General features: G+C 65.2%; 50 protein-coding genes (1 of these 50 running past the window's edge). 40 read left to right on the top strand and 10 right to left on the bottom strand.

Going from position 1 to position 57,671, the window contains the following annotated elements; genetic code table 11:
* The 21 genes from ATO6_RS15435 to ATO6_RS15335 all read left to right on the top strand — a co-directional run.
* On the top strand, window positions 1–24 hold the final stretch of the coding sequence (locus tag ATO6_RS15435) for a hypothetical protein (RefSeq protein WP_088624925.1). It extends 339 nt beyond the left edge of the window; the window shows 24 of its 363 coding nt (coding positions 340–363); its start codon lies off the left edge, out of view; the stop codon is at window positions 22–24.
* Complete coding sequence (locus tag ATO6_RS15430) at window positions 17–436, top strand: DUF3168 domain-containing protein (protein ID WP_088624924.1); 420 nt, start codon at window positions 17–19, stop codon at window positions 434–436. The genes ATO6_RS15435 and ATO6_RS15430 overlap by 8 nt, the downstream gene beginning before the upstream one ends.
* Window positions 437–476: 40 nt before the next feature.
* The gene (locus ATO6_RS15425) at window positions 477–902 is read left to right on the top strand and encodes a phage major tail protein, TP901-1 family (protein ID WP_088624923.1); all 426 of its coding nucleotides are present in this window, start codon (window positions 477–479) and stop codon (window positions 900–902) included.
* Window positions 902–1,345, top strand: coding sequence for a GTA-gp10 family protein (locus ATO6_RS15420; protein WP_088624922.1), 444 nt, complete (start codon window positions 902–904; stop codon window positions 1,343–1,345). The genes ATO6_RS15425 and ATO6_RS15420 overlap by 1 nt, the downstream gene beginning before the upstream one ends.
* A 29-nt stretch (window positions 1,346–1,374) precedes the next feature.
* Entirely contained in the window at window positions 1,375–1,503 is a 129-nt protein-coding gene (locus tag ATO6_RS15415) for a phage tail assembly chaperone (RefSeq protein WP_217899015.1), read from the top strand.
* Between the two features lie 166 nt (window positions 1,504–1,669).
* Complete coding sequence (locus tag ATO6_RS15410; RefSeq protein ID WP_254919171.1) at window positions 1,670–3,766, top strand: hypothetical protein; 2,097 nt, start codon at window positions 1,670–1,672, stop codon at window positions 3,764–3,766.
* A gap of 1 nt (window position 3,767) precedes the next feature.
* The gene (locus tag ATO6_RS15405) at window positions 3,768–4,457 is read left to right on the top strand and encodes a hypothetical protein (RefSeq protein ID WP_088624919.1); all 690 of its coding nucleotides are present in this window, start codon (window positions 3,768–3,770) and stop codon (window positions 4,455–4,457) included.
* On the top strand, window positions 4,454–5,134 hold the full coding sequence (locus ATO6_RS15400; RefSeq protein WP_088624918.1) for a hypothetical protein: 681 nt from the start codon (window positions 4,454–4,456) through the stop codon (window positions 5,132–5,134). Before ATO6_RS15405 ends, ATO6_RS15400 begins: the two co-directional genes overlap by 4 nt.
* On the top strand, window positions 5,127–5,519 hold the full coding sequence (locus ATO6_RS15395; RefSeq protein WP_088624917.1) for a hypothetical protein: 393 nt from the start codon (window positions 5,127–5,129) through the stop codon (window positions 5,517–5,519). Before ATO6_RS15400 ends, ATO6_RS15395 begins: the two co-directional genes overlap by 8 nt.
* Window positions 5,507–8,155 (top strand): hypothetical protein, encoded by a 2,649-nt coding sequence (locus ATO6_RS15390; RefSeq protein ID WP_141102017.1) that lies wholly within the window; start codon window positions 5,507–5,509, stop codon window positions 8,153–8,155. The genes ATO6_RS15395 and ATO6_RS15390 overlap by 13 nt, the downstream gene beginning before the upstream one ends.
* 14 nt (window positions 8,156–8,169) lie before the next feature.
* Complete coding sequence (locus tag ATO6_RS15385; RefSeq protein ID WP_141102016.1) at window positions 8,170–11,661, top strand: hypothetical protein; 3,492 nt, start codon at window positions 8,170–8,172, stop codon at window positions 11,659–11,661.
* Between the two features lie 17 nt (window positions 11,662–11,678).
* On the top strand, window positions 11,679–12,506 hold the full coding sequence (locus ATO6_RS15380; RefSeq protein WP_088624914.1) for a hypothetical protein: 828 nt from the start codon (window positions 11,679–11,681) through the stop codon (window positions 12,504–12,506).
* A gap of 59 nt (window positions 12,507–12,565) precedes the next feature.
* Complete coding sequence (locus tag ATO6_RS15375; protein ID WP_141102015.1) at window positions 12,566–13,018, top strand: hypothetical protein; 453 nt, start codon at window positions 12,566–12,568, stop codon at window positions 13,016–13,018.
* The gene (locus ATO6_RS15370) at window positions 12,993–13,301 is read left to right on the top strand and encodes a hypothetical protein (protein ID WP_088624912.1); all 309 of its coding nucleotides are present in this window, start codon (window positions 12,993–12,995) and stop codon (window positions 13,299–13,301) included. Before ATO6_RS15375 ends, ATO6_RS15370 begins: the two co-directional genes overlap by 26 nt.
* Before the next feature lie 60 nt (window positions 13,302–13,361).
* Window positions 13,362–14,147, top strand: a complete 786-nt coding sequence (locus ATO6_RS15365; protein ID WP_088624911.1) for a glycoside hydrolase family 19 protein — start codon at window positions 13,362–13,364, stop codon at window positions 14,145–14,147.
* 54 nt (window positions 14,148–14,201) lie between these two features.
* The gene (locus tag ATO6_RS15360) at window positions 14,202–14,567 is read left to right on the top strand and encodes a hypothetical protein (protein ID WP_088624910.1); all 366 of its coding nucleotides are present in this window, start codon (window positions 14,202–14,204) and stop codon (window positions 14,565–14,567) included.
* The gene (locus tag ATO6_RS15355) at window positions 14,564–14,887 is read left to right on the top strand and encodes a hypothetical protein (protein WP_254919170.1); all 324 of its coding nucleotides are present in this window, start codon (window positions 14,564–14,566) and stop codon (window positions 14,885–14,887) included. The genes ATO6_RS15360 and ATO6_RS15355 overlap by 4 nt, the downstream gene beginning before the upstream one ends.
* A 385-nt stretch (window positions 14,888–15,272) precedes the next feature.
* On the top strand, window positions 15,273–16,250 hold the full coding sequence (locus ATO6_RS15350) for a calcium/sodium antiporter (RefSeq protein ID WP_088624909.1): 978 nt from the start codon (window positions 15,273–15,275) through the stop codon (window positions 16,248–16,250).
* Window positions 16,251–16,406: 156 nt separating this feature from the next.
* Window positions 16,407–17,369 carry a lysylphosphatidylglycerol synthase transmembrane domain-containing protein gene (locus tag ATO6_RS15345; protein ID WP_176440965.1) on the top strand — a complete coding sequence of 321 codons (963 nt, stop codon included), beginning with the start codon at window positions 16,407–16,409 and terminating at the stop codon, window positions 17,367–17,369.
* Complete coding sequence (locus ATO6_RS15340) at window positions 17,366–19,582, top strand: glycosyltransferase (protein WP_176440964.1); 2,217 nt, start codon at window positions 17,366–17,368, stop codon at window positions 19,580–19,582. The genes ATO6_RS15345 and ATO6_RS15340 overlap by 4 nt, the downstream gene beginning before the upstream one ends.
* A gap of 30 nt (window positions 19,583–19,612) precedes the next feature.
* Window positions 19,613–20,035: a GNAT family N-acetyltransferase gene (locus ATO6_RS15335; protein ID WP_088624906.1), complete on the top strand. Its 423-nt coding sequence runs from the start codon at window positions 19,613–19,615 to the stop codon at window positions 20,033–20,035.
* Between the two features lie 692 nt (window positions 20,036–20,727).
* Here ATO6_RS15335 and ATO6_RS15330 read toward each other — a convergent pair.
* The 3 genes from ATO6_RS15330 to ATO6_RS15320 form a co-directional block, all read right to left on the bottom strand.
* The gene (locus tag ATO6_RS15330) at window positions 20,728–20,934 is read right to left on the bottom strand and encodes a hypothetical protein (protein WP_088624905.1); all 207 of its coding nucleotides are present in this window, start codon (window positions 20,932–20,934) and stop codon (window positions 20,728–20,730) included.
* Window positions 20,935–21,508: 574 nt separating this feature from the next.
* The gene (locus ATO6_RS15325; RefSeq protein WP_088624904.1) at window positions 21,509–22,660 is read right to left on the bottom strand and encodes an HPP family protein; all 1,152 of its coding nucleotides are present in this window, start codon (window positions 22,658–22,660) and stop codon (window positions 21,509–21,511) included.
* 763 nt (window positions 22,661–23,423) lie between these two features.
* Window positions 23,424–24,635 carry an acyl-CoA dehydrogenase family protein gene (locus ATO6_RS15320; protein ID WP_088625181.1) on the bottom strand — a complete coding sequence of 404 codons (1,212 nt, stop codon included), beginning with the start codon at window positions 24,633–24,635 and terminating at the stop codon, window positions 23,424–23,426.
* 101 nt (window positions 24,636–24,736) lie between these two features.
* On the opposite strand from ATO6_RS15320, the gene ATO6_RS15315 reads away from it, so the two are divergent.
* Window positions 24,737–25,426, top strand: coding sequence for a TetR/AcrR family transcriptional regulator (locus ATO6_RS15315; RefSeq protein ID WP_088624903.1), 690 nt, complete (start codon window positions 24,737–24,739; stop codon window positions 25,424–25,426).
* Between the two features lie 23 nt (window positions 25,427–25,449).
* On the opposite strand, the gene ATO6_RS15310 is transcribed toward ATO6_RS15315, so the two are convergent.
* Window positions 25,450–26,412 carry an NADPH:quinone oxidoreductase family protein gene (locus tag ATO6_RS15310; RefSeq protein ID WP_088624902.1) on the bottom strand — a complete coding sequence of 321 codons (963 nt, stop codon included), beginning with the start codon at window positions 26,410–26,412 and terminating at the stop codon, window positions 25,450–25,452.
* Between the two features lie 8 nt (window positions 26,413–26,420).
* A complete protein-coding gene (locus ATO6_RS15305; protein ID WP_088624901.1) occupies window positions 26,421–27,512 on the bottom strand; it encodes a nitronate monooxygenase family protein in 1,092 nt (363 codons plus the stop codon).
* A 164-nt stretch (window positions 27,513–27,676) separates the two neighbouring features.
* On the opposite strand from ATO6_RS15305, the gene ATO6_RS15300 reads away from it, so the two are divergent.
* Together ATO6_RS15300 and ATO6_RS15295 are read left to right on the top strand one after the other, a co-directional pair.
* Entirely contained in the window at window positions 27,677–29,647 is a 1,971-nt protein-coding gene (locus ATO6_RS15300; RefSeq protein ID WP_176440961.1) for a TRAP transporter fused permease subunit, read from the top strand.
* 18 nt (window positions 29,648–29,665) lie between these two features.
* Window positions 29,666–30,691 (top strand): TAXI family TRAP transporter solute-binding subunit, encoded by a 1,026-nt coding sequence (locus tag ATO6_RS15295; protein ID WP_088624899.1) that lies wholly within the window; start codon window positions 29,666–29,668, stop codon window positions 30,689–30,691.
* Between the two features lie 67 nt (window positions 30,692–30,758).
* On the opposite strand, the gene ATO6_RS15290 is transcribed toward ATO6_RS15295, so the two are convergent.
* Both ATO6_RS15290 and ATO6_RS15285 read right to left on the bottom strand, forming a co-directional pair.
* Window positions 30,759–31,949 carry an acetyl-CoA C-acyltransferase gene (locus ATO6_RS15290; protein WP_088624898.1) on the bottom strand — a complete coding sequence of 397 codons (1,191 nt, stop codon included), beginning with the start codon at window positions 31,947–31,949 and terminating at the stop codon, window positions 30,759–30,761.
* Window positions 31,950–31,960: 11 nt separating this feature from the next.
* Window positions 31,961–32,728: a 3-hydroxyacyl-CoA dehydrogenase gene (locus ATO6_RS15285; RefSeq protein WP_088624897.1), complete on the bottom strand. Its 768-nt coding sequence runs from the start codon at window positions 32,726–32,728 to the stop codon at window positions 31,961–31,963.
* A 135-nt stretch (window positions 32,729–32,863) separates the two neighbouring features.
* On the opposite strand from ATO6_RS15285, the gene ATO6_RS15280 reads away from it, so the two are divergent.
* Complete coding sequence (locus ATO6_RS15280) at window positions 32,864–33,844, top strand: AraC family transcriptional regulator (protein ID WP_088624896.1); 981 nt, start codon at window positions 32,864–32,866, stop codon at window positions 33,842–33,844.
* A 6-nt stretch (window positions 33,845–33,850) separates the two neighbouring features.
* Here the strand turns inward: ATO6_RS15280 and ATO6_RS15275 are convergent, their stop codons facing one another.
* Window positions 33,851–35,626 carry a SulP family inorganic anion transporter gene (locus ATO6_RS15275; protein WP_088624895.1) on the bottom strand — a complete coding sequence of 592 codons (1,776 nt, stop codon included), beginning with the start codon at window positions 35,624–35,626 and terminating at the stop codon, window positions 33,851–33,853.
* Between the two features lie 170 nt (window positions 35,627–35,796).
* Complete coding sequence (locus tag ATO6_RS15270; RefSeq protein WP_217899014.1) at window positions 35,797–36,642, bottom strand: IclR family transcriptional regulator; 846 nt, start codon at window positions 36,640–36,642, stop codon at window positions 35,797–35,799.
* Window positions 36,643–36,788: 146 nt separating this feature from the next.
* Between ATO6_RS15270 and ATO6_RS15265 the strand changes: the two genes are divergently transcribed.
* Window positions 36,789–38,006, top strand: a complete 1,218-nt coding sequence (locus ATO6_RS15265; protein WP_088624894.1) for a CaiB/BaiF CoA-transferase family protein — start codon at window positions 36,789–36,791, stop codon at window positions 38,004–38,006.
* Window positions 38,007–38,056: 50 nt separating this feature from the next.
* Entirely contained in the window at window positions 38,057–39,622 is a 1,566-nt protein-coding gene (locus ATO6_RS15260) for an AMP-binding protein (RefSeq protein WP_088624893.1), read from the top strand.
* Window positions 39,623–39,634: 12 nt separating this feature from the next.
* Here ATO6_RS15260 and ATO6_RS15255 read toward each other — a convergent pair whose 3' ends face one another.
* Complete coding sequence (locus ATO6_RS15255; RefSeq protein ID WP_176440959.1) at window positions 39,635–40,363, bottom strand: helix-turn-helix domain-containing protein; 729 nt, start codon at window positions 40,361–40,363, stop codon at window positions 39,635–39,637.
* A 262-nt stretch (window positions 40,364–40,625) separates the two neighbouring features.
* Between ATO6_RS15255 and ATO6_RS15250 the strand changes: the two genes are divergently transcribed.
* From ATO6_RS15250 to ATO6_RS15190, 13 genes are all read left to right on the top strand, one after another.
* Window positions 40,626–41,834, top strand: coding sequence for an acetyl-CoA C-acetyltransferase (locus tag ATO6_RS15250; RefSeq protein ID WP_088624891.1), 1,209 nt, complete (start codon window positions 40,626–40,628; stop codon window positions 41,832–41,834).
* A 29-nt stretch (window positions 41,835–41,863) separates the two neighbouring features.
* Window positions 41,864–43,990, top strand: a complete 2,127-nt coding sequence (locus tag ATO6_RS15245; protein WP_088624890.1) for an FAD-dependent oxidoreductase — start codon at window positions 41,864–41,866, stop codon at window positions 43,988–43,990.
* A gap of 60 nt (window positions 43,991–44,050) precedes the next feature.
* A complete protein-coding gene (locus ATO6_RS15240; protein ID WP_088624889.1) occupies window positions 44,051–45,220 on the top strand; it encodes an acyl-CoA dehydrogenase family protein in 1,170 nt (389 codons plus the stop codon).
* A gap of 3 nt (window positions 45,221–45,223) precedes the next feature.
* Window positions 45,224–46,288, top strand: coding sequence for an acyl-CoA dehydrogenase family protein (locus ATO6_RS15235; RefSeq protein ID WP_088624888.1), 1,065 nt, complete (start codon window positions 45,224–45,226; stop codon window positions 46,286–46,288).
* The gene (locus tag ATO6_RS15230) at window positions 46,288–47,334 is read left to right on the top strand and encodes a CaiB/BaiF CoA-transferase family protein (RefSeq protein WP_254919168.1); all 1,047 of its coding nucleotides are present in this window, start codon (window positions 46,288–46,290) and stop codon (window positions 47,332–47,334) included. The genes ATO6_RS15235 and ATO6_RS15230 overlap by 1 nt, the downstream gene beginning before the upstream one ends.
* A 72-nt stretch (window positions 47,335–47,406) precedes the next feature.
* Window positions 47,407–48,060 (top strand): nitroreductase, encoded by a 654-nt coding sequence (locus ATO6_RS15225; RefSeq protein WP_088624887.1) that lies wholly within the window; start codon window positions 47,407–47,409, stop codon window positions 48,058–48,060.
* Window positions 48,061–48,205: 145 nt separating this feature from the next.
* Complete coding sequence (locus ATO6_RS15220; protein WP_176440957.1) at window positions 48,206–50,071, top strand: TRAP transporter fused permease subunit; 1,866 nt, start codon at window positions 48,206–48,208, stop codon at window positions 50,069–50,071.
* A gap of 91 nt (window positions 50,072–50,162) precedes the next feature.
* A complete protein-coding gene (locus tag ATO6_RS15215; protein ID WP_088624885.1) occupies window positions 50,163–51,191 on the top strand; it encodes a TAXI family TRAP transporter solute-binding subunit in 1,029 nt (342 codons plus the stop codon).
* Window positions 51,192–51,270: 79 nt separating this feature from the next.
* Window positions 51,271–52,806, top strand: a complete 1,536-nt coding sequence (locus tag ATO6_RS15210; RefSeq protein WP_088624884.1) for an acyl-CoA synthetase — start codon at window positions 51,271–51,273, stop codon at window positions 52,804–52,806.
* A gap of 9 nt (window positions 52,807–52,815) precedes the next feature.
* Complete coding sequence (locus tag ATO6_RS15205; RefSeq protein ID WP_217899013.1) at window positions 52,816–53,820, top strand: NADPH:quinone oxidoreductase family protein; 1,005 nt, start codon at window positions 52,816–52,818, stop codon at window positions 53,818–53,820.
* Window positions 53,821–53,858: 38 nt separating this feature from the next.
* Window positions 53,859–55,160 (top strand): acyl-CoA dehydrogenase family protein, encoded by a 1,302-nt coding sequence (locus tag ATO6_RS15200; protein WP_088624882.1) that lies wholly within the window; start codon window positions 53,859–53,861, stop codon window positions 55,158–55,160.
* Window positions 55,157–56,251 carry a phosphotransferase family protein gene (locus ATO6_RS15195; protein WP_254919167.1) on the top strand — a complete coding sequence of 365 codons (1,095 nt, stop codon included), beginning with the start codon at window positions 55,157–55,159 and terminating at the stop codon, window positions 56,249–56,251. Before ATO6_RS15200 ends, ATO6_RS15195 begins: the two co-directional genes overlap by 4 nt.
* A gap of 720 nt (window positions 56,252–56,971) precedes the next feature.
* Window positions 56,972–57,671: acyl-CoA dehydrogenase family protein (locus tag ATO6_RS15190; RefSeq protein WP_141102014.1), on the top strand; the 700-nt coding region annotated here is incomplete at its 3' end.

Raw genomic sequence — 57,671 nt, 5'->3', positions numbered from 1 at the left:
GTGAAGAAGGCCTTCAATGGCTGATGGTCCCGCCACGGCGCTGCAGAAGGCGCTGGTCACCGCACTGAAGGCCGACACGGCTGTCGCAGCGCTCGTGGGCGCGCGGGTCTATGATGAGCCGCCTGGTGATGTCACCCGTCCCTATGTGCGCATCGGCAACCTCGAAACCCGCCCGTTCCGGACAGACGGGTGCATGGCCTGGTCGATGACATTCTCGATTGAGGTCCATTCCCGCCCTTTGCAGGGTCGCATCGAAGCTGCGCGGATCGGCGAGGCCGTGATCGCGGCGCTCGACGAGCAGCATGATGACATCGCCGTCACCGGCTTCACCCATTCGTGGTGCCAGTTCGTCACCGCGGTCACGAACCGCGACGCCGACGGCCAATCGTATCGGACCATTGCCGCCTTCGAGACGGTGCTGGACGTGCCCGCCTGACCGGCCCTTGGGCAAGGCAATCTGAGAAAGGAGCCACGAGATGGCAAAGCAGAACGGCCGGGAGCTCCTGGTCAAGATCGGCGACGGCGAGGTAAGCGAGGCCTTCGCCACGCTCTGTGGTCTGAATTCGAAATCGATCACGATCAACAACAACGAGGTCGACGTCACCACGCCCGACTGCACGACGCCGGGCGGAGCGCTCTGGACCGAGGTTCTGTCCGGTGCGAAGCGCGTCAGCATCTCGGGCAACGGCTTCTTCGAGGACAGCACGGCAGAGACCCGTCTCAACACGGTTGCGATGTCGGCCGATGCCCGCGCCAACTTTCAGATCATCGTCCCCGACTTCGGCACCTTCGAGGGCGAATTCCATCTCGCCTCCTGCGAGTACGGCGGCGAAACCGAGGGCGGCGTGACCTACACGATCACGCTGAACAGCTCGGGCGCGGTCACCTTCACGGCGGCCTGATGGCGATCGCCGGCACGGCCGCGGCGCTGGAGGAGGAGATCGGCGGCACGCGGCGCCGCCTCCTCCTGCGCAACGGCGAGATCGAGCGGTTCGAGGTGCAGCATGCGCCGCTCGGCATCTTCGAGCTCTTCGACCAGCTCATGGGGCGCGGCGCGGCGCCGCAGGTCCGGCACGTCCGGGACATCGTGGCGCTCGGCCTCGTGGGCGGCGGGATGTTGGACCGGATGGCCGATGCCCTGATCGCGGAGCAAGGCCCCGGCGAAAACATGGCGCTGCGAGAGATCGCGCGCCGTCTGATCGGGGTCACCTTCTTCCCGAAGGTCCTCGATGAGGCTGCCGCCGGTGGCGGTAAAAAAAAACGGGCTGGATCGGGCGGGGCAGGGCGGCGGACCGGGTCACGCACTGGGACGTCCGGAACCGGCTCGAAAACATCTGCGGCGTGATGGGCCGTCTGCCCGCCGAGGTGCGGGCGATGACGCCGGAAGAGACAAGTACACTGATCGCGGGCTGGAATGCCGCGCAACAGGAAGCCAGCGGCCAGGTGCCGCCGATGAGCCGTGAGCGGTTCGACGAATTGAAAAGGCGTTATCCCGATGACTGAAGAGACGGAACGAATCACCCTGCTGCTTCAGGCGCGGGACCGGGACCTGCAGCGCGCGCTCGACCGGTCGAACAAGCTGATCGCCGGTTTCGAGAAGAACGCGGGCCGTGCGACGACGCGGTCTGCCAAGACGGTGGAGGCGAACCTCGCCCGGATGGGCGGAGCGATGCGGGCTTTCGCGGGCGGCGTCGTCGGTGGTGCTCTGGCCCTTGGCATCGGGGCCGTCACGACAGAGCTAGCCGGAACGGTGAAGGGGATCGCCGCGATCGGGGACGAGGCCCGGCGGTCCGGCCTCGGGGTCGAGGCGTTCCAGGAGCTGAAGTTCGTCGCCGAGCAGTCCCGTATTCCGGTCGATGCCCTCATCGACGGGATCAAGGAGCTGAACCTGCGGGCGGATGAGTTCGTGGTGACGGGCAAGGGCTCGGCGGCCGAGGCCTTCGCACGGCTGGGCTACGGCGCGACCGATCTGAAGAAGCGGCTCGAGGATCCGAAGGAACTGATGATCGATATCATCGGCCGGATGGAAGCGCTCGATGACGCCGCGCAGATCAGGGTCGCGGACGAAATCTTCGGGGGCACCGGCGGCGAGCGCTTCGTGGAACTGTTGGCGCAGGGCGACGAGGGAGTGCGGGCCCTGATCGCCCGGGCCCATGACCTTGGCGCGGTGCTGGACGCCGAGGCGATCGAGAAGGCCGACGCGCTCGACAAGAAGTTCGGGGAGATACAGGCGAAGGTTTCGAACCTTGCAAAGCGTGGCGTCGTCGCGTTGGCCGATGCAATCGAGGATGCCCTGACCATCGACGTCGACGAGATCTTCGGTTCGGCGGAGCGCGCCATCGCCATGATGGGTCAGGGCGCCTACGACGAGATGAAGAAGACCCGCGATCTGACGGATGATCAGGTCAGGTCGGCCACCGATCTCAAGGACGTCTACGACGCGCTGGCGCGGAGCATCAATGCGGCCACGCAGCCCGGAAGCGGTATTCGCTTGATGGATGTGGCGGATCTCGAGGTCGCCCACGATCTGGCGGCCATCCTGCAGGACCTGGAAGGGGAGATGCAGGCGTTCAACGCTGGTGAGAAAGAGGCTGATGCCTTCGGAGACGCGGTCGATGATCTCGTCACAGAGGCAGAGGACCTCATCAAAGAGCTGGATAAGGTCGACGCGGCGCGATTCCAGAACGTCATTGCCGCCATTGGCGGGATCGCGGGCGCGCTGGCCGCAGCGCGACAGCAGGCTGTCGATCTCGTGAAGGCCCTCCCCGGGTCCTATGTTTCCTCGGGTCGTGGCGATGGCTACTCCGAGGCCGCCAAGCGGCGGGCGGAAAGCGGCATTCAGGAAACCGGCGTCTTCTACACGCCGCAATCCTTGTCCGTGAATCCGAACGTTCGTCCGAAGATGGCACCACCCATGACGCATGAGCTCGGCGGTGGCGCGGGCGGCGGCAGGTCCAAAGGCGGCGGCGGGCGCAATCGCGACGACTGGGCGTCCGAGATCCAGTCCACGCGCGAAGAGATCGCAAAGCTCGAGGCCGAGGCGATGTCGATGGTCGTGGCGGCCGGCTATGGCAAGGAGCTTGGCGATGCTCTGGAGTTCGCGCGCAAGCGCGCCGAGCTGCTGCATGCCGCTCAGCAGGCCGGGAAGGCCATCACGCCGGAGCTGACCGAGGAGGTCGACGCGCTGGCCATGGCCTATGCCGAGGCCGGCATGAAGGCAGAAGAGGCCGAGGACCGGCTGACCGCCCTGCAGGAGAATGCCAAGCGCGGGGCCGATGCGATCGGCGACATCTTCACCTCGGTTCTGGACGGAACGCGCAGCGCGAAAGACGCGGTGCTCGATCTCCTGCGCGAAATCCTTCGGGTCCGGATGATCAGCAACCTCAACCGGTATGCGACCGGCAGCGCCGGAGGCTTCTTCCAGATCCTCGGCGGCCTGCTGACCCCGCGCGCGGCGGGCGGGCCGGTGACTGCGGGCCAGCCCTACATGGTCGGTGAACGCGGACCCGAGCCGTTCATTCCGGCCGAGAATGGTCGGATCCTCAGCGTGCCGCAGGCACAGGCCGCGCTGCGCGGCGGGTCCGGTACCGTCAACGTCCAGGTGACGGGGGGCGATCTGACCTTGCAAGACGATGGCTCGATCGCGGCGAAGATCCGCGTTTCCGCCGTGGCGGCCGCGCAGAGCGGCCAGCGCGCGGCGGTGGAAGAGGTGAAGATGTCCCTGCCGTCCTGGTCGGTGCGCATGTCGCAGGACGGGGTCGTCTGACGTGCCCGCGATTTACGACTGGCGGAGCTCGCTCGTGCCGAATTCGCAGGTCTTCAGGGCAGGGGGGCAGGTGATCCCCGGTGCACGGACGCTGGGCGGCTTTGCGACCGACAGTCCGGAGCCTGGCGGCCTGGGCGAGCTTTATTGGGATTTCGCGCCCAAGGGCTCGGCACAGGCGATGCGCGATATCAGCTGGACAGCCTCGCGCCTGATGAACGGGGCGGCGATGCGCCTGCGCCTCGCGATGTCGCCCCAGCTCGTCCCCGCCACCGACCTCAACCCGCCTTTGACGGACGGTCTGCCCTGGGCGTCCGGTGCGCCCTGGGCCAACGACAAGAACTGGCAGTGGAACCCGTGGGTTCCGGCCGCCTCGGCCGCCGCGCGCGGTGCGGAGACGCTGACCATCGACATGACCGGTCTTGGCGAGGTCCTGCACCTCGGGCACCTGATCGGCCTGACGCTGGGCGGGGTCGACTACACCCATATGGTTATGGACACCGACTGGACGGGCGACCTGGTGACCGTAACGATTTCGCCGGTGTTGCGCCGACCGGTCGCGATCGGCGAGGCCGTCCGGTTCCGGCCGGTGATGGTGGCTCGCTGCGCCAATCCCGCCCAGGTCCTCGGGCAATTCGAGAACCGGCGGATCGCCGTGCTCAACGCGGCGCAGTTCGTGGAGGCGCTGGTTTGAGCTTCGAGACCGAGCTGCTCGCCCGCCTCGGCGGGGCGTCCGACGTCGCCGACATCGATATCATGCTGCGCCGGGCCTACTTCTACGACTTCGACGGCTACCCGACGCGGCTCTGGGACGGGGTGGGGATCCTCAACACGGCCACCGGTGTCGGCGACGATCTCACGCTTTCCGATGGCACCGTGATCGCGTCGAACGAGTGGATCGGGACGATCTCGGCAGATGGGACGAACCTTCATCAGCGGCCGCCGCTTGCCGATCCGCGAGAGGGCACAAGCCCTCGCTACGAGTTCGGCATTCCCTATCTCGACGCACCGACATTCGCGGCACTCCAAGCGGACCAGTCGAAGGTGCGCGGGCGCGACCTGACGGTTTACCGGGTGATCTTCTCGCGCGGCGAGGGCCTGCGGCCTGCCACCTCGATCGCCTTCGCCGCGCGGCTCGAGATGATGGGCACGCGGTTTGACCGCAGCCTCGTCGTGGAGGGCGGCACCATGGTCAACCGACACTCGGCCACCGTCTTGTGCCGGTCCCTTGAATATGGCCGCAGCCGGTTCCCTGGGGGCACATACAACGACACGACGCAGCAGGAGCGGGCGCGGCTCCTCGGTCTCTCGAGCGATAGCGGATGTGCCTTCGTCGCCCGAAACGCGAACAGGACTTACACATTTGACTGAGTTCGAGCATCTAGCGTTCACCCGCCGGCTGTGGCGGACGCATCCCTTCAGCTACGATGGCGCGGACTGCATCCTGTCCGTCTGCGATCATCTGCTCCGGATGACCGGCGTCGACGCCGCCGCGCCGTGGCGGGGTACCTACAGCGACGAAGAGGGTGCGCGGGAGATATGGCACGCGGCAGGGGGTAAGCTCGCGCTATTCCGCGATGGCATGGCGCGCGCTGGCTTCAGGCTGGCGGAGCCTGCGCCCTCCTGGCCGGTGGTGGCCGATCTCTTCGGGCACGAGATGCCCGGCCTATGGACTGGCGCCCGCGTCATGTTGCGCCTCGACGGGCGCGGGGTGTTCGAAGCGCCTCTGCCAATCCTTGCGGCGTGGACGCGATGAAGATCGTTCGCGCCGTTCTCCTGGGATGCACCGCCCTGGTCGTGCCGGCACCCGCCCGCGCCGAGCCGGTCAGCGCGTTCTTCCTCGCATACACGGGCGCGACCGGGGCAAGTGCCGCGGCTGCTGCTGCCCTCTATCCCACGATCACCGCCGTCGGGTCATTCCTCGGCACGAACCTGCTCGGCAACCTGCTGCTGAATGTCGGCCTGGCCTACCTGACTAGGCCGCGTCAGAAGGCGCAGGACACAGAGGCCGCGAGGATCAACAGTCGGACCGAGGCCGCGTCCCGCAAGCAACTCGTCGGCCCTGTCGCCGTCGGTGGTGAGGGTGGGATATTCGGGGAGTTCGATGAAGATGGGAACTTCTGGTACATCGTCGCGCACGGCGATGCCGAGATGGCGGGCGATCCGTCCTACATCCTCGACGACATCCCGGTCACGCTGTCTGATGCAACCGACGGGTTCACCGCGGGCGACGTCCTGACCGACGACTTCTGCCTGAATGGCGACCACAACAAATATGAGGGCAGTGGCACCCGCGTTCCATATTTCCGGCTCTACACGGTCAGCCCGAGCGCATCGGCCGTCTACGGCACCAAGCCTGCAGCCTTCACCACCGCATTCCCGAACCTGCCGGCGGACTTCTACCTGGCCGGGGTCACCTACACCATCGTTCGGGTCCGGGCGGTCCCGCTAGATCATCGGCACAAGGTGTACCGCTGGCGCGGGGTGCGCGGCCTCGGCGAACCCAACGTTGTTCTCTATGCCGATTTCAACCGGGTGTATGACCACCGCGAGGTCGGACATGACATCGATGACGACACGACATGGACCGCATCGGGTGGCAACCCGGCGAATATCTGGGCCTGGTGGCGGACCAATCCGTTCGGACGAGCCCGCCCGATGTCCGAGATCGCCTGGGACAAGGTTGCCGAAGCCGCGGACGTCTGTGACGAGACGGTCCTCGACCGATCGGCCTCTCCGGTGCCGCGCTACAGGTGTGGTGTGGCGATCGACGACAGCTCCGGCCGTGCGGAGGGCGAGCAGGAAATCCTGAAGACGATGGATGCCTTCGTTGCCTATGACGACGAAGGCCGGGCCTATCCGGTGCCAGGAAAATACGTGGCGCCGACGCTCAGTTTCGATGGGCAGCGGGACATCTACACGTCCGCGACCGAGATCATCGACGATGGAGAGACGGCCGTCGACGGGGTGGTTGTGCGGTACGTATCACCTCTTCACGGCTACACGCTTCAGGACTGCGCGCCCTGGCAGAACCCCGAATACTACGACGATGGCCGCGAGCCGAACTATCATTTCGAAACGATCGCAGGATGCCAGAACCACAACCAGGCCTTCCGGCTCGCTGGAGCGCTTGGCATGCGAAAAGCGGCCGCGAAGAAGGCGGCGCTCGGCTCGACCTGCAAGGGCGTGCTGGCCAAGGGGCGCCGCGCGATCACCCTCGATCTCGACGCCGACTTCACCGGAGTGTTCGAGATTGCGAGCCGCGTCCAGGAGGACGAGAACGGGCTGGCCTGTGGCTTTGCCGTCGTGCCGCTTGCCTCGGATCGCTGGGATGGCGCCGGCCAAAGCGAAGGTGTTCCGCCGCAGCTCGTGCCAGCGCTGGAGATCGACTCGTCGCTTGAGATCGCTGCGAACGTCACGATCACGCAAGAGGCGGTGGAAACGTCCAACGGCACCGCCTACCGGATCAGGGCCGAGTTCGACGCTCCGGCCCGCCCGGATCGGTTCTTCCGCTTCCGGCTGACCGAGGTCGGCGAAACCGATTTCGAGTATTTCTCGACCGACATGGACGAGCTGGTCGCGCTCTCGCCGCTGGTCGCGGTCGGAGCGACCTACGATGTGCAGTGGCAGACCACGACCGCCGGGGGGCGGGCGACGGAATGGGCGGCTGACGTCGGCGGCAGCGAGACGGAATATGAGATCACCATCATCGCCGACAACGCGCCGGGCGATCTGACCGGCGTCGCGGCGACTGCCGGGCCGGGCCGTGTCAGCTTCACCGGAACTGCTGGTGAGGTCGCGAGCCATGTCGGCGTCAAGGTCTACCGGGCCGCGGTCGGTGCCGGATTCGGGTCGGCGTCCGACATCTCCGGCACAATCGGCAGCGCGGCATCTGCGCCGTTCAGCGTGACGGTTGGCGATCCTGCGGCCACGGACATCATGGTCGGCGGCGACTTCGCATCGGCCTCGGGCTGGACCGGGACGAACTGGACGATCAGCGGCGGCAAGGCCACGCATGCCGCGGTCGATGGCAACGGGCTGTATCGAAGCGACGTCCCGGTTGATGCGGGCGAGGAGTATCGCTGGACCTTCAAGGTCGCGGATCGGACGGGCGGTAGCGTCTACTTCCGGATGAACGGGGACAGCAACGTGTTCGGCACTCTCCTGTCCGCCAACGGCAGCTTCGGCGGCACGCTGACCGCGCCGACCGGGCTGACCGCCCTCGGCGTGTTCGGCAACAGCAGCTTCGACGGGTCCGTCGATGACCTCACGCTGGTCAAGCAGACCGCCAGCAGCATCACGGTCGGGCCGTTCGACTTCTGGATCGTGCCGGTCGCTTTCGACGGCACCGAGGGCACGCCCGACGGCCCGCACACACTGGTCATTCCTTAAATCGAGAGGCCGACATGGCAGTTGCAAAGAGCCTCCAGGCAATCCTGGAGGGCGAACCCATTGACCCCAATCACGAGGTGGTCAATCGCGAGCTCCGCAAAAAGCTAGAGGAGATGGAAGCACAGGCTGCGCTGAATGGAGCACTGTTCTTCGAGGATGCGCTGGCCGACCTGCCTGCGGGGTCCGAAGGCGATACTGCCTTTGTGCTCGATGATGGCACCAGCTCGAACAACGGTATCTACCTCAAGGGTGCGTCGACTTGGGCCAAGACGGCAAACCTGCCTGCGGCATTTTCTGATGCAGTATCCGCGCTTGCCGATCTGGCCGTTCTGGAAGCTTCTCTATCAGATGTCGCGACGTCTGGCAGCTATGATGACCTGAGCGGCAAGCCCACCCTCGGCTCTGCCGCAGCTGCTGACGCGGGCGACTTCGCCACTGCGGCGCAGGGCGAAAAGGCGGACACGGCCGTCCAACCGGGCGACATAGGCACGGCGGCGGCGGCTGCTACGGACGACTTCGCCACCGCCGCGCAGGGCGATCTTGCGGATACCGCCGTCCAGCCGGGCGCGCTGGCGGGCTATGCCACCGCGGGCCGCGCGCTTGACCTATCCGGCGGCATCCGGCCCGGTGATGCGCCCGACGCCTATGGCGCCTCGATCACCGGCACGGCTGATGCGATGGACGCCGTCACGGGGTCTGCCGGGGTTTCCGTTGTCACCGACGGCGACCTCGGCTCAGCGATCAAAGTCACAGACGTTGCCCTGCACGTCGCCCGACGCCAGCCGGTGGCGATCCGCCCCGGCCGCATCTATCGCACGGTGCATCGGGTCAAGCGGCTGGTGGTGCCCGCTGACCCGTTGTCTGACGCGGTGGAGATCGGCATCCGCTGGCTGACGGCCACGCAGACCGGCGTGGCGGGCGGGTCCGGCAATCGGGTGATCGCGACCGAGGATATGGCCGATGCGGACGAGATTCTTGCTCCGTCCGGCGCGACCTTCTCGCTCGACCTCGATGCGGACTACACGATCCCGGCCACCACAGCATATGCGCGGCCTTGGGTTCGGCTCTACGGCACGGATCATGAAACGCTGGTCGGTGACTGTGACCTTGTGGACGTCACGGAAATTGCCGCTCTTGCCGGTGTGGCTTCCTCGGGCAACACAGACGATTTGACCGAGGGCGACAACAAGTTCGTCAGCGCGGCACAGAGGGCCTTGATCGACACCGCCGTTCAGCCGGGCGACATCGGAACGGCGGCCGCACAGAATGTGGAGGCTTTCGCCACCGCGGCCCAAGGCGGCCTCGCCGATAGTGCTGTGCAACCCGCGCGTGAAGTCGCCACCTCCGGCCTTGCCACCGGTGGCGGCGACCTGTCCGGCGACCGGACGATCACAGTTGCAAAGGCCAGCGCGGACGAGGCCATCGCAGGCTCGGCCGACGACAAGGCAGTGACACCGCTTGGTCTCGACGCGCGCATCAGCCCGACCTACGGACCCGGTATCGGGCAGGGTCTCGGCGCTGTGGACGACACCGGACGGCAGGGGTGGCTGACCGACCCGGTGACTGGTGAGCTGGTGGCGCGCGTGTCGGGGTCCAACGGCTTGGGCCATGCGCAGGGCTTGGGCGACCGGGACAGCGCGGGTTGGGCGGCTGAACTGGTCGATCCGGCCACTGGCGAACGGATCAGCCGGATCGCCGACGTGAACGGGCTCGGGTTGTCGCAAGGCGAGGGACGTCACGACAGTGTCGGGCGCGCCGCCAGCCTGACCGATCGCGCGACCGGCGAAACTCGGGCGACCCTCGACGGCGTGAACGGGCTCGGCTTCGGGCAGGGGCGGGCAAGTGCCGATCTGGACGGCCGCGCGGCTCTGCTGATCGACCCGACCACGGGCGCGGTGCTGGCGGCTCTGGATGGTGACGCGGCGGTGCTGGGGCTGTCGCAGGGCTGGGGGCCGCGCGATGCTTCGGGTCGGGCGGCGCTGCTGGTCGGACCTGATGGCGAGGTCGTTGATGGCACGTCGCAGTCCGATGTCACTGCATACCAGCTGGATCACAGCCCGCGCGGCACGAGCCTCGCCGTGGTCGATGACACATCCAAGGGCCTGGTGATCGTCTATGACGAAGGCATAGCCACGCCGAACGCCGTAACTTCGGCCGAGGTCCGTGCCGGTGTCAGCGCAAGTTCGGTCGACGGGGTGCCCAAGGGCAGGGACATCTCTCTCGCCTCGTCGATCACGATCGAGGCTGCCCGGACGACCGCTGGCGTCTACATCTGGTTCGGGCAGTCCAAGAGCAACGGGAACAGCAGCATACCTGCGCTGACCACGACGGCAGGGCACCCCGGTGTCGCGCTCATGCTCTCGGGCGGGGCGCGGATGTGGAACGTCCTTTCGTCCGGCCTGCAGGAAGGATGGAAGATCGAGCTTCCCGAGGAGAACTTCGACGGGCTGGTCGATCTGGTGGAAGTCGCGGAGAACAACGCTGGCGAAACCTCCCTGTCGGGCTTCGCGGATCGCATGGTCGCGACACTGGCCAGCGACGAGGCTCTGATCACCAACACATTCGGCGTCTCCGGCCAGCCTTGGGCCGATGAAACCGATGTCGATGCGAACTACGTCGGCATCCGTCGCGGGACGTGGGCCTGGGACATGCTGCGCCGCGGTGCATTGGCAATGGCCCGCCACTGCTACTTTGCGACCCCGCGGGTCACGCCGGAGTTCCGTGGCCTGATCTTCGCCCACGGGCAGACCGATGCGGTGATCTATGACGCCGAGAATTGGGGGCAGGCTGCGGCGCAGGCCGATTACCTGGCTAAGCTGTTGGAGCTGCAAGTCGAGGCCACCCGGATCAAGAACGACGTGTTCCAGCAGAGCGGCGAGGCGATCATCTACCTGATCATCGCGGCCGATTGGGGGAACGCCGAGCGCGCGGCACCGTTTCGGGCTATGTGGCAGGCTCACGTCGAGCATCCGACCAAGTTCCGGGTCGTGGCCACCGATCAGGCCCAAGGTCAGATCCCGCGCGCCGACGGCACCCACTACACCAATGTCGGGGGGCGGCGTCTCGGCGAGATCGTTGGGGAGGCCATCAACCGTTATGAGGCCGACGAAACCGCGATCGTCGGGCTGATCGCGGCCGAGCGGTCAGGCGACACGATCACCTGCACCATCTCGCTGCCCGAGGGCGACCTTGTGGACGACGCGAGCGAGGTCGATCCCTACATCAGCGATCCCGGCAATCTCGGCTTCTACTACACGCAGACCGGCGGCACCGCGCGGACCATATCCTCGGTCTCGATCACCAGTGCCGACAATCTCGACGGCACCGCGACGGTCGAGATCACGCTGTCCGGCGATCCCGGCGCCCCCTCCGCCGAAGAGGTCGGCATCTGCTTCGCGCAGACCAGCGAGCCGCGATCCCCGCTGCGCGACACATCGACCGCGACGTCTGACGCGGACAGCGAACCGCTCTTCAACTTCATCACCCCGTCCTACGTGACGCTCTGACCCCGAAAGGAAACACCATGAGCAATCCCTCCCCCGGTCCCGTCATCGCGGGCGCGACCTTTCCCGGCATCGCAGGCTTTCCGCCGGCCGACACCAGCGACATCGCCAAGGCGCTGTCGGCGCACATGCCGCAGATCGAATGGGCCTATAACCCGGACAACGTGAACTATCTCAAGCAGGCGTCGCCGGTCCAGATCTATGACCAGCGGTCCTGGAAAGGGTATTTCGGGGCGGGCAGCGCGGCCTACAACCCGACCTTCGGAACGTCGCTCTCGAACGGGCGGAATGTCTCGGTGCACGCCAACGCAACCGGCCACGGCCTGATTTCGAACCAGTCCAAGACGATACGCTCGATGGCCATGATCGGCTACTTCGAGGTGGATGCTGGCTCCCTCGCCATCGACGGAACCCGGACACTCTGGTGCTGCGGGACTACCCCGAATTATATGTCTCTGGCGCTTAGCGGCGCAGGCGACAATTTCTACTTCACGATCCCGACCGACTCCGGGTCGGCGGAAAGTTCCGGGTCTCTCGCCGTCGCACCGACCGCAGGCGGACACGTCCTAGCGCTCGATTACGACTTCGACGCAAAGACGGTGAAGCTCTACCTCGACAACTCGACTACCCCGGCTGCGACCAAGGTGTTCACCGGGACGCCCTTGGCGGTGAACAAGACGCTGGCCATCGGCTGCGTCGTCCCCGGCTCCGGGGGATGGGAGGACAAAATTGGTCGGATGCTGTTCGCGCCAAACCAGCGCCTCGGCGGCACTACCGCGCTCGATGCCGCCCGCGCCCGCGCGATGGCCGCGCTCGGTGATTACTACGGCGTGGTGGTCGCGACCTGATCCATGACCCCGCTGCCCGGCGCTCAGGTGCCGGGCGGATTCTGATGAAGGAGGGCAAGATGCCACGCCGCATCGCATATGCGCTGATCGAACACGGCAGGGCGCTCGAATGGTTGACCAGCTGCGTCCTGCTGGTGTTCGCGCTGACGCTTGCCATGCCGGGCGATACGCTGGCCGGGCCGGGCTATATCGGGTTCCGAAATCTTGGCTTCGACGAGGCCGCGCTGGCCGTGCCGCTCTCTCTGCTGGCGGCCGGGAGGCTGGCCGCGCTCTACATCAACGGCGCGTGGAGGCGATCCCCGGTTATCCGAGCCCTTGGTGCCGTCGTCGGCGCCACCGTCTTCTCGATGTTGGCGGTCACCTTCGGGTGGTCGTGGCTGGTGTCGGGGGCATTCACTCAGAACCGGATCGCCCTTGGCACCGGCATGGGAACCTACCTTGTGCTGTCAATTTTCGATCTTCTCGCAGCCCACAGGAGCGGTGCCGATGCTCGAGTCTCTCGGCCTATCTGAACAGGACGTCGTCATCTTGGCCACCGGGTTGGGCACATTCATCGCCTCGATCATGATCGCGATCCGCGGCACCAAGAAGGGGACGCCGACCAGCACGGCAGTCGCGGCCGCCGTCGCGAACGCCACGCCAATGTGCAGGCTCTCTGTCGACCTGGCTCCTTTGATCTCATCGCTATCTGCTGAGCTGCAGAAAGTGCAGGAGCAACTGGCGGCAGTTGAGCGCGTGCAGGAGCGCAATCGCGAGACCCTGATCCGCATCGAGGACCGCACCAAGCGGTCCTGACCATTTCCACAACCCAATCCGTCGCCCCGCCTGCGGGGTGCTTTCGCATGGAGGAACCGCATGCAGATCATCGACGAAAAGAGCCTCGCCAATATCGTGGGCGGGCGGCCCGACATCAGCAACATGCGGTCGGTGATCGCTGGCCTCGAGGCGCGAGGGCGTGCTCTCGGTCTGAACCGGCCGCACCGGCTGGCGATCTACATCGGCCAGCTGGCAGTCGAGAGCGGCGGTTTCCGGTATGATCGCGAGGTGTGGGGCCCGACGGCGGCGCAGAAGCGTTACGACACCCGGACCGATCTCGGGAACACGCCTGAGCGCGACGGGGACGGCAAGAAGTTCAAGGGGCACACAGCGATCCAGATCACCGGGCGGGCGAATACGCGGGAGTTCCGAGACTGGTGTCGGACCTTCGACCCGAACGTGCCGGACTTCGTCAAGGAGCCGGAGAAGATGAACACCGATCCGTGGGAGGGCCTCGGCCCGCTCTGGTATTGGGAGACGCGCGACCTCAACCACTACGCGGATCAAGGCGACGTCGAGATGGTGACGCGCAAGATCAACGGCGGTCTGAACGGTTATGCCGAGCGGCTCCACTTCTACGAGCGGGCGGCGCTTGTGCTGCTCGGCTATGCTCCGGTCGGCGTTCGCCATTTCCAAGACGACCGCGGCCTGTTGGTCGATGGCATCGCTGGCCCGAGAACCAGAGCGGCCATGCACGCATCTCTCAAGGCAATGCCGGACCTCGGGGGCATGCCCGTTGCCGATTTTGCACCTCCGCTGTCTGTCCCGTCCATCTCGGGCGTGTCGATCCTCGACTGGCTCCGCAAGCTCTTCGGGCTTCGCTGACGTCATCAATCCTATCCCCGAGGCCTCAGCCTCTTCATCCCGAAAGGACCATCCATGGACTGGAACTCGATCCTCGAGGCCGCTACGCCTGCGATCCTCGCGTTGGCCTCGGCCATCATCACCGCAGCGCTCGGTCTCGTCTCGGCCAAACTGCCTGCCTTTCTCCGCGTCTACTTCGATCAGAAGGCCGCGGCCGCCATCCACGCCGCCCTGATGAACGGCCTCAAGGTCGCACTGCAGGAGGGGCTGAAAGGCGAGGCCGCAGTGAACCGCGCCGTCGGATACGCGGAAAGCTCGGCGAAGGGTTCGATCGACCACTTTGCGCGGAGCAAGACGCCCGTGACCGTGACGAAGTTGCAGGACCAGGCGAAGGCGAAACTGCGGGACCTGGCGCTGGCCGGGCAGGAGGTCCGCCCGTGACCCGGCTGGGCTGGGCCATATGGTTCGCCGGGATGGTGGCGCTGGTCATCATCGCGATGGTCGCGCCGGGGCGGGCGCAGGGTGTCCCGTGCGCGCCCCGCGACGCGCTGGTCGCAAGCCTCCGTTCGAACTATGGCGAAGCACGGAAGGCGCTCGGGATCGCAGCCGACAACCGGCTGCTCGAGCTCTTCGCTTCGGAGGCGACAGGGTCATGGACGATCACCGCGACATCGCCTGACGGCCTGACGTGCATGATTGCGACGGGTGAGGCGTTTCAGGCTGTGGTCGAGGTGGTGGAGCCGCCGGGCGAGGACGGCTGACCGGGGTTAGCCGGGCTGATGCTGTAGAGCGTCATGTGCCCAACTTTCGCCACAATTTCCCCGCACCATAGGGTTAGGTGGGAGGAGGTAACGGTCCACCGAGTAACGAGTGATCTGTTAGTGACCTCGGCCCCGAAGTTCACCTTCCGGGGCCGACCTCTTTGGAAAACCGGGGTTTCCGGACTCTTAAGAAGGTCCGTGTTGGGCGGAAAGCGGACGTTCGCTGCGCCTCCCACAGAGCCAGCTTTGGCAAGACCATGTCTGCATTTAAGTCCAGCTACGGCGGAGCTGGCGCGGAAAGGACAAGCATCCCTGCATTCTCTCCCTTGTCTGCCGACATCAGGATGCACATCTCCGGCGTGAGGCCAACCTGGGAGTGAGCCAAATGACGGAAATCTGGCTGCCCCTGCTCGGAGGCCTCGTGCTTCTCGTTCTTGGAGGCGAGTTTCTTGTGCGAGGGGCCGTGCAGGTAGCCGAGCGACTGGGCGTATCGCCGCTCGTGATCGGTCTGACACTTGTCGGCTTCGGCACCTCGATGCCGGAACTGGTGACCTCGGTACAGGCCGCGCTGGCCGGATCGCCCGGCATTGCCTTTGGCAACATCGTCGGCTCCAACATCGCGAACATCCTGCTGATTGTCGGGGCCTCGTCCCTGATCCTGCCGATCGCCGTCGCGTCATCCGCGCTGCGTCGCGATGCGATCGTAATGCTGGGCACGGTGGCGATCTTTACGGCCATCAGCTTCGTGATGCCGATGGGACGTGTCGTCGGCGCGGTATTTCTCGCGGCGCTGATAACCTACATCGTCCTTGCCATCCGCCAGGAACGGTCCGCCTCGGATCATGGTGCGGTCTTCGACAAGGAAGTGGCGCTGGAGGGAGTCGATCCGGGTTTGAAGCCGACCGAGGCCCGGTCGGGGAAGGTCGTCTTCTCGGTCCTGATTGCGGTCGCAGGTCTCGCGCTTGTCATTTTCGGCGGCAAGTTCCTCGTGGATGGCGCGGTGAGTCTCGCCCGGTCGTTTGGTATTACGGAGACAGTTATCGGCCTCACAGTCGTTGCACTCGGAACCTCGATGCCCGAACTCGTCACCTCCGTCGTCGCGGCGTTCAAAAAGCAGAGCGACATCGCCTTCGGTAACATCGTCGGTTCGAACATCTACAACATCCTTGGCATCGGTGGCACCACGGCCCTGATCGCCCCATCGGCGGTTCCCACCGAGATCGTCACCTTCGACAACCTCGTCATGCTTGCGGTTACCGGACTCCTCGTTCTCTTCGCAGCCACGGGATTGCGTATTGCCCGATGGGAAGGCGGCGTGCTTCTGGCCGGGTATTTCGGTTATATTGCCATTCTCTGGCCCTGAGTTTGTGCGAGACTGGACTTCTTCCGAAGGGCGGTCTCACTAACTCGGCCATGCGAATTCAATGGGGGCAGCGTGACCAGAAGCAGCGGGACGGGATCGAGCGGCGGGGTCCGCCTCTGGTTCGGTGCGGGGCTATTCCTGCTGCTCAGTTGTGCGGTGTTCTGGGGCCTTGCCACGTTTTTCGGCGAGGGCATGCCCCGTATCGATACCCGGTTGGTCGAACCCCGGTCGCTCACGTTGATCGCCCTCTTCCTGGCGATCTACTTCCTCGCAGACGGTCTGCGCCTGCACTTCGTGCTCCGCACGCTCGAGGCGCCGGTGTCGTTCAGGCAGGTGATGCCACTGGTCTTCGTGAACATATTCTTTTCCAACATCACGCCGATGGCCACGGGTGGCGGCTTCGCCCAAGTCTACTATCTGCAAACGGCTGGAGTCCCGGTGGGCCTCGCCGCAGCGGCGACCACGATACGGACGATTCTTGCGATGCTCGTGATCTTCATCGCGGCGCCGCTGTTCCTGGTCGGTGCGCCGGCCGTTGATCTCGCAGGCGGATCGGGCGCACTGGCCAGCTCCATCGCGGTGGTGATCGCACTTTACCTGGCCGGCTTCCTGATGCTTCTGCTGCGACCTCGATGGCTGACCCGGGTCCTCGACGCCGTTCTGGCGCTGCTGGTGCAAGCCAATCTTCTAAGTCCGGACCGAAAAGTCCGCTGCACCGAGGCCTTGCGTCGCGAATCCGCGTCCTTTGCGGAGGGTTTCCGGCGGTTCCGCTCCGGCCCGCGACGGCATTCCGCCGCCGCAGTCCTGTCGACGCTACTGTTTCTGCTCACGCTCTTTGCCATGCCCGCCCTGCTGATGGCATTGCTCGGGCAGGAGCCGGACTGGCTGACTGTCATCGGAACGCTCTCGGTCGTGACTTTTCTGATGTATTTCGCGCCGTCGCCCGGCGGCGCCGGATTTTCCGAACTGGCCTTCGCCGGTCTAATGGCGGGATGGATCGACCCGTCCCAGCTGGTTCTGGTGATCTTTGTCTGGCGCTTTCTCACGATCTACCTCGGGATGGCCATCGGGGCGGTTGTCTCGGTCGCCGTCCTGCGATCGCGGGCGGCGAGGGCATGACCCGCCGTCGGCTCCTGTCGTTTCTTCTTGTTCTGAACGTGGCGGTGCTCGTTTCTGTGCTCGGCTACAAGACATATCTCTATTTGAACGCTCCCGCCTCAAGCGCGCTTTTGGTGTCGCAAATCGAGAGGATCGAGGAGGCGACCAGGCAAAAGGAGAAATTGTCGATTGCCGTGGTCGGTGACGCCAACAACTCCATCGGTGTCTTCGAGAACGAAATCTTGCCCCGAATTAACGCCTCGGACGCTGATTTTCTCGTTTCGGCCGGAAACATCGTCAGCGGCGGCGGCGAAGACAAGTATCGCGCGATACTCGGCACCCTGTCGCACTTGCAAAAGCCCTATCTGCTTACCTTCGCGGAGAACGAGTTCGAGGAATTCGGCGGCACCCGGTTCTACCAGCGGTTCGGACCTTATTTCTACTCGGTCGATTTCAAGGCGGCACGACTGGTGTTTCTCGACGCGACCGGCAGGACGCCGACCGACTGGCAGGAACGTTGGTTGCGCGACATCCTGTGGGACCAGGATGAACGCCCGGTGATCATCTTGCTTGGCACCCCCTTGGTCGACCCGGTGCCCGAGACGCTCTTCGAGCCGGATTCCGGCGCATGGTCCGAACCCGGAGACCGGCGACGGCTGTTAAATCTGCTCCAGACACTCGGCACCGACGTTGTGGTGACGGCAGGCGCATCGACATATTCCAATCAGGTCGTCGACGGAATCCGGCACATCATCACCGGCGGGGCCGGAGGCCTCGTGTTGAACGACGATTCAAGCTTCTATCACTACCTCGAGTTGACCGTGGGGCCGGACGGCACGGAAGTGACACTCATTACTGTCGACACTGCGCCGACGCCGATGGCCCGCCGGATCGAGGGGCTTTGGTTCTATATCTATTCGCTATTTTATGTCGGAATCTGGAATTTTCTTCTGGTCTTCACGGGCCTCGTTTTGCTGAGTGTTTACCTTTACAACCGGCTTTTCCGCGAACGCCGCTATTATCCGAGCTACGAGACGCCCGAGCCGATCGACCTCGGACGCCCTATGCGGATCGCGATGTTCTCGAACACCTTCCTGCCATTCACTGGCGGCGTGCCGGTATCGGTTGATCGTCTGAAGCGAGGACTCGAGGCGCAAGGGCATGAAGTCCTGCTGGTGTGTCCGGCCTACGATCTGGCTGAAAACGAACCGGGCGTGCTGCGCGTGCCGACGATCTTCCGTTCCGGCGCGATGATCCGCCTCGCCAACCCGTTGCATCTGCGCACATGGCGGACGGTGCGTGACTTCGCGCCGGATGTCGTCCACCTTCACCATCCGTTCTGGCTCGGCTCGCTCGGGCTGCGAATGGCGCGGGCCCTGAAGGTGCCGACGGTCTTCACATACCACACACGGCTCGAACATTTCGCGCACATGGTGCCGCTGCCCGGCGCAGTGTTCCGAAACGTGGTGGCGCACTGGATCATCAGCCGGTTCGCCAACCGCTGCGACCGGGTCATCGTGCCGACACCGGTGACTCGCGACTACATACGCCTGATCGGCGTCGACGTGCCCGTCGACGTGCAGCCGACTGGGGTCGAGATGGAACTCTACTGCGACCAACCGCCGAGCCGCCTGGACGATCTGAGGCGAACTCTCAACCCCGATGGCAGGCTTCTGCTGATCACCGTTGCGCGCCTGTCGCCGGAAAAGAACGTGGCATTCATCCTGCTTGGGATGGCCCGGCTGAAGGTAGATGGCGCGCCGCGGTTCCGGCTGCTGGTGCTGGGGGATGGGGAAGAGCGGGGAGCACTCGAAGCGATGATCGAGGACCTCGGCCTTCAGGATAGCGTCCATATGCTCGGAGACGTCTCCGCAGATGATGTTCCTGCGCATCTCGCGATCTCGGACATCTTCGTTTTCGCATCAGCGGCCGAGACGCAGGGTATGGTCGTGCTCGAGGCGATGGCGGCAGGTCTGCCTGTCGTGGCGGTCAATTCGAGCGGCATTGATGCATTTGTCGAGACTCGCCAAACCGGCTACGCCACGCCGGAAAACCTCGCGATCTGGACCGACTCGCTTCACGGTTTGATGGTCGCCCGGGCAGAGCGAAAGAGCATGGGTGCTGCGGCCCGCGAAGCCGCTGCGAAATATTCGATCGAGGCTTTCTCGGAGCGGGTTGCGTCGATCTATCAAGCTGCCATTGCCACAAGCAGTGCAAGAGGTGTGGCTCCGTGAATACCGGGTCCGCGATGAGAAGATCGAGAAATGTTCGAAGTACGTATCGTAAAACCAGAAGAGACACTTTCGGTTAGGAAGCAGGTGCTATGGCCGAACTTGCCAATCGATGAACTGCGTCTGGCTGAGGACCACTCGGGTGTACACTTTGCCCTCGTTCTTCGCGAAGACGAAGAAGAGAGAATTGTTGGGGTTGCCAGCTTCTTTCCGGAGGGCTCTGATGCGAGGCTCCGCAAGATGGCTATTCTCCCAGAGGTGCAGGGGAAAGGCTGCGGGACACATATTTTGGAAGCGGCGATTGCGTACCTTGCATCGATCGGGGTGAAGAGGATTTGGTGCGATGTTCGGCAGTCGGCGACTGGCTTCTACAAGTCCTTGGGGTTCGTGATTGGAGGCGATGTGTTTCTAAAGAACGGCCTTGAATACCTTCAAGCCGAAAAGCACGTTGGCTGACCGACCTTAGTTGGTTGCCTCAAAGGTTCTTTATCATGCATGGTGGTGCGAGCAGCAAAGCTCGGGGCTCCGTAAACAGAACAATAGACTGCAGAGTTAGTGAGTGGATCCTGATTCTCGACCCCGAGGCCCGGCCTTCGGGGTCTGCTTTTCCAATATTTTCTGCGCGGCGATAGCAATTTCTTGGAAGGGAAGACACGCCCCACCCATCGGTGCAATGATAAGGCAGGGCGTGTCTGAGGCCTGCGGGATGCTGCTTCGGCTACCAGAATGGGAAGCCAGGAAGCATGGTGCAGGTTCGTGGACGCTATACCAAACCTCGCCAGTTGCAAGGCTGTATCTCAGCGCTGAGCCTGGGCGACTGAACACTGTGGGATGGATCAAAGGTCCGAGAAGGACATGCCCTGCTCATCGGTGCAATGATGGCGCAGGGCATGTCGGACGTTCGGCGCCTGTCCAATGCTGCGGGACGGGAGAGGGTGTCAGCGGCGCCGATGATACTGAAACCCCGGTGCCCAGAAATTTGTTCCCTGAGCCAATCCAAAAAAGGAGCGTTGAAGGGCGAACAGAGAAGACGCGACTATATTCCAGCCTTGGGCAGATATTGAAGCATGTCAAAGTCAGTGACTTCGTCAGCATCCTTGGTCGAACTTTGCTTTTGGATCTGGTTGAAGATGCTCTAGCATGGGGTCTTAGCCCACGCCTGCATTGAGCCATGCGATTGCTTCGGTTTCAGTGTCGAAGTACTCAATCTCTTCAACTTTCGTACGTTCGCCCGAAACCTCAGTGAACTCTTCGCCCTTGTATTGAGCCGTCTCTAGCTGATCGGGAGCATGGTTCTTTACCTTCCAGATCTCGCGTGAACCCTGTTTTTGCATCAATTCCCATTTTGCGGTCATCACATCCACCCTTCGATGAATCCCATATATCTCCGCAACGGTCCTCGCTGAGCATACGTTCCACATGTTGTTCGATCCACATCCCCCTCAGGCGTGTGGCCGCTCACTCGCGCGGCCGCAAGGCGAGTTCTTGCTTGAATCGGGGGCAAGCTAGCCTGCGTGTTGAACGACTCGTCGAGAGATATTTTAGTGGGCGGCCTACTGGGAGGTGTCAGTTATGAATACTCTCGAGTTCGATATCCTTAGATCGCTGGCTCACGTGACCGAGGCGCATCAGGAAGATTTCAAGTTCTGCCGTCACACTCTTTCGCTGCTCGTGTCTCGCGAATTAATTAAGGTTCGTGAGCAGGAAGGAGACATACATTACTCCATTACGGAGGCTGGTTGCGTCGCCCTCGGAACATCTTCGCAAGCGGAGGGATGTCCAAATTCGGCCGGGGTCTGACATCGGATGAGATGATCGACCACATCGATCTGCATCTCGAGGCAGCGCATGACGACCCGCACTCGCACAGAGCAGTTTGGCTGATGGTCGATCAACCGATAGACGCAGCATGTTGAGAACATGCATTTCTCAACCATTCCCCTGCAAACTTGATCGCGCGAGGGCGGCAATTAGGTCCGTCCTTGTGACGATCCCTACGATCCTGCCCCGCTCCAACACGGGTACGGCATCGACGTCGCCATCTGCCATCATCGGTAGGAGCACTGCCATCGGGGTCGTTGGTACCGCACGGGGGCCAGCGACGCTCATTATATCGACGGCACAAACCGGCTGTGCGCGGTCCCGATCGAGCAGGCGCCGAAACGCTGCGAGGTAGCCGTGATGGAGCCGCAGAGCGTCCTCCCTTGCGCGTGTAATCAGATGGATTTGGAAGATCACACCGAGGTAACGGCCCTCCGGCCCGGTTACGGGTAACGAGGTGAAACGATGACGCCGGAACAGGTCGGCAACCTCCGAAAGCGGGGTGTCTGGGTCGATGGTCACCAGGTGGCGAGACATGACGTCGGTCGCGAGAAGCGGGCCCGTCCGGTGCGAAGCGGCCTGTAGCTCGGCTGCGCCGATCAGCCGCGCCAGGTCCTCAACTCCGAGGTTGAAAGACTGGCGATAGCGATCGAGCAGGTCAGTAAGTTCCGCTTCCGATAGGCCAATCCGTTCCACTGGATCGACATCTGCGGTGCCGTGGCTGCTGGGCTCCTCGAACTGACGGAACGGATAGCGACGCCCGGTGAGCCGGGCATAAAGCGCCGCCAGTAGAACTAGAGCGACTGTGCCCGCCGCAACGGGGGTGAGTGCGAACCAGAACCCGAGGCGGTCAACCGCCTCCGGGCTCATCGCGGCGGTCATGGCGACAGCACCCGCCGGCGGATGTACCGCGCGGCACAGGATGGTGACGGTGATCGCCAGCCCGACCGCCAGCGCGATCCGCAGTATCGGGTCGTCTATCAAAAGACAGACTGCGACCCCGACCAGCGCCGCAAGAGTGTTGCCGACCACTGCCGACCAAGGCTGGGCCAGCGGACTGTTGGGCACTGCGAAGAGCAGCACTGAACTCGCGCCAAACGGGGCAATTAAGTAGAGGCCAAGCGTCAAATCCACCACAGGCGACAGCAAAACCGCCCCAGTGACGCCGAGCCCCACCAAGGCCCCAATCCCGGCACGAATAGCTTCAACCGGTGAGGTCCGAGCCACCGTTGGGCCCAGCGAACGGAACAGGGATGTCATGACTGTCGCCTCGTATGTTTTGCCTAAACTTTCAGCAAGACGAAATCGGCGCAAGCGCAACTAATGGAGAAACATCAGGGGTATCCTTTGTCACTATCCCAAGTCACAAACGGCCCATGCTCCAATACTGGATCAGATGCCGTTGCGGTCACCACGACCTGACGCCCGTGCCGAACGGCCAGCCCCGGCTGCGCGCAGACGTCCTGCGCTTGGCGCGGTGCTCGCGCTGCGGCATGCAGGCGGCCGAGGATATGCGGATTTTGTGGAAGGCCGGCGGAAATGCGTTCGAGGGGGTGCATCTGATGGGGACGGGCGAGCTGCGGAAGGACTGGTGAAACTGACGCCGATCGGCCGTGGTCCACAATCCTCATAACCCATTGATATCACTAGAGCGGGTGTGGAGCGTTTCGTGGCCCATGATTTCCTTGATTTTGCTCGGGAATTTGGCGCAAGTGGCGGGCCGACCTTGGGTACCATGAGCTCCTCCCCGAAAACTGTCCAAACGGCGGGGAGTGGTTCACGACCGGCTGATCCCCGCCTCGCGACTGATCTCCGCAGCCGGAGTGCCCTGCACGCCCGGCTTCAGGGTGTGCGCCTTCTGCGCTTGCGTGAACTTCGATGCCTTCATGCGTTTGCGCTTCTCTCCCGGCCAGGAAAGACCAGCCGAAAACTCCGGCTTCAAACGGTCCGCTTTTCGAGGGCATAGAAAAACGGCGCCAGGATTTCTCCCGGCGCCGCAGGCTTCTGCGAAATCTTTCAATAGTCAGAAGTCTTTAAGAACCCCATCCCGGATGATCGACTTCGCGATGTTTGTCTGGTGGATTTGCGAGGTGCCTTCGAATATTCGCAGCACACGGACATCGCGGCAGATGCGCGAGACGGCCTGTTCGGTCATGTATCCCTGGCCACCGAAAATCTGCACGGCACGGTCCGCAAGGCGGCCGACCATCTCGGTCGAGAAGAGCTTGGCCGCCGAGATGTCGATGAACGGCTTCGGATCCTCGTAGAAGCGCCGGGCCACATCGAGGGTGAGCGCCCTGGCCGCGGAGAGCTCGGCCCGGCTTTCGCCGATCAGGACCTGCATCGCCTGGAATTCGCCGATCAGCTGGCCGAACTGTTCGCGTTCGTTCACGAACTTCAGGACTTCGTTCATCAGGCGGATGCCCTGGCCGACCCCTGTCGCCGCAACGTGGGTGCGGGCGTGGTTGATGCCGCGCAGACCCTTCTTGAGGCCGCCGCCCTCGACCCCGCCGAGCAGGGTGCTGGCGGGGACGCGGCAATCGTTCAGATAGACGTCCGACACGTGGCTGCCACGCTGGCCCATCATGTCGTAGGCGGGCCCGGCTTCGATCCCCGGCGTGCCCTTGTCGATGAGGAAGACGCTCGGGTCCTTGCGGCCACCCAGCACATTGCCGTCGGCATCGACGACCTTGGCGATGACCAGGAAAAGCTCGGCATCGGGGCCATTCGTGATGTAGCGCTTGGTGCCGTTCAGCACGTAGTGGTCGCCGTCCTTCAGCGCCGTGCTGGCCACGTTGCCCGCGTCAGATCCCGCCTGGACCTCGGTCAGGGTGAAGGAGCCGGTGATCTCTCCCCTGGCGATCCGGGGCAGGTAGTGCTGGCGCTGCTCTTCGGTGCCGTATTCGAGGATGAGCTGCGACACGAGGCCGATGGTCGTCGAGAAGCGGGACCGGTAGACACAGCTGGCCTGGGTGAATTCGAAGGTCAGGCGGACCTGCTGTTCCTGCGTCCAGCCGAGGCCGCCCCATTCCCGCGGCAGGGAAATCGCCCAGAAGCCGAGCTCCCGCATGCGGTTGACGATCCGCTCCGGGATCTCGTCGTCGCGCTCGGTTTCCGCCTCGGCCGGGATAAGCTCGTTCTGCGTGAAGTCGCGGATCGTGGCGAGGTAGGTTTCGAAGTCCATCGACCAGGGGTCGACTGTTTGCGAAGCGTCTGCCGGCTTGGCGCGTGTCATCGTGTTGCTTTCCACTTGCTGTCCTTTCAGTGTTTCCGTTAATTCATGTGCTTAATGCGGTCCGGTGGTCGAAGGCCGGAGATTTCCAAGTGGGGAGCCCGATGCCCGAGGACGTTCAATCTCCGTCGGAATCCGACACGAAATCCGGGGCCGAGGCCGAGGTTTCGACCCGTGAACGGCTGCTGACGACGGCCGAGCGGCTCTATGCGCAGGACGGCATAGCGGCCGTATCCCTGCGACGCATCAACCGGGAAGCCGGGCAGGCCAATGCCTCGGCGCTGCACTATCATTTCGGGTCCCGCGACGAGCTGATCTCGGCCATCCTCGAACGTCGGATGGCGGACGTGAACCGACGACGCATTGAGGTGCTCGACACGATCCGTATGGAGGGCCGCATCCGTGACCCGCGCGCATTGTGCGAAGCGCTGGTCGGTCCCCTGTCCGAGCAGGTGTTCCGTTCGGACGGGCAGGGCACCCACTACCTGGGCTTCGTCGCGTCGATCTACAACTCGTCCGAAATCAACGTCTACGACCTGTCGCGCAAACGCGAGGACCGGTCCCTGCGCGACCTCGGCGGGCTGTTCGTCGAGGCGTTGCCGGAGCTGCCGGACTGGACCGTGCGCCTGCGCTATTCGATGACCGTTCGGTCGGTGATCTACGCGCTCGCGGACTGGGAACGCGAGCGGCATATCAGCGGCATCCGGCCCGGCATGCCGTTCGAGGAATTCGTGTCCCTGCTGGTCGACATGACGTTCGGCACGATGACAGCCCCGCACACGCAACCGGGCTGACGTCGCCTGTCGGGGCCACGCGGTCATGGCGTCACCACGACACGGTGCGCCAACGACCGGTTCCGGATGCCGTCGATGGCTTCGGGGATCGACGCGAGGTCTTTGGTGATGTCGTGGGGAATGGCGAGCTGGCCCTCGGCGACCGCCGAGAACAGCCGCCGGGCGGACGCCGCAAGCAGGTCGGGCCGGTTCCAGCGATAGTGTCCCAGAACCATGCCGTGGACCGAACGGTTCTTGATCAGCAGGTGCGCGCCCTTGATGGGCGGTGCCTTGCCGCCGGCGAAACCGACGATCACGTAGCGGCCGCTCCAGTCCATCATGTCGATGGCGAGTTCCCCGAAGGGGCCGCCGACGGGATCAATCACCACGTCGCAGCGGGGCCGCTCCGACCGTTCCATCCCGGCAAGGTCCTCGTAGACCAGGACCTCGTCCGCGCCACCTGCCAGAACCGCATCGCTTCGGCTCCGGTCGCTGACAGCCGCCTGCACGCGGGCCCCCATGGCCCGGCCCAGCTGGACCGCGCATTGACCGACAGCCCCGGACGCGCCGCCGACCAGTAGCCTCTCGCCTGCCGAGAGGCGGGCATGTTCCGTCAGGGCCAGTTCGGCGGTGAGGCCACAGAGCACGACACTGGCCGCACCCGCGGCCGAGACCTCGTCGGGGATCGGGAAGGTCTCGTAGGCCTTCGCCAGGGCGAACTGGGCGTGGCCACCGTCTTTCAGCAGGGCGCCGACGCGGGTGCCCTCGGGCAGATGCGTCACGTCGGGGCCGGTGGAAACGACGGTGCCCGCGACCTCCATGCCGGGAATGAACGGCACCGGGTGATGAACCTGGTGCTTGTCGGCCACCATCAGCATGTCGACGAAGCTGACCGCGGTCGCTTCCACGGCGATCAGAACCTCGCCGGGGCCCGGAACAGGCGTTTCCGTCTCACCGACCCGAAGCTTGCCGGGGTCGCCGTGTGCGTCGCAGATCAGTGCTTTCATGGCGGGCCTCACAGGTTCAGGCAGAGCGCGGTCCGGGTCCGGTCCGCCTCGTTCATGATACGGTTGATCTCGGCCCCGACGGAGCGGCGTTCGCTGCACCAGGCGACGCTCTGACCGGCGGGCTGATGCATCAGCGGGGCGATTCCGTGTTCCTCGGCCGCCTGGACGATGCTGCCGACCAGGATGTCCTGGTAGGGCATTTTCAGCGGCTTCGGTGCGTCGGGCGCGTTCCATTCGTCGGACCACGCGGTCCGGATCTGCCGCATCGGCTTGCCGCTGCTGCCGCGCGTCACGACCGTGTCCCCGGACCCGGCGGAAAGCAGTTGTTCGACGTAGAAATCGGGCATCGCGTGTTCGGTGGTCGTCAGCCAGAGGGTGCCCATCCAGATGCCCTGCGCGCCCAGGGCCAGCGACGCCACGAGCTGCTGACCGGTCGCGATGCCCCCGGCGGCCAGAACAGGCACGTTCCCGGCCGCGGCGACCACCTGCGGGACAAGGGCCATGGTGCCGATGGTGCCGGTATGGCCCCCGGCCTCGGCCCCCTGCGCGACCAGAAGGTCGACACCGCACTCGATCGCCTTGCGGGCGTGATGGGGGCTGCCGACGAGGGCCATGGCGATCTTGCCGGCGGCATGGGCCCGTTTGACGACGTCCGCGTTGATGCCCACGCCGCAGGCGAAGACTTCGCTGTCGGAGGCCAGAACCGCCTCGATCTGGTGTTCCCAGAGCTCTTCGGAGCGGACCTGGCGGTTGCGGAACCCCATCCTGGTGGCCGGGGGAACCTCGTATTTCTGTTCCAGCATCCGGACGAAGTCCCGGTGGGATTCGGGAATGGCCGCCTCGACGGCGGCACGGTCACTGGTCGCGACGTCCAGTTTGGGCAGGAGAATGTCGATGCCGGTCGGCTTGCCCTCTGCGGCCTTGCACAGGGCCGCGCCCTTTTCGCGGATCTCGTCCGGCGTATCGCGTGTGGCGGCATAGACACCGAAGCCGCCGCTCTGGCTGATCGCCGCGCTGGCCGCCACGCTGTGGGTCAGGCCGCCGATCGGCAGGTCTATCCCGAGCAGATCGCAGAAGCTCGTCCGGAACTCACGCATCATCACCCCTCCCTTGGCAATTCAGGTGTCAGTCAAATGAATTAATTCTATTGAATTAGGGCCTCTGTCAAGCTGGTTGACAGAATAAATCGAGTGCTTTAATTCATATGACTTATCAGCGCGAGGAGAGTCGCAAAAGCGGCTGCGCATGGGAGGACCATCACAGCATGACCGAGTCCCGTACGACCGACGGAAGCCATTCGCGGGTCATCGACAACCTGCGGCTCTACGGCTCTCTGGCCATTGGTTTCGCGCTTGCGGTGCACACCATCTACGCGGCGTTCGAAGGCCTTTTCGACATCACCTACACGCGCGGACTGATCGTCTGGGCATCCGTGGTGGCCTGTCTCCTTGCGGAACCGCTCTCCAGATCGGTCGGCGAAAGGTCGACGGGGGCAAAGCTGGTCTGCGACCTGTTTGACCTGGTGCTGATCGGGGCCATGACCCTGTCGATCTGGTATTTCCTCAGCGCGGCCGAGAACCTGAACACCATGCTGGTCAGCTATGACAGCACCGACGTGGCCATCGCCTTTGTCGGCGTGTTCGTCGTGCTTGAAACGACGCGGCGCATGTTCGGACTGCCGCTCTTCCTGTTCATTCTTGCCGTGCTCGCCTACGGGTTGCTGGGCGACAATATTCCGCGAAGCTGGGGCGGACACAGCGGCTTCAGCCTGAGCGCCACGACCGAGATGGTCTGGTACGGCTTCCAGGGCGTCTTCGGCACGCCGCTGAGCATCGTGATCCAGGTCGTGCTGATCTACATCATCTTCGGCGTCATCCTCGAAACCACGGGGGCGAGCTCCTCGCTGATCCGTGTCGCCTTCGCCCTGACCGGGCGCACGCGGGGCGGGGTCGGTCATGCGGCCATCGTATCCTCGGCAATGTTCGGGTCGATGTCGGGCAGCGTGGTGGCAAACGTCGTGGGCACCGGGACATTCACCATCCCCATGATGATCAAGCGCGGCTTCAGCCGCCCTTCCGCCGGCGCGATCGAGGCGGCGGCATCGACCGGCGGGCAGATCATGCCGCCCGTCATGGGGGCCGCGGCCTTTCTCATGTCCGACCTGCTGGGCATGAACTACCTCACCATCTGCCTGGCCGCACTGGTGCCGGCGCTCTTCTACTACGGTGGCCTGTTCCTGGCCGTCTCTCTCGACGCGGCGCGGTCCGGCATCCAGCCGATCCCGCGCGCCGAACGGCAGACTATCGACCGCGAAACGGTGGTGAAGTGCCTGATGTTCATCCTGCCGATCATCACCATCATCACGGTGCTGGTCATGGGACGGTCGCCGTCGATTGCCGGGTTCTACGCGGTCGCGGTGGCAGTCGTCGCCGGGCTGCTGATCAACCCGGACCTGCGCCGCCAACCGCTGTCCCTGCTGCGCGCGGTCGCGGTCGGAGGCCGGTCCGGTGCGACAATCATCGTGGCCGTTGCGGCCATCGGGGTCGTGCTGGGCGTGCTGAACCTGACGGGCGTCGGTCTGGCCTTTGCGTCGAACGTCGCGTCGCTCGGCAAGGACAGCCTGTTCCTGGCATTGCTGCTGACGGCGCTGACCTGCCTGCTCCTGGGGATGGGGATGCCGACCCTGCCAGCCTACCTGATCATCGTGCTGGTGATGGGACGCTCGCTGCGCCAGCTGGGGATCGACCCACTGGCCGTGCACCTGTTCGTCTTCTACTTCGGGGTGCTGTCGGCGATCACGCCGCCGGTCGCGGTCGCGATCTTTGCCGCCGCGCCGATCTCGGGCTCGCACCCGATCGGCACCGCCATCTCCGCGCTGCGGCTGGCCTTCGTCGGTTTCATCATCCCCTTCGTCTTCGTGATGGAGCCCAGCCTGCTGCTGGTGACGGAAAGCTTCGCCTGGCCCCGGTTCTGGATCGGCGTGGCCGCCCTGACGACATCGCTCTGGGCGCTGTCGACGGCAGCGGCCGGGTTCGATGCGCGGCACCTCGGGATGGGCCGCAGGCTGATCCGGGTCGTGCTGGGGCTGGCGCCGATCGTGGCCTTCGTCTCGCGGTTCCACGGGGCCGAGGTCACGGCGATCTGCGCCGTGCTCGTGATCGCCGACAGCGTGCTCGTGCGGCGCGGCAAGGACACCGGCGCGCATGCCGGAGCCAAAACACAAGTTGAATCTTAATCAAAGGGAGGACTGAGAATGAAGATGTTCACGAAACTGGCCGGAGCGGCCACCGCCGCGGTGATGGCCCTTGGCGGGACGGCCGCCACGGCGCAGGACACGCTGCGCTGGCACACGATGGGCCAGGCGTCCGGTGACACGGTGTTCACCATCGCGATCACCGAGATCCTGCGCGAGGAACTGGACCTCGATTTCCAGATCACCACGGGCCGGCCGATCACGCGCCAGATCCTCGACGCGTCCAAGGGCGACATCGAGCTCTGGACCGGGTCGTCCGCGGTGCAGCAGATGATGAAGACCGGCTCCAACATGTATGCCGAGATGCCCGAGGCGAAAGAGCTCTTCGGCAACGTGCGGCTGCTGCTGAACTATCCGCTGGGCGCCTACCAGATCGTGACCTGGGCCGACAGCGGCATCGAGACGCTCGATGACATCAAGGGCAAGAAGGTCTTCCTCGGCCCGCCCGCCGGTGCGGCCGCCGTGACCGCCAGCAACATGATCGAGGGCGGGACGGGGCTTGTCGCCGACCAGGATTACGAATGGGTCAAGCTGGACTGGGTCTCGGGCATGCAGGCCTTCCAGGACCGCCAGGTCGATGTCCATATCTCGCCGACCTCCGTGCCGTCGCCGGACATCATGCAGCTCGCCACGCTCGGCGACATCCGCCTTCTGGGTGTGCCGGATGACCGGCTCGACAGTGAAGGTGTGGCCAAGGCGACCGCGGCACCGGGCCGGTCCATCGTGCAGATCGCGCCGGACCTCTATGGCGATGGTCAGGTCAACGATGCACCGGTCAACACCGTGCAGACCATGGTCGGCATCGGGACCAACAAGTACCTCGACGAACAGATCGCCTATGACATCACGCGGGTCGTGTTCGAAAGCACCCAGCGTCTGACCGAAGAGGCGCAGTGGATGAGCGTCATCCAGGCCAAGGACGCGCTTCAGGACATGAACGCCCCGCTGCATGCCGGCGCCTATCGCTACTACAAGGAGCATGGGATCGACGTGCCTGAAGAGCTGATCCCGCCGGAAGCGAAGTAACCTTCGCCGGTCGAACGAAAAAACGCGGCGCCTCGGCGCCGCGTTTGCTTTTCGGGGGAGGTCCGGTTCAGTTGAGCCGTTCGATGGCCATCGCAGTGGCTTCACCGCCCCCGATGCAGAGCGAGGCCATCCCGCGCTTGAGGTCGTATTTCTGCAGCGCCGCCAGCAGCGTCACCAGGATGCGCGCCCCCGAAGCGCCGATCGGGTGGCCGAGCGCGCAGGCCCCGCCATGCACGTTGACCTTGTCATGCGGCAGCCCGAGATCGTGCATCGCGGCCATGGCCACCACGGCGAAGGCTTCGTTGATCTCGAACAGGTCGACATCCTTCAGATCCCAGCCGGTCTTTTCCTCGAGCTTCCGCATCGCGCCGATCGGAGCGGTCGGAAACAGGTTCGGGGCATGGGCATGGGTGGTGTGACCGTGAATCGCGGCCAGCGGCGTCAGGCCCCGGCGCTCGGCCTCGGACAGGCGCATCAACACCAGCGCCGCGGCCCCGTCCGAGATCGACGACGAATTTGCCGCCGTCACCGTGCCGCCGTCGCGAAAGGCGGGCTTGAGCGAGGGGATCTTGTCGGGCCGCGCCTTGCCGGGCTGTTCGTCGGTGTCGACCTGCGCCTCGCCCTTGCGGGTCTTCAGCGTCACCGGGGCGATCTCACCGGCAAAGGTGCCGTCGGCGATGGCCTTCTGCGCGCGCTCCAGCGAGGTGATGGCATAGGCGTCCTGCGCCTCGCGGGTGAACTGGAACGCCTGGGCGCAATCCTCGGCGAATGTGCCCATGAGGCGGCCCTTGTCATAGGCGTCTTCCAGCCCGTCGAGGAACATGTGGTCCTTGACCTCGGCATGGCCCAACCGGGCACCTGCGCGCATTTTCGGCAGCAGGTAGGGGGCATTCGACATGCTCTCCATCCCGCCGGCGATTGCGACATCGGCGCTGCCCGCGACCAGCAGGTCATGGGCGAACATGGCGGCCTTCATGCCCGAGCCGCACATCTTGTTCACGGTGGTCGCCCCGGCCGACAGGGGCAGCCCGGCGCCGAGCGCGGCCTGGCGGGCAGGGGCCTGGCCCTGGCCTGCGGGCAGGACGCAGCCAAAGACCACCTCCTGCGCGTCCTCGGGGCTGACACCGGCGCGGTCGAGGGCCGCGCGGATCGAGGCGGCGCCGAGGTCGCTGGCGGTCGCGCCGGACAGGTCGCCCTGCAGGCCGCCCATGGGGGTGCGGGCCATGCCGGCGATGACGATGGGATCGTGTTGCGACATTTGTCGTCTCCTTATTTCGGGGCCATGCGGAGGGCGCCGTCGATGCGGATCACCTCTCCGTTCAGCATGCGGTTCTCGATGATGTGTCGGGCCAGCGCGGCGTATTCCGGGACGTGGCCCAGCCGAGAGGGAAAGGGCACGCTGGCGCCGAGGCTGTCCTGCACCTCCTGCGGCATGCCGGCCATCATCGGGGTGGCGAAGATGCCGGGTGCGATGGTCACGACGCGGATGCCGTGGCGCGCCAGTTCCCGCGCGGCGGGCAGGGTGAGCGACGCGACCCCGCCCTTGGACGAGGCATAGGCGGCCTGGCCGATCTGGCCGTCCTGCGCGGCGATGGAGGCGGTGTTGACGATCACGCCACGCTCTCCGTCCTCGCCGGGGGCGTTGTCCTTGATCGCGTCGGCGGCGAGGCGCAGCATGTTGAAGGTGCCGACAAGGTTGATCGACACGGCCCTGGCGAAGCTATCGAGCGCATGCGACCCGTTGCGGCCGAGGATTTTCTCGCCCGGCGCGACACCGGCGCAATTGATCAGCCCGTCGAGCTGACCAAAGGCGTCGATGGCCGTCCTGATCGCGGCCTGGCCGTCGCCCTCCTGCGTCACGTCGCAAAGGGCAAAGCGGGCGGCATTCCCGAGCGCGGTCGCGGCCTCGTCACCCTTTGCGGCGTTCATGTCGGCCAGCACCACGCGGGCGCCGTCCTGCACCAGCATCTGCGCGACGCCAGCCCCGAGGCCGGAGGCCCCGCCGGTCACGACAAAGACGCGGTCCTTGATTTCCATGGGTCTTCTCCTCTCCCAGGCCACCTCCATCGGAGGGGGTGGCGGACAATGTGCTGGGCTATCTCGGGCGGGCGTTGCATTCAATGTCGTCCGGGGACATGATTCATGATCGGATTTGCATTGGCAGGAGGCAGCATGGCATCGCATCTGATCCTTCCCGGTTTCGTCGACGACGCCGTGGATGCGCTGACCCGCAAGGGGGTCGACCCCGGGCCCCTGCTGCGGCGCGCGGGGATCGCCGCGGTGCGGGACGAACCGGTGACGGCGGAGCAATATGGCGCGCTCTGGCGCGGGGCGACCGAGGCGCTGGACGACGAATTCTTCGGGCTGGGCGGCCATCCGATGCGGGCGGGCAGCCTTGAACTGCTGTGTCACGCGATCCTGCATGCCGGCAGCCTTGAACAGGCGCTGCGCCGGGCGCTGGATTTCCTGCGGCTGGTTCTGGATGATCCGGCGGGGCGGCTGGTCGTGTCGGACGGGCTGGCGCAGATCGTTCTGACGCGGGCCCCTATGGCCCATCCGGCCTTTGCCTACCGGACCTACTGGCTGATCCTGCACGGGGTCTGCTGCTGGCTGGTCGGGCGGCGGATCCCGATCCGGCAGGTCGATTTCGACTGCCTCGCGCCGCCGAACCGCGAGGATTACCGCGACTTCTTCGGGGCGCCCGTGCGGTTCGATCAGCCACGGACGCGGCTGCTCTATGCCGCGTCGCACCTGGACCTGGCACCGATCCGCAGCCAGGCGGCATTGCGAAGCTTTCTGCGGGCCGCCCCGGCCAACCTGCTGGTGCGTTACAGCCACGACGGCGGGCTTGCCCTGCGGATCCGCACGATGCTGCGGAACGAGCCGTTCGGCGACTGGCCCCGGTTCGAGACGATGGCGCGGCGGCTGAACATGTCCCCCGCGACGCTGCGCCGTCAGCTGCGCGAGGAAGGGCAGAGCTTCCTGTCGATCAAGGACGAACTGCGCAACGCGCGGGCGCAGGCGTTGCTCCGCGAGGGCGCGTTGTCGGTCGCCGAGGTGGCCGCCGAAACCGGTTACGCGGAGACCAGTGCATTCTACCGGGCCTTCGTGAAATGGACCGGACACAGCCCCGGCGAATTCAGAGAGACGTGATCGGCGTCAGTCCGGGTCTGCACCGGGCGCCCTGGCGCATTCGTGGAAGATCCGCGCCTCGCATCTCCGGCACACCTCGGGGTCGAGCATCGGCACGATCTGCGCGACGGCGAAATGCTTGTCCGGAAAGATATGGTCCTCGCCGATCACGGACAGCAGGCCGAGCCGTCTGAGCCTGTTTATGAAGGGCTGCGAGCGCGCGACGAGGTAGAGGTCCCCGCCCAGCCTGCGCCTGCGCCGCGTCTCGTCCGCGATGGCTTCTGTCCCGGCCAGGTCGATGTCGTTCACGCCTTTCATGGTGATCAGGATCACCTTCTGCCGCGGTCGTTCCTCGGCGATCCGCCGGAACTCGGCCCGCAGCATCTCGGCGGACCCGAAGTAGAGCGGGCCATCGAACCGGCAGACCAGCATCTGCGGGCATTCGGGCAGGTTGAAATTCTCGGCATTGCGGAAGGTGCGCTGGACCAGCGAGGGATCGGGGGCGCCGATGGCAAACCGTGGCTGCATGGTGCGGTGGATGAAATGCGCGAGCGAGATGGTGACACCCGCAAGGATCGCGAATTCGAGGTCCACGAGGATGCCCATGCCGAAGGTCACGAACAGGATCACGGCATCGCTGCGGCTGGTGCGCATGATGTGGCGGATCTCCTCGGCCCGGATCAGCCGGGCCGCGACCACGAGGATCAGCCCGGAGACGGCGGCAATCGGGATCACGGCCACGAAGGGCGCGATGAGGAACAGCAGGGCGATCAGGGCGAAGGAGGCGACGATCGCGGCAACGGGTGTTCGCGCGCCGGATTCGTAGTTCAGGCCGGACCGAGTGAACGAGCCCGAGCCGGGAAAGGCCTGGAAGGCCGAGCCGATGACATTGGACAGCCCCTGGCCGATGATCTCGCGATTGGCGGAAAACGGCATGTCGGTGCGGGGGGCGAAGGCGCGACCGATGGTGATCGCCTCGAGCAGGCCGATAAGGGCGATGGCGATCGCGCTTTCCGACAGCAGGAAGATCTCGTCGACCGACGGCAGGACTGGAGAGAAGGCGGGCAGGACGGAGGGCAGGGCGCCCACCGTATCGAGGTCGTCGAATGTCAGTTGGGCAAAGGCGGTGCCCGCGATCAGCGCGATGAGGTAGGCGGGCAACCTGCGGTGCAGTTTCGGGCACAGCAGGGCGACGGCCATCGTGAAGCCCGCCACCGCGAGCGCATGGGGCGATATGCCGTCGCGCGCGGCGGCTCCGAGCCGCGCCAGTCGTTCCACGACCGTCCCCCCGCCTTCCGCGTCGACCCCGAGGGCCCCGCGCAACTGGCTGACCCCGATCAGAACGGCGGCGGCGGCCGTGAACCCCAGCATGACGGAATGCGAGACGAAGGCGGCCAGCTTGCCGGCGTTGACCAGTCCGAACACCAACTGGCAGGCACCGGTCAGCAGGGCCAGGGTGATCGCCATCGAGATGTAGCTGGCGGAACCCGGTTCCGCCAAAGGCGCGAGGGCGGCGAAGACCACGGCGCAGATCGCGGTGGCCGGACCCGACACCATGACCATGGAGGAGCCGAAAATCGCGGCGACGATGGGCGTGACCATTGCGGTGTATAGGCCGTATTCCGGGGGGAGGCCCGCGATGGCCGCGAACGCGACGCCCTGTGGCAGGACGACGGCCGCGCCGGTGAGCCCCGCCGCGAAATCGCCGCGCAGCGTCGCCGGGGTCACGTACCGCGCCCAGGGCGGCATCATGCGTCGGGCGAAGGCGTGCTGTCTCATGCGGGTCGACGGATTGCGTGGCATGGTCTTCTTCGTGCGTCTGCGGGACGACGCTTTGGATCAGGACCCGGTTTCTCGGGCGCCGGCGTCATGGTGCTCCGATATCGCCCGCGTCATCATCGGTGGCGCTGCCTACGTCGCCCGGTGGTTGCAGGCAATGACTTCTGCTTGCAGATCTCGTGATCGGATTTGCATTATTGGGGACCCGAAGCCCGATAGGCGGCTTCAATCTGCCGGGCGGTGTCCTTCAGCTTTTGCGCGACGTCTTCCAGCAGGGCCCTGCCCGAATTTTCCGGCGAGACCTTGAGCGTGCAGTTCATCGCCATGGCCGGGTCGCGCTTGGCGAGTTTGACCGGCACGGCGACAGCGTGGATTTCCGGCTGCCAGTCGCCGGGAGAATATGTGAAGCCCTCCCGCTCGAACCTGCGCCGGTCTTCCTCGATCCTCGGGCGCCAGGTTTCGAACGTCGCGGGGTCCAGCAGTTTGAGCTGGTTCAGGATGATGTCCTGATCCTCCGGGCTGGCCGAAAACAGAAGCGCCCGGCCGATCGAGGAACTCAGCAGGGGCCGGTTGCTGCCGACATCCGGCAGGTGCTGGTTGCCGGTCGTGGCGCGGGCGGTGTCGATATAGACGATGCCGGCGCGGTCCAGCATGCCGAGGTTGACGGTGCAGCCCGTGGCGCGGGCGAGGTCGACGATGTGATGCCGCGCGGTCTGCCGGACGGTCAGGCTGGTCAGCAGCGGATGGCACAGCGACAACAGGCCGGGGCCGAGCCGGTATTTCCTGAGCGTGCGGTCGTAATTCAGGTAACCCAGCAGGGTCAGCGTGTAGGTCAGGCGCGAAATGGTCGGTCGCGGCAGGCCGGTGCGGTCGGCGATCTCGCGATTGGCCAGAAAGGTTTCCGCGGGCGTAAAGGCGCGCAGCACCTCCATCCCGCGGGCGAGGGTCATCGCGAATTGCCGATCTTCAGCCAGGTCATGGGGCTGGACGAAGCCGGGCAGCGGGATCTGACCGATCTGGTCCGGTCGTGTCGATCTCATGGCGTCGCCTTCCCTGCAATGTCCGGTCGCCGCCGGTCACGTCATGTCCATATCATTTCGCTATGCGAAACGCATGCTTGAATTGTGGCGGAGGGCGACGGATCACTGCCTCACCCGAAACACCTCAAGATCCGCGAAGGGCTTCCATGACTTCCACACCCTCGACAAAAGACACAGGCGCGCTGAGCGGCGTGCGCATTCTGGACATGGCAACCGTTCTGGCCGCGCCCCTGGGTGCGACGCTCTGCGCGGATCACGGGGCCGAGGTCGTCAAACTGGAGCTGCCGGATGGCAGCGACGCCCTGCGCGGCCTGTCCCCGGTCAAGGATGGCAAGGCCCTGTGGTGGAAGGTCGCGAACCGGGGAAAGAAGGGGATTTCCCTCGACGTCCGCAAACCGGAGGGGCGGGACCTCTTCCTGCGGATGCTGCCCGAGTTCGACGTGCTCGTCGAGAACTTCCGCTCGGGCACGATGGACAAGTGGGGGCTGGACCTCGAGACGCTGCATCGGGTGAACCCGCGGCTCATCGTCGTGCGGCTGACCGGCTTCGGACAGACCGGCCCCTATGCGAAACGGCCCGGCTACGCCCGGATCTTCGAGGCGATGAGCGGTCTGACCAACCTGACCGGAGAACTGGGCGGGCGCCCGCTGCACAGCAACTTCCCGATCGGTGACGCGGTGGCCGGTGTCTTCTGCGCCTTCTCCATCGCCTCCGAGATGGCCCGCCTGCGCGGTGATCCATCGTCCAAGGGGGTCGAGGTCGATCTGGCCGCGACCGAAGCCCTGTTCCGGCTGCTGGATTTCCTGCCGGTGGAGCATGAGCAGAACGACCTTGTCCGCATGCCGGCCGGCAACCGGACGAGCTATACCGCGCCCTCCAACATGTACGCCAGCAGCGAAGGGGCCTGGTTCACGCTTGTCGCGTCCTCCAACGCGATCTTTGCCCGGCTGTGCAAGGCACTGGACCGGGAGGACTGGCTGGACGATCAGAGGTTCCAGACCAATCCGTCGCGCGTTCAGAATATCGAGGAACTGGACGGGGCCCTGGCCGAATGGTTCGCCGCACACGGCTATGCCGAGATCGAGGAGCGGCTCACGGCGGCCGGCGTGCCCTTCACCAAGGTCTTCACCATCGAGGATATCGAGGCGGACCCGCATTACCAGGACCGTGAGGCGATCATCCGTCTTCCCGATCCCGATTACGGCACGCTGCCCGCGCCTTGCGTGGTGCCCCGCGTGCCCGGCCGCACCAATGCCGTGCCCCGCACCGGGCCCGACACGGGGGAGCACAATTCCGAGGTCTACGGCGCGTTCGGGCTGGATGATGCGGCGCTGGACAAGCTGCGCGAAGACGGCGTCATCTGAGCGCACGAAACCAGCACGCGCGTTTCCTTGGCGACCGGAGGAGGGGCCGAATGGCGGAGGCTGCATTTTCCGAGGTCCACGCCGGACCGACCGGGGTGAGTTTGACGCTCAGAGCCCTTGCGCGCTACGCGGATCGTGTCGCCTTTGACTGGGACGGCAGGACCCTGACATACGCCGAGGTCGCCGGTCTCATCGGGGCGTTCCAGTCCCTGCTGCGCGACCGGGGTGTCGGGCAGGGCAGCCGGGTCGTCATCCTCTCCACAAACCGGCCGGAGAGCTGGTGCCTTGTGATCGCCGTGCAGGGGCTTGGTGGCGCGATCAGCATGCTGCACCCTCTCGGGTCGCTGGAAAGCCATGTCGCGCAGATCGAAGAACTCGGCGCGAAATGGGTGATCGCGGACACGGGCGGTCCCGCTTCGCGCGCCGCGGAACTGGCCGAGGCTGTTCCGCAGGCTCAGCACCTGACATTCGGCGGTGACGCAGCGACAGACCTGCTGACGCTGGCGGCCGCGGTCGATGATGCGCAGCCGGTCGATCTGAGCGATCCGATGCAACCGGCTGCGATCAATTTCACCGGAGGGACAACCGGACGACCCAAGGCGGTGGTGCGCTATGCGGGTGCGCTCGGGCACATGGCCACCACCATTCTGGGCAGCTTCGAACTGCCGGAGCATCCGCGCTACCTGCCAGCCGCGCCGATCAGTCACGTGGCCGGGACCAAGATCATCCCGGTCCTGATGAAGGGCGGCACGGTCTTTCTGGACAAGGGGTTCGACGCGGGCCGGTGCCTGGCGATGATCGAGGAGAAGCGGATCAACATGATCCTGCTGGTGCCCACCATGATCTACGCCCTGCTTGATCACCCGGAGATCGCCGAACGCGATCTGAGTTCGCTGGAGCTTCTGCTCTACGGCGCGTCCCCGATGAGCCCGACCCGGCTTGCACAGGGGATCGAGAGGTTCGGTCCGGTCTTTGCCCAGGTCTACGGCCAGACCGAGTGCTACCCGATCGCCTACCTGCCGCGCGCCGCCCATGACGTGACCCGCCCCGCCGATCTGGAAGCCTGCGGATTTCCGGCGCATGGCGTCAGCGTGGCGCTTCTGGATGCCGATTGTGTCGAGGTGCCGGAGGGAGTGCCGGGAGAGATCTGCGTCCGTGGTCCGAACGTCATGGCGCATTACCTGGATCGACCCGAGGAAACCGCGGCTGCGTTCGAGGGCAACTGGCTTCACACCGGCGATGTGGCCGTGCGCAATGCGGATGGCCGGTTGACCATCGTGGACCGCAAGAAGGACATGATCGTCACGGGCGGCTTCAACGTCTACCCGAAAGAGGTCGAGAATGTCCTGATGGCACATCCGTCCGTGTCACAGGCGGCCGTCATCGGGGTGCCCGATGCCAAGTGGGGCGAGGCCGTCTTTGCCTATGTCGTCCTCGCGGCGGGGTATGCGGGTGATGCGGATGAACTCGGCGCCTTCGTGAAAGCGCGGAAGGGATCTGTCCTGCGGCCCAGGACCTTCGCCTTCGTCGATGCGCTGCCGCTCTCGCCTTTGGGCAAGGTCGACAAGAAAGCGCTCCGGGCCCCGCATTGGGACGGCCGGTCGCGTCAGGTCTGAGCGACGCGCGGTTCAGATCGAGGCGCGGGACCGCATGCGCTCGAGCGCGTCGGACGCTTTCTTGTGATCTCCGACCAGGGACATGGCAGCCTCGGAAATCGGTGCTTCGAACACGCCTGAAACGCTGTCGATGCAACATTCGATGTGCAGGTCGATGCGCTGCTGGTTGAGCGAGGCCGCGTCGAGGTCGTTGCGCTCTTCGAGGTTCGCGGCGCTGTCGACCATGATGGCATTGGCGTGGATATAGCGGTGATAGAGGATCGGCGTGGGCACGTCCGGGTGGCTCCACCGGATGAGGCGGAAGCACTCGCGCAGGCCGAGGTCGTGCTTGTGCGACAGCAGCTTGTCCATGAGGTTGTGCTGCATGTGCACCTGTTTGAAGAACCGGCGCGAATAGGACGTGGCGCCGGCCGCGATCCCGTCGAAGAGCGGGCGCACCATTGCCTCGGCTATGCCACGCAGGCCGGGCAGGTGATCCGCAGACGCTTCCTTAAGACGATCCAGCAGCAGCAGGCGCCGTTCGTTGCCGGGGCCCACGCGGTGTTCGAAAATTGCCTCGATCAGACCTTCACGGGAGCCGAAGTGATAGTGAACGGCGGATCCGTTCTTCTGCCCGGCTTCCTGGTTGATCTGCCGGATCGACACGGCGTCGATACCGTGCAGCGCGTAGAGCTGCTCGGCCGTTTCGAGGATCTTCTCCCGCGCCGTCTCGGCGCGGCCAACGCGTTTCTGTCCAGCCATTCTGCCCTGCAAATTCCGCATCAGAATAGTAATGCAGATACATCATTAGCCTGCGCATTTCGACTTGGCAACCGCGACGAGCCGCCGAGACTCCGGTCCGTTCCGCGTATTCATCCAACCGGAACGGGCCCTGACCTGCCAATTGGGGCGTGAAATGTGATGGAGGCTTTACTGTGGAGAAATGCATACGTATTAAAAATATCGAGCACGTGATCTCCGTTTTGGCGAGTCGCGTTGGCACGAGATAGGGAGCGAGATCACCATGCCTGAAGCCTTCATCTATGACGCCGTCCGAACCCCGCGTGGCAAGGGACGCGCCGGTGGTGGACTGAACAGCATTCCCCCGATCGACCTGACCGTGACCGCGCTGAACGCGATCCGGGACCGGAACGCGCTGGACACGGCGCTTGTCGACGATGTCGTCATGGGCTGCGTCGCCCCCTTGGGTGAACAGGGCGCCGACATCGCGCGGGTTTCCGCGCTGCGGGCGGGCTATGCCGAAACGGTGCCCGGCACACAGATCAACCGCTTCTGCGCCTCGGGTCTGGAAGCGTGCAACCTGGCGGCGGCGCAGGTCATGTCGGGGCAGGCAGATTTCTCGATCGGTGGCGGCGTCGAGAGCATGTCGCGCATCCCGATGGGATCCAGCGGCGGCCCATGGACGACCGACCCGGATGTTGCGACGGATCTGCATTACGCCCCGCAGGGGATCGGGGCCGACACGATCGCGACGATCTGGGGCTATTCCCGGACGGATGTGGACAGCCTTGCCCTGGAAAGCCAGAAGCGCGCCAAGACCGCCTGGGACGAGGGCCGGTTCGCCAACTCCGTGATTCCGGTTCATGACATGCACGGGATCAAGGTGCTGGACCGCGACGAACACATGCGGCCCCAGACAACGATGCAGTCGCTGGCCTCGATCGACCCGGCTTTTGCCGTCATGGGCAAGAAGGCGGGCTACGACAATATCGTCCTGCGCAAGTATCCCGAGCTCGCCTCGATCAACCACGTGCACCACGCCGGCAACGCGTCGGGCATCGTGGATGGCGCGGCGGCCGTCCTGATCGGGTCGAAAGAGGCGGGCGAGGCCGCTTCCCTGAAGCCGCGGGCACGGATCAGGGCCTTTGCCTCGGTCGGCTCGGAACCGACGATCATGCTGACCGGCCCGTCCTACGCCGCCGAGAAGGCTCTGAAGCGTGCCGGGATGACGGCCGCAGACATCGACCTCTGGGAAGTCAACGAGGCCTTCGCCTCGGTGGTGCTGCGCTTCATGGAGGCCATGGGCACCGATGCGTCGAACACCAATGTGAACGGTGGCGCCATCGCCATGGGGCACCCGCTTGGCGCGACCGGCGCAATGCTCCTGGGCACCGTGCTGGACGAGCTTGAGCGCACCGGCAAATCCACGGCTCTCATCACGCTCTGCGTCGCGCAGGGCATGGGCACCGCCACCATCATCGAGCGCGTCTGACGCGCCGCATCCAGGAGAGGAAAAGCAGAATGTTCGATTATTCCGTGGATGCGAACGGCATCGCAACGATCGTCTGGAACCAGCCTGACCGGGCCGCCAACGTGCTGAACCCCGCGACCTTTGCCGCGTGGTTCGAAGTCGCTAACAAGGCCATCGCGGATGACGCCGTGAAGGGTGTCGTGGTGGCCTCGGCCAAGAAGGATTTCATCGCCGGGGGTGACCTGGAAAGCCTGCTGGCGGTCGATGACATCCTCGACGTGATGGAGCGCGGCCACATCGTGAACGCCGGGATGCGCCGGATCGAGAAGGGCGGCAAGCCCTTCGTCGCCGCGATCAACGGTGCCGCGCTCGGCGGCGGGCTGGAGATCTGCCTCGGCCTGCACAACCGCATCGCCTCCGACAATGCCGGCATCAAGCTTGGCCTGCCCGAGGCGACGCTCGGCCTGTTGCCCGGTGCCGGTGGCACGCAGCGTCTGCCGCGCCTGATCGGGATCAAGCCGGCCACGCCGCTGATCCTGACGGGCAAGGCGATGTCGGCCGACGAGGCGCTGAAACTGGGCATCCTCGACGCGATCGTGCCCGAGGCCGGGCTGATCGACGCCGCCAAGGCGATGATCCTCGAAGGTCGCGCCCGCAGCGTGCAGCCCTGGGATGAACGCGGGTTCACGTTCCCCGCCGGCGCGTCGGACATCAAGATGGACACGACCTTCTTCGCGCCCCAGATCGCGGCGCTGCATGGCCGGACCCTGGACAACCAGCCGGGTCTGCGGAACATCCTGTCCTGCATCTATCATGGCTCCAAGGTCGACATCGACACGGCCCTGCTGATCGAACGGCGCTACTTCGCGGCGACGGTGGTGACGCCCGAAGCCAAGAACACGATCCGCACCGGGTTCTTTTCGATGCAGAACGCCCGCAAGCTGGGGATGCGGCCCGAAGGGTTCGAGACCAAGACCTTCACCAAGGTCGGGGTGCTGGGCGCGGGCATGATGGGCGCGGGGATCGCCTATTCCACGGCCGCGGCCGGGATCGACGTGGTGCTGCTGGACCGTGACATGGCGGCGGCCGAAAAGGGCAAGGCCTATTCGGCCAAGGTGATGGACGGCCAGATCAGGAAGGGCCGCAAGACCGAAGCGCAGAAGGACGCCCTGCTGGCGCGGATCACCCCGACCGACGACTACGCGACGCTTGCCGGCTGTGACCTGGTGATCGAGGCGGTGTTCGAGGATCGTGGCCTGAAAGCCGACGTCACCAGGAAGGCCGAGGCGGTGCTGGGCGAGGGGGCGATCATGTCGTCAAACACCTCCACCCTGCCGATCACCGGCCTCGCCGAAGCCAGCCGCGACGCCACACGGTTCATCGGCCTGCATTTCTTCTCGCCCGTCGACAAGATGCAGCTGGTCGAGGTGATCGTCGGCAAGGAGACCTCGCCCGAAACCCTGGCCCATTCGCTCGACTACGTGGCCGCCATCCGCAAGGTGCCTGTCGTCGTCAACGACAGCCGCGGCTTCTACGCGACGCGCGGGTTCCGCAGCTTCGTGGCCGAAGGTCTGGCCATGGTCAGCGAGGGGATCAACCCGGCACTGGTCGAGAACGCGGCCAGGCAGGTCGGCATGCCGGTCGGCCCGCTGACGGTGCAGGACGAGGTGTCGCAGGAACTTGGCTACAAGGTTCGCAAGCAGACCATGACCGACCTGGGCAATGCTTACGAGCCCGATCCGGGGCACGACGTGATCTTTACCATGGTCGAAAAGGCCGGGCGCAAGGGCCGCAAGCATGGTGGCGGGTTCTACAATTATGCCGAGGACGGGACCAAGTCGCTGTGGCCGGGCATCGAGGACTACTATCCCCGCGCCGATCAGCAGCCGGAGCTGGCGGAATGCGTCAAGCGGATCGCCTACATCCAGTCGCTCGAAGCGGTGCACTGCATGGAAGAGGGCGTTCTGACCGATCCGCGTGACGCGGACATCGGGTCGATCCTCGGCTGGGGCTTCCCGATGCATCGCGGCGGGGCGATCAGCCAGATCCACTCGGTCGGCCTGCCGACTTTCATCGCCGAGTGCGAAGAGATGGCGAAGAAGTACGGGCAGCGCTTCGAGCCGCCGGCGCTGCTGCGTCAGATGGCCGAGAAGGGCGAGAGCTTCTACGCCGCCTGATGCCCGCGGGCGGCGGCCAGGCTGCCGCCCGTCGTTCGATCATGACAAGAGGAGGTCGCCATGGACCTGACGTTCACGGCCGAGGAAGACGCCTTCCGCGCCGGGGTGAAAACCTTTCTCGATGCAGAGCTGCCCGCCTCGATGCGGCAGACCTATACCGGGTTTCAGCGCCACGATTTCGACCAGGCGATGGAATGGCACCGCATCCTGGCCCGCAAGGGATGGATCGCGCCGGGCTGGCCGAAATCGCATGGCGGCTGTGAATGGACGCCGGTCCAGCAATACATCTTCGAAGAAGAGGCGATGCGCGCGGGCGCCCCGCGTCTGCGTCCGTTCGGCCTGAAGATGCTGGCCCCGGTCCTCATGACCTTCGGCTCGAAAGAACAGCAGGAGAGGTTCCTGCCGCCCATCCTGTCGGGCGAGGAGTTCTGGTGCCAGGGCTTCTCCGAGCCGGGGGCGGGCTCGGACCTGGCCAGCCTGCGGACCAGGGCCGTGCGGGATGGCGACCACTTCGTCGTCAATGGGCAGAAGACCTGGAACACCTTTGGTCACAAGGCGGACTGGATGTTCGCCCTGGTCCGCACCGACCCCGATGCGGACGGGCCGCAGAAGGGCATCTCGATGCTGCTGATCCCGATGGACTCCGAGGGCCTGACCGTTCGCCCGATCGAGACGATCGATGGCCATCACCACATCAACGAGGTCTTCTTGGAGAACGTCCGCGTCCCGGCCGAACTTCTGGTGGGCGAGGAAAACAGGGGCTGGACCTATGCCAAGTTCCTGCTGGGCAACGAACGTGTGGGCATCGCCAATGTCGGGCAGAGCAAGGCGGAACTCGCCCTGCTGCGCGAGATCGCGATGACGCCGCGCGCGGACGGCAGCCGGGCGATAGACGACGACATGATCGCGGTGAGGCTGGCTGATATCATCGCCGATTTCGCCGGGTTCGAGATCACCAACCTGCGGATGCTGACCTCGCTCAAGCCGGGCAAGGATGTGGGCGCGATCTCCAGCTACCTCAAGCTGCGCGGCACGGACATCCAGAACCGCATTTCCGCGCTCGCCATGGATATCTCGGGGCCCCTCGGCCTGTCGTGGAGCCGGGATGCCGACGCCCCGCAGGACACCTGGGGTTCGCACGGATGGGCGAACACGCGGCCGATCACCATCTTCGGCGGCGCGAGCGAGATCCTGAAGAACATCGTGGCGAAACAGGTCCTGGAGCTCTGAGCAATGCATTTCGATATCACTGACGAACAGCGCATGATCACCGACTCCGTCGCCAGGCTGCTGCAGGACGACACACCCGGAGACGCGGAAACCTGGGCCTCGATCCGCGAGATGGGTGCCGTCGCCATGGCCTTTCCGGAGGAGAGCGGCGGGATCGGATCGCCTTACGAGGACATGGTCTTTGCCCTGACGGAGTTCGGAAAGGCAGGGTCCGATGCGGCCTTCATCGCCAACGCCATGTTGCCCGGCGCGATGGTCCGGGGGGCGCGTGTCGCCGATGAGGATATGCTGACCGCGTTGAGCGAGGGCAGGGCGCGCGCGGCCGTCGCGATTGCGGGCAAGGCGTCGGTTCTGCCGGAACTCGTTGATGGCAGGGTTTCTGGGCGCTGGTCGGGGGTCGTCGGCGGAGCCGATGCAGATGTCATTTTCCTGTCCGTCCGGAACGGGGACACGGTGGAATTCCACGTCGTGTCCAGGGATGCGCCGGGCCTGAAGGTCGAGGCATCGGACCTGATCGACGGACGCGGTGCGGCGGTTGTCACGGTCGATGGCCTTGCCCTGTCGGACGAGACCCGCGTCGACCTCGGCAACGTGGACGGGGCGGAGCGCCTCGAGCTTCTGAACGATGTCGGGGCTTTCGCCATGGGCGCGGATGCCCTGGGCGCGATCGAGACGATCCGCGACATGACCCTCGACTACCTGAAGACGCGCAAACAGTTCGGCGTGGCCATCGGAAGCTTCCAGGTGCTTCAGCATGCGATGGTGGACCTCGCGCATGAGGCCGAACAGTTCCGGTCAATCGTCTATCGCGCCGCCTGCGCGCTGGATGGCGTCGACGCGGATGCGCGGCGGCTGGCGGTCTCGTCACTGAAACGGCAGGTCAACACCCGGCTGCGCCCGGCGGGCATGTCGGCCATCCAGATGCATGGCGGGATCGGCGTGACCGAGGAATACGCCCTTGGCCGGCTGGTGAAGCGCCTGCTGGTCGCGGACATGCTGTTCGGGTCGGCGGATGACCACGCCCGCCGCCTGCGGGATCTCTTTGCCGACGGTAAGGCGCTGGTCTGATGCCGGCCGCGATGAAGAAGACCGGGCCCCTGGCGGGTATCAAGGTGGTCGAGATGGCAGGCCTTGGCCCGGTGCCGCTGGCCGGGCAACTGCTGGCGGACATGGGCGCCGAGGTCACGGTCATCGACCGCAAGACGTTCGAACCCGATCCGACCAACGTGAACCGGCGGGGCAAGCTGTCGGTGGCCCTGAACCTGAAAAGCGAAGACGGCCGGGCCGAGGCGCTGGACCGCATCGCCGCCGCGGATGTGCTGATGGAAGGGTTCCGGCCCGGCGTCATGGAACGGCTCGGCCTCGGGCCGGATGCGTGCCTGGCGCGGCATCCGGGCCTGATCTACGGCCGGATGACCGGGTGGGGGCAGGACGGCCCGATGGCCCGGATGGCCGGGCATGACATCAACTACATCGCGCTGACCGGCGCGCTGCATGCCATGGGGCCCGAAGACAAGCCCGTGCCGCCGCTGAACCTGCTTGGCGATTACGGTGGCGGGACAATGTTCCTGATGACCGGCATCCTCGCGGCGCTGGTCGAGCGCGCGACCTCGGGCAGGGGGCAGGTCATCGACGCGGCGATCGTGGACGGGGTTCCGGCCATGATGGGGCTGATCCACCAGATGATCGCGGATGGCCGATGGGATATCGCGGGGCGGGAACGCAATCGCCTCGACGCGGGCGCGCCCTATTACACCTGCTACCGGACCAGGGACGGGGGTCACGTCGCGGTCGGTGCGCTTGAAGACGCGTTCTTTGCCATTCTCGCCGAGGGTCTGGGGCTGTCCCGCGACCTTATCGACAACCGCCACGACAAGGCCCGCTGGCCCGAGATGAGGGCAACCTACGCCGGGATCTTCGCGCTGAAGACCCGTGACGAGTGGATGGAGATCTTCGGCGGGACCGACGCCTGCGTGTCGCCGGTCCTCGACTTCGAAGAGGCGGAGCGGGACCCGCACATGGCCGCGCGCCGTGTCCTTGTCCGGCGTGATGACGTGCTGCAATCGAACGCCGCGCCGCGCTTCAGCCGCACGCAGACCGGCTTGGACGACTGACAGGCTGGGGCTGTGCCGGACTAATGCGGACGCATTGGGTCAACTGAACAAATGTCTTTGGGAGGAAGAAACATGGATGTCTCGCAAGCCGTCGCAGAGCGGCGCTCCATCCGCGCGTTTTCGAACGAACCGGTCGCCACGGAGACGTTGACGGAACTGCTGGTCAAGGCATCCCGTGCGCCGTCCGGCGGGAACGTGCAGCCCTGGCGGATCTTCCTGGTCAACGGGGAACGCATGCAGGATTTCCGCTCGCATCTGTCGGAGTGGACCGAACCCGAGACCCCGGCCTACCGGGTGTATCCCGAGGGGCTGAAGGAGCCATATCGCAGCAGCCGGTTCAAGTGCGGTGAGGATATGTACGCGCTTCTGGGCATCTCGCGCGACGACAAGCCAGCGCGCTACGCGAGGCTGGCGGAGAACTTCGACTGCTTCGGCGCTCCGGCCGCGATCTTCTGCTATTTCGACAGGCAGATGGGGCCGCCCCAATGGTCCGATCTGGGCATGTTCCTGCAGACCTTCATGCTGCTGGCGACCGAAGCGGGCATCGACACCTGTGCGCAGGAAGCCTGGGCGGCGCGCGAGAAATGCGTTTCGGCTTTCCTCGATCCGGCAGACGAGCTGCGGCTCTTCTGCGGCGTCGCGATCGGGTATCGCGACACCTCGGCGCCGGTCAATCGACTGGTCACCGACCGCGAGCCGGCGTCGGTCTGGCTCGAGGTCGTGTGAGGGCTTCGGTTTAACGCTCATCTCGCCGTCTCGGCCCGGATTCCCAGTTGACTCGAAATGAGAGCGATGTGAGAAATAAATGCACGTGAATTAAAACTGTCGATCATGCGACGCTGATTCACGAAAGCTCGGGGAGGGAGCCTTGTTGCAATCATTCAGATTCTGGATCGTCAGCATCCTCGCGGTGGGGATATCGCTTCAGGCGATCTACGTTGCCCTCTTCGGGATGCTGGAGGCCGGTCCGCATCGCGGCTTCGTCTTCGGCGCCGCCATTCTGGTCGTGCTGCTCGGTGCAGGCGTCCGGCGGGACGAGCCGCTGCCCGCTTGGCGCAATGTCCTTGATGCAGCGCTGATCGCCGTGATCGGCCTGGGGCTTTGGGAATTCCTAAACCTCTACGAAGCGTTCGAGAACATGCTGATGGGGCTGAGCAAGACCCAGCAGTGGATCGGCCTTGGCGCGACGCTCGTCGTGATCGAAGCGACGCGGCGGGTCTTTGGCCTGTCGCTGGCCATCGTGACTCTGCTGATGCTGGGCTATGTCCTGTTCGGTGAGAACCTGCCGGGCATCTTCGCGCATTCGGGTTTCTCGCTCAGCCGGTCGATGGAGACGATCTGGTTCGGTTTCCAGGGCGTCTTCGGCATGCCGCTCGCGGTCACGCTTCAGATCATCCTGATCTTCATCGTCTTCGGGTCGGCACTGGAAAGCACCGGTGCGTCGAATGCGCTGATCCGGATTTCTCTTTACTACACCGGCAAGTTCAAGGGCGGCCCGGCGCTCGCCGCCGTCGTGGCAAGCGCGCTGTTCGGGTCCATGTCGGGCAGTGTCACGGCCAATGTCGTCGGCACCGGGTCCTTCACGATCCCGCTGATCAAGCGGCGCGGGTTCAAGCCGCATTTCGCGGGTGCTGTCGAGGCCACCGCCTCGACCGGCGGGCAGATCGTGCCGCCCGTGATGGGGGCCGCGGCCTTCCTGATGGCCGACCTGACCGGCATGAACTACCTGTCGATCTGTGTCGCGGCGCTGCTGCCGGCGCTGTTCTACTACGGGGCGCTGGCCGCCGCGATCATCGTCGAGGCGCGCCGTGCGGGTGTCGAGGCGACGCCCGAGAGCGAACTGGTCCCACTGGACCGCAGCGACTGGCTGTCGGCGCTGATGTTCGTGGTGCCCATCTTTGTCGTTGTCGCCGTGCTTGTCAGCGGCCGGTCGCCCGCGATGTCCGGCGTTCTCGGGACACTTTCCGCTGTCGCCATGGGCCTGATCGTCAATCCCGAGTTCCGTCGGGCGCCGCAGAAGATCCTGTCGATGCTGGCCGATGCAGGGCGCTCCGGCGGCGCGATCATCGTCGCGGTCGGGGCGATCGGGGTGATCCTTGCGGTGATGAGCATCACCGGGGTCGGCATCCGGTTCGCGTCGGTCGTGTCGACGCTGGGCGAGGGCAACCTGTTCCTGTCGCTGGTCGTCGCGGCCATGGCCTGCATCATCCTCGGGATGGGCATGCCCACGCTGCCCGCCTACCTGATCATCGTTCTGGTCCTGGGGCCCGCGATCAAGCGGCTGGGGATCGACGATCTTTCGGTGCACATGTTCGTCTTCTACTACGGTGTTCTGTCGGCGATCACGCCGCCGATCGCGCTGGCGGCCTTTGCGGCGGCCCCGATCGCCAAGGCGAACCCGATGATGATCGGCGTCACCTCCCTGAAGCTGTCCTTCGTCGGCTTCATGATCCCCTTTGCCATAATCTACTACCCCGAGCTTCTGATCGTGAACGGGTTCGAATGGTTCGACCTGATCTCGATCGTTGCCCGGATGTCGCTGGCGGTCTGGATGGCCTCGACCGGGCTGATCGGGTTTTCGAAGTCGCAGATCGGCATGCCGATGCGGATCCTGCGCGTCGCGATAGCCGTGCTGCTGATCTACCCGGTGGTCTGGGTAGAAGCCGCCGCGGCCGCGACGGCACTGGCCCTGACACTGTTCGACAGGTTCACGGTCCGGACCCACGCCCACGGATAGAGAAACACCCGTTCCGGCCATCGGCCGGGGCGGAGCCAAGCCGGCGCTTCGGCGCCAAAATACCGAGAATTGGACCAGGAGGAGCAATCCAATGTCTTTCAACTTCAGCAGACTAAAGAAAACCATGGCCGTCGCGGCGGTTTCGGCGGCGATGGCCACGGGCGCATCCGCGCAGAACCTGTCGATGAGTTCGCTTGACGCGTCCTCGGGCACGACGGCATTCAGCATCGCGTTCTCGGAACTCGTGCAGCAGAACCATCCCTACCGTATCCAGGTCGCGACCGGCGAAAAGGCGACCCGGATGGCCGTCGACGCCGGCATGGGCGAGCTTGATCTCTTCCTGTTCTCCGCCCCGATCACGCATTGGATGCGGAACAAGGCCGTGATGTACAAGGACATGGATGCCGCGCCCGAGCTGGCATCCAAGCTGCGCACCATCATGGCCTATCCGCTTGGCGCATATCAGTTCGTCGTCTGGGCGGACTCGGGCATCGAAAGCTTTGACGACCTCAAGGGACGCACACTCTACCTCGGCCCGCCGGCCGGCGCCGCGCTGCGCGTCACGAGCGGCTTCGTCGAAGCGGCGGCTGGTCTGAAAGCCGACGCGGACTACACGGCCTCGAAACTCGACTGGGCCTCCGGGCTCCAGGCGTTCCAGGACCGCCAGGTCGATCTCTACGTGACGCCCGACAACGTGCCCTCCGGCATCCTGATGCAGCTCGCCGCGCTCGGTGAGATCCGTATCCTCGGGGTGGATGAAGAGACGCTCAATTCCGACGCCTTCGAAGAGCTTCGCAAGATCCCCGGCCGCCGCATGGCCGAGATCCCCGCGGACGTCTACGGTGACAGCCAGGTGAACACCGAATCCGTGCACACCCTCGCGACCTGGGTCGGTCTCGGGACGCATGAGGGCCTCGACGAGGAAGTGGTCTACAACATGACCAAGACCCTCTGGGAAAACCTCGACTCGCTGCACGACACCGCGAAGTGGATGAACCAGATCACCCTGGACACGGCCTTCACCGAGCTGAACGCGCCGCTGCATCCCGGTGCCTACCGCTACTACAAGGAAATCGGCGTCGACGTGCCCGAGGCCCTGATCCCCGAAGGCGCGATGTAAGCCTTTGATGCGCCCGGTCCCCTCGGGACTGGGCGCACTCCCCGACGTTGCCACCGAAGACCAGGCAGAAGACCGACCCATGACAGAGCAGACGATCTACAAACCCGACCACTGGGCGGGAACGGACCCGGACCGCCCGGCGGTCATCATGGGTTCGGGCGGGGCCCGGCTGACCTATTCCCAGCTCACCGAGAACTCGCGGGCGTTTGCGCGGATGTTCCAGTCCCTCGGCCTGAAAGAGGGCGATGTCGTTGCCTTCTGCGTCGAGAACCGGCCGGAAATCATCGAACTCGCATGGGCCGCCGAACGCTCCGGCCTTGTCTACGCCATCATGTCCACACAGCTTTCCGCCGAGGAGATCGCCTATATCGTCGGCGATTCCGGCGCCAAGCTGTTCGTCACCTCCGATGCGAAATCCGGGATCGCGGCTGATCTGAAGTCCAGGCTGTCCGACGACGTCACCTGCCTAATGTTGGGCAAACCCAGCCCCGGCTACGCCTCCCTGCAATCGCGGGTCGACGCGGCTGCCGACGTTGAACTCGAAGACCGCAGCACAGGTTACGACCTGCTGTATTCCTCGGGCACGACGGGCAAGCCGAAGGGCATCGTGCGTGACATGCCGAAGGTGCCGTTCGGCTCGCCCAAGCTGATCATGGACATGCTGCGCGGCCGGTTCGGCGCGACGGCGGACTCCGTCTATCTCTGCCCCGCGCCGCTCTATCACGCGGCCCCTCTGCGGTTCGTCATGGGCATGATCTCACTCGGCGCCACCGTCGTCGTCATGCCGAAGTTCGATGCGGAAGAGGCCCTGCGGCTGATCGAGAGGCACGGGGTCACGCACAGCCAGTGGGTCCCGACCATGTTCTCGCGCATGCTCGGCCTTCCTGACGAGGTGCGCGCCGCCTACGACGTGTCCTCCATGCAGGTCGCCATCCACGCCGCGGCGCCATGCCCGGTCAAGGTCAAGCACCGGATGATCGAGTGGTGGGGGCCGGTGATCCAGGAATATTACGGATCGAGCGAAGGTGTCGGCATCTGCATGATCACCAGCGAGGAATGGCTGGCCCACGAGGGGTCCGTCGGGCGCTGCATCCGCGGCACCATCCACGTGCTGGATGACGACGGGAACGCGCTGCCGCCGCGCCAGCCTGGCACGCTCTGGGTCGAGGGCGGGGTGCCCTTCCGCTATCTCAACGCGCCTGAAAAGACGGCTGAATCCTATAACGACAAGGGCTGGGTGACGGTCGGCGACGTCGGCTATCTCGACGAGGACGGCTATCTTTACCTGACTGACCGCAAGTCCTTCATGATCATCTCGGGCGGTGTGAACATCTACCCGCAGGAGATCGAGAACGTCCTCAACGAATGCCCCGAGCTTGCCGATGCCGCGGTCTTTGGCGTTCCGAACCCGGATTTCGGTGAAGAGGTCAAGGCCGTCGTGGTGCGCCGGAAGGGTGCCACCTGTTCGCAGGATGACGTGATCGACTACTGCCGCGGCAGGATCGGCAGGATCAAGTGCCCCCGCAGCGTGGAGTTCGTGGACGCGCTGCCGCGCTCGGACACCGGCAAGCTGCTCAAGGGCCAGTTGCGCGCGCAATACTGGCCTGCGGCCTGAGGAGAACACATGACACACGCCCCCACGATGAAGCTGATCCAGTCGGACAACCTCGAGTCCATCGAGAACTACAAGATCGTCGACGTGCCGACCCCGGAACCCGGCCCCGGCCAGGTCCTGGTCCGGGTCGGTGCCTGTTCGGTCGGCTATGTCGATGCGCTCGAGGCGATCGGCGGCTACCAGACGAAACCGCCCCTGCCGCATACGCCCGGTCGCGAAGTCTCGGGCGTGGTCGAGGCCGTCGGGGAGGGCGTGACCGGTTTCGAGATCGGCACGCGCGTCCTGACCCGCGCCCTGGCCGCCTTCGCCCAGTTCGCCATCGCGACAGCCGGAGACGTCAAGAAACTGCCCGACACCTTCAGCGGGGCCAGCGCGGCGGTGCTCAGGGGGAACTACCTGACCGCCATGCACGCCCTGGAAGACCGCGGCATGGTCAAGGCCGGCGAGATCGTCCTTGTCATCGGCGCGGCAGGCGGGGTCGGGCTGGCCGCCGTCGAGGTCGCCAAGGCGCTTGGCGCGACCGTGATCGGTGTCGCCTCTACGCCCGAAAAACGCGAGGCCGTGAAAGCCGCCGGCGCGGACGAGGTTCTGGATACGCAGGTCGACGGCTGGCGGGACCGGCTGAAGGCCTTGGCCCCGAACGGCATAGACGTCGTTTACGACCCGGTCTGCGGTCCGCTGCTGCAACCGTCCTTCCGCTCGCTGCGCTGGCGCGGCCGGTATCTCGTCGTCGGGTTCGCGGCGGGTGAGATCCCGTCGCTTCCGCTGAACCTGCCGCTGGTCAAGGGCGCGTCGATCGTCGGTATCGACTGTCGCCAGTTCGCAGCCGTCTTCGACGTCGAAGAGGCGGACAGGATGGTCGACCGGCTGCTGGTCTGGGCGGGTGAGGGAAGGATCTCACCACCCGTGGGACGGCGCTTTGCCTTCGGCGATTACGCCGAACTTCTCGAGTTCGCGATGTCCGGCAAGGCCATCGGAAAATCCCTGCTGATCGTGGACGAGACGCTGGCCTGAGCGCCTGCGTCCTCTGCGCAATACTGAAAGGACGTCCCATGTGGTCATTCGAAACCGAGCCGGAATTCCAGAAGGAGCTCGACTGGATCGCGGAGTTCACCCGCGAGAAGATCGAGCCGCTGGATCACGTCCTGCCGAGCCAGTGGAACATCCATGACGAAGGGTTTAAACGTCTCGTCCGCCCGCTGCAGGCCGAGGTCAAGGCGCGCGGCCTCTGGGCCTGCCATCTCGGGCCCGATCTCGGCGGCAAGGGCTACGGCCAGCTCAAGCTGGCGCTGATGAACGAACAGTTCGGCCGGTCCCGGTTCGGCCCGATCGTGTTCGGGGCGCAAGCCCCCGATACGGGCAATTCCGAGATCCTGGCCCATTACGGAACCGACGAGCAGAAAAAGAAGTGGCTCGAGCCGCTCCTGAACAACGACATGGTGTCCTGCTACGCGATGACCGAGCCGCAGGGCGGGGCGGACCCGCTGATGCAGAAGACGACGGCGGTCCTGGACGGGGACGAATGGGTGATCAACGGCGAGAAGTGGTTCGCGTCCAACGCCAATTTCGCGTCCTTCTACATCGCCATGGTGGTGACGGAGCCGGAGGCGGACAATCCCTACCGCCGGCAATCGATGTTCATCGTCGATGCCGATACGCCCGGTATCGAGATCATCCGCGATTATGGCTACCACGGCCAGAAGGAGTACGACCACGCGCATGTCCGCTGGACCAATGTCCGCGTGCCCAGGGAAAACCTGCTTGGTGAGCGGGGTGACGGGTTTGTCGTGGCCCAGCAACGGCTTGGCGGCGGGCGTTTGCACCACGCGATGCGGTCGTTGGCCCTGTCCCAGAAATGCCTGGACCTGACCTGCGAGAGGGTCAAGTCGCGCAGGACCAAGGGCGACGTGCTGTGGAAGCAGCAGATGGTCCAGGAAAAGATCGCGGATGCCTGGATCCAGATCCGCCAGTTCCGGCTGCTGGTTCTCGAAACCGCCTGGCTGCACGACCAGGGGCAGGACTGGAAGGCGCTGTCGCAGAACGTCTCTGCGGTGAAAGTCCTGATGACCAAGGTCCTGCACGACATGTCCTCGATGGCGATGCATCTGCACGGTTCGATCGGGATCACCACGCAGATGCCGTTCTCGGACTACCTGATGCAGAGCTTTGTCGTCGGGCTGGCCGACGGTCCGACCGAGGTGCACAAGTCCGTCGTCGCGCGTCAGCTCCTGCGGCAATACGAGCCGACCGAGGAGATGTTCCCCGATTACGTGCGCTTCAAGGCCGTGCCCGCGGCCCGGGCCAAGCTGGGGCTCGACCCGGCCGAGGTGCCGTCAGAACACGCGGCCGAATGACCGCGTCCGAAGTCGATCCGCTCACGGTCAGCCTTGTCGAGGACGGAAGCGACGATCCCGTTGGCGCCGTCATGGACCGCGTGCGCCTGGCCGACTGGATGGACGGGCAGGGGCTGGAACCCGGCCCGATCGAGGACGCGGCGCTGCTGACCGGCGGGACGCAGAACATCCTCGTGCAATTCCGCAAGGGCGGACGCGATTTCGTGCTGCGCCGTCCCTCGACCAAGCCGCGCCCGAAGGCCAACGAGACGACCAGACGGGAAAGCCGCATCCTCCGGGCGCTCGCCGGGTCCGGCGTGCCGCACCCCGGCCTGATCGCGGCCTGCGAAGCTGACGCGGTGTTGGGCGCGTCGTTCTACCTGATGGAGCCGGTCGACGGCTTCACCGTTCTCTCCGGTCTGCCCGAGCCGCATGAGTCCGACCATGACATGCGCCATCGCATGGGCCTGTCCCTGGTCGAAGGCGCGGCCGCGCTGCATGCCCTGGACCCGGCCGCGGTCGGCCTCGCCGATCTTGGCAACCCCTCGGGGTTCCTTGAACGCCAGCCGGTGCGGTGGATGACGCAGTACGAAGGCTATGCCCAGTTCGACAGCTGGTCGGGAACGGGATCGCTTCCGCACGTGGCGGACGTCGCCGACTGGCTGGGGCGCACCACGCCCAAGAGCTTCGTGCCGGGTATTCTTCACGGCGACTACCAGCTGGGCAACGTCATGTATCGCCATGACAGTGGCGACCTTGCCGCGATTGTCGACTGGGAACTCGCGACCCATGGCGATCCCCTGATCGACCTCGGCTGGATCATAGCCACCTGGCCCGGTGCCGGAGGCCCGGACCTGCCGCGTCTGCGCGTGACTCCCTGGGTCGGCTTCCCGACCGCCGGGGAACTGATCGCCCACTACGCCGCCCGGACGGGTCGCGACCTCGGCCGGGTCGAGTGGTATGTCGCGCTGGCCTGCCTCAAGCTTGCGGTGATACTGGAAGGGACACATGCCCGCGCCTCTGCCGGTCTTGCGCCAAAGGCGACCGGTGACTTCCTGCATGCCACCGCAACGGCCCTGATGGGACGAGCGCGGCACTGGATGACACTCTGACCGTTCGGCCATAGCCCCGCATGACCCAGTGCGGCGAAGAAAAGGGGCCGCGCCGATGTCTCCACGTTCCGGATTTCGCGACCATCGGCCCGGCGTGTCTTGCCATTTGATGCCTGACCGCGCGTTCCATGCCATGGGCATGCCTTGACCGATGCACCCCGTTCCCCGCCGGGATTTCCTGCGTCAAAATTGGCGACGAAAGCGTCCACTATGCGCGGGCCTATTGAAGGTATTTCAGGCAGCAAATGCCTCCCCCAGTAGGACCGAGGGGCGGCGCATTCCGTAGTAGCGTCGTTCTCTAGCTATTTGATGCTTAGCGTTTTTTTGAAAGTTCAAAATCCCCCGGCCTCACGGTCCTGTCGGCTAGAGTCCGATCTTGGGTACCAAGCCACCTCTCACTTGGTGTCGCCTTGCCTCGGGGCTGGCTCCCTGCGCGCCGCCGGGTCCGGTCAGCTTTCGGCTGGCAGCCGCACAGGGAAGCGGGTTGAATGGTCATGCTTGGCGGGATGCGCTCCGGGGCGGCGTCCGGGACCGGGTGTCCGGTGCCGTGTTCACGCCTTTCCCTGCTGTCGATTCCGCGGCTGACGGTGGCTTGGACTGCGTAGGCCATGCCGCTCTGGCTGCGGGTGTATCCGGGGATGAACCGACAGGCCGGATCCGACCGGGGTCGGCGACTTACATAGAACACCGGCCGGGGCCGGACATGAGGAGGAGACGGACATGCTCGACGGCGCGATGGCGGAGATGGTGGAACGCTTTGCCGCGGACAAGGTGACGCGCGAGGGGCTGCAGGCGGCCGAACAGGGCGCGTGGCCCGCTGGCCTGTGGCAGGAGCTCGACGGGCTCGGCCTGCCGCGGGGGATGTTGGATGGCGCGGACGGGGGCTCCGAACTCGGACCCGCGGAAGCGGTGGAGATCGTCCGCCTGCTCGGCCGCCACGCGCTGCCGGTGCCTCTTGGCGACGCGATGATCACGCTCTGGGTCGCGCGCCGCGCCGGGCTGACCCCGCCCGAGGGCTATGTCGCCCCGGCGACCGCCGCCAGGGCAGCGCTGTCCCGCGAGGGCGAGGGCTTCCGCCTGTCGGGACTGGCCGCCCGCGTGCCCTGGGGGGGCGAGGCCGCCGCGCTGCTGGTTCCGGCCGAGCTGGACGGCGCGCCGATGCTGGCGCTCCTCCCGGCCGCGGCGCTCGAGGTCACGCCCGGCACCAACATGGCGCGCGAACGGCGCGACACGCTGGACTTCGACACGGTGCTCGACGCATCCGCAGTCGCCGCCGCGCCCGAAGGGTTCGGGCCCGAGGGGCTGCTGCTGATCGGCGCGGCGGTGCGAACGGCGGGGCTGGCGGGCGCGATGGAACGGGCGCTGGAGATGACGGTCGCCTACGCGCAGGAGCGGGTGCAGTTCGGCAAGCCGATTGCCG

Source organism: Oceanicola sp. 22II-s10i, assembly GCF_002210105.1.
Lineage (GTDB): Bacteria > Pseudomonadota > Alphaproteobacteria > Rhodobacterales > Rhodobacteraceae > Pseudooceanicola.
Note: the sequence above shows the minus strand (reverse complement) of the source record. Positions and strands in the feature narration are given on the sequence as shown.

What these genes read in the sequence shown, in the direction of transcription:
- ATO6_RS15255 (WP_176440959.1), bottom strand. Translation starts at nt 40,363, where the DNA reads ATGGCTGGACAGAAACGCGTTGGCCGCGCCGAGACGGCGCGGGAGAAG.
- ATO6_RS15305 (WP_088624901.1), bottom strand. Translation starts at nt 27,512, where the DNA reads ATGATGCGTGAGTTCCGGACGAGCTTCTGCGATCTGCTCGGGATAGAC.
- ATO6_RS15275 (WP_088624895.1), bottom strand. Translation starts at nt 35,626, where the DNA reads ATGCCACGCAATCCGTCGACCCGCATGAGACAGCACGCCTTCGCCCGA.
- ATO6_RS15285 (WP_088624897.1), bottom strand. Translation starts at nt 32,728, where the DNA reads ATGGAAATCAAGGACCGCGTCTTTGTCGTGACCGGCGGGGCCTCCGGC.
- ATO6_RS15325 (WP_088624904.1), bottom strand. Translation starts at nt 22,660, where the DNA reads ATGACATCCCTGTTCCGTTCGCTGGGCCCAACGGTGGCTCGGACCTCA.
- ATO6_RS15195 (WP_254919167.1), top strand. Translation starts at nt 55,157, where the DNA reads ATGACCGCGTCCGAAGTCGATCCGCTCACGGTCAGCCTTGTCGAGGAC.
- ATO6_RS15245 (WP_088624890.1), top strand. Translation starts at nt 41,864, where the DNA reads ATGTTCGATTATTCCGTGGATGCGAACGGCATCGCAACGATCGTCTGG.
- ATO6_RS15330 (WP_088624905.1), bottom strand. Translation starts at nt 20,934, where the DNA reads ATGACCGCAAAATGGGAATTGATGCAAAAACAGGGTTCACGCGAGATC.
- ATO6_RS15280 (WP_088624896.1), top strand. Translation starts at nt 32,864, where the DNA reads ATGGCATCGCATCTGATCCTTCCCGGTTTCGTCGACGACGCCGTGGAT.
- ATO6_RS15225 (WP_088624887.1), top strand. Translation starts at nt 47,407, where the DNA reads ATGGATGTCTCGCAAGCCGTCGCAGAGCGGCGCTCCATCCGCGCGTTT.
- ATO6_RS15260 (WP_088624893.1), top strand. Translation starts at nt 38,057, where the DNA reads ATGGCGGAGGCTGCATTTTCCGAGGTCCACGCCGGACCGACCGGGGTG.
- ATO6_RS15270 (WP_217899014.1), bottom strand. Translation starts at nt 36,642, where the DNA reads ATGAGATCGACACGACCGGACCAGATCGGTCAGATCCCGCTGCCCGGC.
- ATO6_RS15265 (WP_088624894.1), top strand. Translation starts at nt 36,789, where the DNA reads ATGACTTCCACACCCTCGACAAAAGACACAGGCGCGCTGAGCGGCGTG.
- ATO6_RS15250 (WP_088624891.1), top strand. Translation starts at nt 40,626, where the DNA reads ATGCCTGAAGCCTTCATCTATGACGCCGTCCGAACCCCGCGTGGCAAG.
- ATO6_RS15370 (WP_088624912.1), top strand. Translation starts at nt 12,993, where the DNA reads ATGCTCGAGTCTCTCGGCCTATCTGAACAGGACGTCGTCATCTTGGCC.
- ATO6_RS15360 (WP_088624910.1), top strand. Translation starts at nt 14,202, where the DNA reads ATGGACTGGAACTCGATCCTCGAGGCCGCTACGCCTGCGATCCTCGCG.
- ATO6_RS15230 (WP_254919168.1), top strand. Translation starts at nt 46,288, where the DNA reads ATGCCGGCCGCGATGAAGAAGACCGGGCCCCTGGCGGGTATCAAGGTG.
- ATO6_RS15385 (WP_141102016.1), top strand. Translation starts at nt 8,170, where the DNA reads ATGGCAGTTGCAAAGAGCCTCCAGGCAATCCTGGAGGGCGAACCCATT.
- ATO6_RS15320 (WP_088625181.1), bottom strand. Translation starts at nt 24,635, where the DNA reads ATGACACGCGCCAAGCCGGCAGACGCTTCGCAAACAGTCGACCCCTGG.
- ATO6_RS15335 (WP_088624906.1), top strand. Translation starts at nt 19,613, where the DNA reads ATGTTCGAAGTACGTATCGTAAAACCAGAAGAGACACTTTCGGTTAGG.
- ATO6_RS15200 (WP_088624882.1), top strand. Translation starts at nt 53,859, where the DNA reads ATGTGGTCATTCGAAACCGAGCCGGAATTCCAGAAGGAGCTCGACTGG.
- ATO6_RS15350 (WP_088624909.1), top strand. Translation starts at nt 15,273, where the DNA reads ATGACGGAAATCTGGCTGCCCCTGCTCGGAGGCCTCGTGCTTCTCGTT.
- ATO6_RS15420 (WP_088624922.1), top strand. Translation starts at nt 902, where the DNA reads ATGGCGATCGCCGGCACGGCCGCGGCGCTGGAGGAGGAGATCGGCGGC.
- ATO6_RS15365 (WP_088624911.1), top strand. Translation starts at nt 13,362, where the DNA reads ATGCAGATCATCGACGAAAAGAGCCTCGCCAATATCGTGGGCGGGCGG.
- ATO6_RS15295 (WP_088624899.1), top strand. Translation starts at nt 29,666, where the DNA reads ATGAAGATGTTCACGAAACTGGCCGGAGCGGCCACCGCCGCGGTGATG.
- ATO6_RS15205 (WP_217899013.1), top strand. Translation starts at nt 52,816, where the DNA reads ATGACACACGCCCCCACGATGAAGCTGATCCAGTCGGACAACCTCGAG.
- ATO6_RS15290 (WP_088624898.1), bottom strand. Translation starts at nt 31,949, where the DNA reads ATGTCGCAACACGATCCCATCGTCATCGCCGGCATGGCCCGCACCCCC.
- ATO6_RS15240 (WP_088624889.1), top strand. Translation starts at nt 44,051, where the DNA reads ATGGACCTGACGTTCACGGCCGAGGAAGACGCCTTCCGCGCCGGGGTG.
- ATO6_RS15430 (WP_088624924.1), top strand. Translation starts at nt 17, where the DNA reads ATGGCTGATGGTCCCGCCACGGCGCTGCAGAAGGCGCTGGTCACCGCA.
- ATO6_RS15425 (WP_088624923.1), top strand. Translation starts at nt 477, where the DNA reads ATGGCAAAGCAGAACGGCCGGGAGCTCCTGGTCAAGATCGGCGACGGC.
- ATO6_RS15340 (WP_176440964.1), top strand. Translation starts at nt 17,366, where the DNA reads ATGACCCGCCGTCGGCTCCTGTCGTTTCTTCTTGTTCTGAACGTGGCG.
- ATO6_RS15300 (WP_176440961.1), top strand. Translation starts at nt 27,677, where the DNA reads ATGACCGAGTCCCGTACGACCGACGGAAGCCATTCGCGGGTCATCGAC.
- ATO6_RS15410 (WP_254919171.1), top strand. Translation starts at nt 1,670, where the DNA reads ATGCGGGCTTTCGCGGGCGGCGTCGTCGGTGGTGCTCTGGCCCTTGGC.
- ATO6_RS15415 (WP_217899015.1), top strand. Translation starts at nt 1,375, where the DNA reads ATGACGCCGGAAGAGACAAGTACACTGATCGCGGGCTGGAATGCCGCG.
- ATO6_RS15315 (WP_088624903.1), top strand. Translation starts at nt 24,737, where the DNA reads ATGCCCGAGGACGTTCAATCTCCGTCGGAATCCGACACGAAATCCGGG.
- ATO6_RS15215 (WP_088624885.1), top strand. Translation starts at nt 50,163, where the DNA reads ATGTCTTTCAACTTCAGCAGACTAAAGAAAACCATGGCCGTCGCGGCG.
- ATO6_RS15210 (WP_088624884.1), top strand. Translation starts at nt 51,271, where the DNA reads ATGACAGAGCAGACGATCTACAAACCCGACCACTGGGCGGGAACGGAC.
- ATO6_RS15375 (WP_141102015.1), top strand. Translation starts at nt 12,566, where the DNA reads ATGCCACGCCGCATCGCATATGCGCTGATCGAACACGGCAGGGCGCTC.
- ATO6_RS15310 (WP_088624902.1), bottom strand. Translation starts at nt 26,412, where the DNA reads ATGAAAGCACTGATCTGCGACGCACACGGCGACCCCGGCAAGCTTCGG.
- ATO6_RS15235 (WP_088624888.1), top strand. Translation starts at nt 45,224, where the DNA reads ATGCATTTCGATATCACTGACGAACAGCGCATGATCACCGACTCCGTC.
- ATO6_RS15380 (WP_088624914.1), top strand. Translation starts at nt 11,679, where the DNA reads ATGAGCAATCCCTCCCCCGGTCCCGTCATCGCGGGCGCGACCTTTCCC.